37 protein-coding genes and 5 pseudogenes are annotated in these 46950 nt (G+C 59.4%); 18 read left to right on the top strand and 24 right to left on the bottom strand.

From position 1 onward, the window contains the following. The first annotated feature begins 237 nt into the window (after positions 1–237). Complete coding sequence (locus DDE75_RS17380) at positions 238–927, top strand: hypothetical protein (protein ID WP_162799089.1); 690 nt, start codon at positions 238–240, stop codon at positions 925–927. A 621-nt stretch (positions 928–1548) separates the two neighbouring features. Here DDE75_RS17380 and DDE75_RS16435 read toward each other — a convergent pair. Beyond that, positions 1549–2109 (bottom strand): hypothetical protein, encoded by a 561-nt coding sequence (locus DDE75_RS16435; protein WP_108503472.1) that lies wholly within the window; start codon positions 2107–2109, stop codon positions 1549–1551. A 402-nt stretch (positions 2110–2511) separates the two neighbouring features. Here DDE75_RS16435 and DDE75_RS17780 point away from each other — a divergent pair, with 402 nt between their 5' ends. After that, the gene (locus DDE75_RS17780) at positions 2512–2640 is read left to right on the top strand and encodes a hypothetical protein (protein WP_272482575.1); all 129 of its coding nucleotides are present in this window, start codon (positions 2512–2514) and stop codon (positions 2638–2640) included. A gap of 135 nt (positions 2641–2775) precedes the next feature. On the opposite strand, the gene DDE75_RS17460 is transcribed toward DDE75_RS17780, so the two are convergent. After that, entirely contained in the window at positions 2776–2925 is a 150-nt protein-coding gene (locus DDE75_RS17460) for a hypothetical protein (RefSeq protein ID WP_170310968.1), read from the bottom strand. 577 nt (positions 2926–3502) lie between these two features. On the opposite strand from DDE75_RS17460, the pseudogene DDE75_RS17910 reads away from it, so the two are divergent. Together DDE75_RS17910 and DDE75_RS16430 are read left to right on the top strand one after the other, a co-directional pair. Continuing rightward, positions 3503–3631, top strand: a pseudogene (locus DDE75_RS17910) (transposase); the annotation flags it as partial. Between the two features lie 285 nt (positions 3632–3916). Next, a complete protein-coding gene (locus DDE75_RS16430; protein ID WP_162799087.1) occupies positions 3917–4141 on the top strand; it encodes an IS3 family transposase in 225 nt (74 codons plus the stop codon). Between the two features lie 609 nt (positions 4142–4750). Here DDE75_RS16430 and DDE75_RS17725 read toward each other — a convergent pair. Further along, positions 4751–4843 (bottom strand): annotated as a pseudogene (locus DDE75_RS17725) (IS5/IS1182 family transposase); the annotation flags it as partial. A 447-nt stretch (positions 4844–5290) separates the two neighbouring features. Here DDE75_RS17725 and DDE75_RS16415 point away from each other — a divergent pair. Beyond that, complete coding sequence (locus DDE75_RS16415; RefSeq protein ID WP_162799086.1) at positions 5291–6385, top strand: polysaccharide pyruvyl transferase family protein; 1095 nt, start codon at positions 5291–5293, stop codon at positions 6383–6385. Continuing rightward, the gene (locus DDE75_RS16410) at positions 6382–7347 is read left to right on the top strand and encodes a glycosyltransferase family 2 protein (protein ID WP_108503467.1); all 966 of its coding nucleotides are present in this window, start codon (positions 6382–6384) and stop codon (positions 7345–7347) included. Before DDE75_RS16415 ends, DDE75_RS16410 begins: the two co-directional genes overlap by 4 nt. Positions 7348–7357: 10 nt before the next feature. Here DDE75_RS16410 and DDE75_RS16405 read toward each other — a convergent pair whose 3' ends face one another. From DDE75_RS16405 to DDE75_RS16395, 3 genes are all read right to left on the bottom strand, one after another. After that, on the bottom strand, positions 7358–8833 hold the full coding sequence (locus DDE75_RS16405; RefSeq protein ID WP_211659373.1) for a lipopolysaccharide biosynthesis protein: 1476 nt from the start codon (positions 8831–8833) through the stop codon (positions 7358–7360). Between the two features lie 64 nt (positions 8834–8897). Continuing rightward, entirely contained in the window at positions 8898–9893 is a 996-nt protein-coding gene (locus tag DDE75_RS16400) for a glycosyltransferase family 2 protein (protein ID WP_108503465.1), read from the bottom strand. After that, positions 9890–11737, bottom strand: coding sequence for a glycosyltransferase family 2 protein (locus DDE75_RS16395; protein WP_108503464.1), 1848 nt, complete (start codon positions 11735–11737; stop codon positions 9890–9892). The genes DDE75_RS16400 and DDE75_RS16395 overlap by 4 nt, the downstream gene beginning before the upstream one ends. A gap of 540 nt (positions 11738–12277) precedes the next feature. Here DDE75_RS16395 and DDE75_RS17370 point away from each other — a divergent pair. Beyond that, positions 12278–13453, top strand: coding sequence for a glycosyltransferase (locus DDE75_RS17370; RefSeq protein WP_162799085.1), 1176 nt, complete (start codon positions 12278–12280; stop codon positions 13451–13453). A gap of 17 nt (positions 13454–13470) precedes the next feature. Next, positions 13471–14301 (top strand): sulfotransferase family protein, encoded by an 831-nt coding sequence (locus DDE75_RS16375; RefSeq protein ID WP_162799084.1) that lies wholly within the window; start codon positions 13471–13473, stop codon positions 14299–14301. 125 nt (positions 14302–14426) lie between these two features. Here the strand turns inward: DDE75_RS16375 and DDE75_RS16370 are convergent, their stop codons facing one another. The 6 genes and pseudogenes from DDE75_RS16370 to DDE75_RS16345 all read right to left on the bottom strand — a co-directional run bounded on the left by DDE75_RS16370 (position 14427) and on the right by DDE75_RS16345 (position 21601). Further along, the gene (locus tag DDE75_RS16370; protein ID WP_108503459.1) at positions 14427–15554 is read right to left on the bottom strand and encodes a glycosyltransferase family 2 protein; all 1128 of its coding nucleotides are present in this window, start codon (positions 15552–15554) and stop codon (positions 14427–14429) included. A 107-nt stretch (positions 15555–15661) separates the two neighbouring features. Beyond that, positions 15662–17314 (bottom strand): FAD-dependent oxidoreductase, encoded by a 1653-nt coding sequence (locus tag DDE75_RS16365; protein WP_162799083.1) that lies wholly within the window; start codon positions 17312–17314, stop codon positions 15662–15664. 143 nt (positions 17315–17457) lie between these two features. Beyond that, positions 17458–18230: pseudogene (locus DDE75_RS17550) on the bottom strand (transposase); the annotation flags it as partial. Positions 18231–18299: 69 nt separating this feature from the next. Then, complete coding sequence (locus DDE75_RS16355) at positions 18300–19256, bottom strand: glycosyltransferase family 2 protein (RefSeq protein WP_108503457.1); 957 nt, start codon at positions 19254–19256, stop codon at positions 18300–18302. 306 nt (positions 19257–19562) lie between these two features. Continuing rightward, on the bottom strand, positions 19563–20780 hold the full coding sequence (locus DDE75_RS16350; protein WP_162799082.1) for an O-antigen ligase family protein: 1218 nt from the start codon (positions 20778–20780) through the stop codon (positions 19563–19565). A 29-nt stretch (positions 20781–20809) separates the two neighbouring features. Next, complete coding sequence (locus DDE75_RS16345) at positions 20810–21601, bottom strand: family 16 glycosylhydrolase (RefSeq protein ID WP_162799081.1); 792 nt, start codon at positions 21599–21601, stop codon at positions 20810–20812. A 90-nt stretch (positions 21602–21691) separates the two neighbouring features. Between DDE75_RS16345 and DDE75_RS16340 the strand changes: the two genes are divergently transcribed. Further along, positions 21692–22849 carry a glycosyltransferase family 2 protein gene (locus DDE75_RS16340; RefSeq protein ID WP_162799080.1) on the top strand — a complete coding sequence of 386 codons (1158 nt, stop codon included), beginning with the start codon at positions 21692–21694 and terminating at the stop codon, positions 22847–22849. Here the strand turns inward: DDE75_RS16340 and DDE75_RS16335 are convergent. The 3 genes from DDE75_RS16335 to DDE75_RS16325 form a co-directional block, all read right to left on the bottom strand. After that, on the bottom strand, positions 22841–23953 hold the full coding sequence (locus DDE75_RS16335; RefSeq protein WP_108503454.1) for a nucleotidyltransferase family protein: 1113 nt from the start codon (positions 23951–23953) through the stop codon (positions 22841–22843). The two genes, DDE75_RS16340 and DDE75_RS16335, sit on opposite strands and share 9 nt — an antisense overlap. Positions 23954–24004: 51 nt before the next feature. After that, positions 24005–25027: a replication initiator protein A gene (locus DDE75_RS16330; protein WP_108503453.1), complete on the bottom strand. Its 1023-nt coding sequence runs from the start codon at positions 25025–25027 to the stop codon at positions 24005–24007. A gap of 329 nt (positions 25028–25356) precedes the next feature. Continuing rightward, complete coding sequence (locus DDE75_RS16325) at positions 25357–26340, bottom strand: glycosyltransferase family 2 protein (RefSeq protein WP_108503452.1); 984 nt, start codon at positions 26338–26340, stop codon at positions 25357–25359. 173 nt (positions 26341–26513) lie between these two features. On the opposite strand from DDE75_RS16325, the gene DDE75_RS16320 reads away from it, so the two are divergent. After that, the gene (locus DDE75_RS16320) at positions 26514–27179 is read left to right on the top strand and encodes a ParA family protein (RefSeq protein WP_108503451.1); all 666 of its coding nucleotides are present in this window, start codon (positions 26514–26516) and stop codon (positions 27177–27179) included. After that, positions 27176–27466: a chromosome partitioning protein ParB gene (locus DDE75_RS16315; RefSeq protein ID WP_108503450.1), complete on the top strand. Its 291-nt coding sequence runs from the start codon at positions 27176–27178 to the stop codon at positions 27464–27466. The genes DDE75_RS16320 and DDE75_RS16315 overlap by 4 nt, the downstream gene beginning before the upstream one ends. 104 nt (positions 27467–27570) lie before the next feature. On the opposite strand, the gene DDE75_RS16310 is transcribed toward DDE75_RS16315, so the two are convergent. Then, a complete protein-coding gene (locus DDE75_RS16310) occupies positions 27571–29052 on the bottom strand; it encodes a LamG domain-containing protein (RefSeq protein WP_108503449.1) in 1482 nt (493 codons plus the stop codon). Between the two features lie 500 nt (positions 29053–29552). Between DDE75_RS16310 and DDE75_RS16305 the strand changes: the two genes are divergently transcribed. The 5 genes from DDE75_RS16305 (at position 29553) to DDE75_RS16285 (ending at position 35403) form a co-directional block, all read left to right on the top strand. Next, positions 29553–30680, top strand: a complete 1128-nt coding sequence (locus DDE75_RS16305) for a glycosyltransferase (protein WP_162799079.1) — start codon at positions 29553–29555, stop codon at positions 30678–30680. A gap of 8 nt (positions 30681–30688) precedes the next feature. Further along, positions 30689–31672, top strand: coding sequence for a glycosyltransferase family 2 protein (locus DDE75_RS16300; RefSeq protein ID WP_108503473.1), 984 nt, complete (start codon positions 30689–30691; stop codon positions 31670–31672). Further along, complete coding sequence (locus DDE75_RS16295; RefSeq protein ID WP_108503447.1) at positions 31669–32643, top strand: glycosyltransferase family 2 protein; 975 nt, start codon at positions 31669–31671, stop codon at positions 32641–32643. Before DDE75_RS16300 ends, DDE75_RS16295 begins: the two co-directional genes overlap by 4 nt. Beyond that, positions 32643–35084: a GNVR domain-containing protein gene (locus DDE75_RS16290; protein WP_108503446.1), complete on the top strand. Its 2442-nt coding sequence runs from the start codon at positions 32643–32645 to the stop codon at positions 35082–35084. The genes DDE75_RS16295 and DDE75_RS16290 overlap by 1 nt, the downstream gene beginning before the upstream one ends. A 73-nt stretch (positions 35085–35157) precedes the next feature. Continuing rightward, complete coding sequence (locus DDE75_RS16285) at positions 35158–35403, top strand: hypothetical protein (RefSeq protein ID WP_108503445.1); 246 nt, start codon at positions 35158–35160, stop codon at positions 35401–35403. Here the strand turns inward: DDE75_RS16285 and DDE75_RS16280 are convergent. From DDE75_RS16280 to DDE75_RS16255, 6 genes are all read right to left on the bottom strand, one after another. Then, positions 35379–37205, bottom strand: a complete 1827-nt coding sequence (locus DDE75_RS16280) for an ABC transporter ATP-binding protein (RefSeq protein ID WP_162799078.1) — start codon at positions 37203–37205, stop codon at positions 35379–35381. The two genes, DDE75_RS16285 and DDE75_RS16280, sit on opposite strands and share 25 nt — an antisense overlap. Before the next feature lies 1 nt (position 37206). Further along, positions 37207–38112 carry a phosphoenolpyruvate carboxykinase (ATP) gene (locus DDE75_RS17365; protein WP_211659371.1) on the bottom strand — a complete coding sequence of 302 codons (906 nt, stop codon included), beginning with the start codon at positions 38110–38112 and terminating at the stop codon, positions 37207–37209. A 29-nt stretch (positions 38113–38141) separates the two neighbouring features. Continuing rightward, entirely contained in the window at positions 38142–40028 is a 1887-nt protein-coding gene (locus tag DDE75_RS16270; protein WP_108503442.1) for an asparagine synthase-related protein, read from the bottom strand. Continuing rightward, a complete protein-coding gene (locus DDE75_RS16265) occupies positions 40025–40501 on the bottom strand; it encodes a lasso peptide biosynthesis B2 protein (protein ID WP_108503441.1) in 477 nt (158 codons plus the stop codon). The genes DDE75_RS16270 and DDE75_RS16265 overlap by 4 nt, the downstream gene beginning before the upstream one ends. Position 40502: 1 nt before the next feature. Continuing rightward, positions 40503–40763, bottom strand: coding sequence for a PqqD family protein (locus DDE75_RS16260; RefSeq protein WP_108503440.1), 261 nt, complete (start codon positions 40761–40763; stop codon positions 40503–40505). A gap of 146 nt (positions 40764–40909) precedes the next feature. After that, positions 40910–41047 (bottom strand): putative RiPP precursor, encoded by a 138-nt coding sequence (locus tag DDE75_RS16255; protein ID WP_108503439.1) that lies wholly within the window; start codon positions 41045–41047, stop codon positions 40910–40912. A gap of 302 nt (positions 41048–41349) precedes the next feature. Here DDE75_RS16255 and DDE75_RS16250 point away from each other — a divergent pair, with 302 nt between their 5' ends. After that, entirely contained in the window at positions 41350–42078 is a 729-nt protein-coding gene (locus DDE75_RS16250; RefSeq protein WP_108503438.1) for a sugar transferase, read from the top strand. Positions 42079–42127: 49 nt separating this feature from the next. Here the strand turns inward: DDE75_RS16250 and DDE75_RS16245 are convergent. Together DDE75_RS16245 and DDE75_RS16240 are read right to left on the bottom strand one after the other, a co-directional pair. After that, a pseudogene (locus DDE75_RS16245) lies at positions 42128–43269 on the bottom strand (IS3 family transposase). Between the two features lie 434 nt (positions 43270–43703). Beyond that, the gene (locus DDE75_RS16240) at positions 43704–44882 is read right to left on the bottom strand and encodes a hypothetical protein (RefSeq protein ID WP_162799076.1); all 1179 of its coding nucleotides are present in this window, start codon (positions 44880–44882) and stop codon (positions 43704–43706) included. A gap of 221 nt (positions 44883–45103) precedes the next feature. Here DDE75_RS16240 and DDE75_RS16235 point away from each other — a divergent pair. Continuing rightward, positions 45104–46320: pseudogene (locus DDE75_RS16235) on the top strand (IS3 family transposase). Positions 46321–46950 lie beyond the last annotated feature (630 nt).

Raw genomic sequence — 46950 nt, 5'->3', positions numbered from 1 at the left:
AATCCAGATCCGCATCGCCATCATGAACCGCTTCTCGGCCCTTGGCAGGGCCGAGATCGAAGCCGTCCGCTGAAGAATGGCGGGAAAGGGGGCAGTCATGCTCGGGGCTGATTTGCGCAACATCGCCAGCGTAGATGGAAAGATGATGCCATTCGCTTATCTAAAAGTCTATCCTTGGCGGAGCTCAATGAAACAACTGTCTATGAACCTGAAATATTGGCGCCAAGAATAAATCATATGCCCAAGATCGCCTATCTTATCCATGATCAACATGGAGTTGATAAGAGGCAGGTTGCTGAGGTAAAAAAGCATATCCCATGCGTTGAAATCTTCGTTCCTTATTCTGGGCACTTCCCACTGTCATCATTAAGCCGCTCTAGAATTTTAAGTAAAACCTTAAGTAAAGTAATCGAAAGCGCAATCGGATCAAAGGAGTGTAGTTCTTCTGGTGAAATAAACTGGCTTGTTCACAGCGTTCGAAAGGACAACAGTAAATATCTCGCCGCTCTTCTAAGGAGGCTAAGGGGAAGGCCGAAGCTTTTTGAAATTGTTATTCAGTATGCTCTGAGAAGACATCCTGGAGATTACTTGATATCAATTGCGCTTATGAGGGCGCATCTTCAAAGAAAAGATGCAAGAAAAGCACTTGAAGTATTAAGAGAAATTGAGAATTATAGGCCTAATACAGTTAAAAAACCAAAAATAATTATGCCATTTTTAATCGAATATATTTCACAGACCGGCGGTCTGCGAAATATTGAAGATATCGCACAAAGCTTTAAGGGCGTTCTTGATAAGATAATGAAAGAAAACGCGAATCCAAATTCGCAACAGGTCGAACTTTACAATTTGCTCGCCCATCATCTGAACCGACATTCCCCAAGTGATTTGCCGCTCGACAATAGATCACCTGACAGTGCCTGTTGAGTAAGCGCTTTTGACCGAAGGGGGGCTACGGTTGGTATACGTCTGGACCCTGGGCCCGGCCTTGCGACGCGGGACTGACGGGCGGGGCCACAAGGTTTGTCGGCGAGGTCCTAGGCGAGCTTGGTAGAGCGCCCTAAATCAACCTATGGCCGCGCTGTGACAGATATAGGAAGGTTTACGTGTACTCACTAGAAAATTTCGCACAAGGCCAAATTATCCGCTCGCCCCGCAACGCGGGGAAGGGGCACATAAACCTTATACTTGGGATGCTGGTGTCCATTCGCATTGCCTTTGGCAGCGATGCAAGTGCGTAAAATACACTCCCATTTCTTACCACTCTGACAACCGTGTCAGGGCTTGCGCCGGTCGCGCAGTAGACCAAGCAGTTCGCGCAGGATTCCCAAAAGAATGCGGATGATAAGAAGAACGTCGGTCATGGTCATGTCTCCCGTTGAACTGTCGAGAGAATGAGGGGCGGGTCACGCCGAATATAAGACTGGCCAAAACTTTTCGCGTGGCGTTCCGAATGGACAACCTGGGCGCAATCCTTAGCGCCGGGGTTTGCCGCCGCATAAGAGCGCTTACAGCCCGAAACCCCGCCTCCCGGTTGAACCGAGGTGCTCAGAATCTCGCCCGGAGAGCCCTTCCCAGCTCGATCGCGTTCTCTTTCGACCAGCCCCGTGAAAAATGCGGGACGGAGATGACCTCGCCGGGAAGCCCCAAGCGATCTGCGGCCTCCTTTGCGTCCTTGCCATGGGTGATGATCAGGTCCGGTTTGATGGTGTCGACCAGGTAGTGGAACGGGGCCATGTCCCGTTCCCCGAGGGACCGCATGTCCGGCGAGGTTCCTGCATAGATGTTGGTCTCGAGGATCGGCATGCCTGCTGCTGCGACCACTTGGTCGATGACACGCCTGCTGGGGCTGATCCTGGGCCTGTACGACTTTCCGGGCTTGAGCGGTCGATTGGCCCGTTCCTCGATGTAGGCCGCCATCCAGCTTTCCTTGTCGAAGCCATCAGGGCCCCAATCCTCCCAAAAATCCCGATCCGATGCCGTTGCAGGGTTGTGCCCGACAATGAAGACCCGGCACTTCAGGGGAGAGCCGTCACACACGAAGGGCCTCAGCCTGCTCGGTTTTCCAATCAGGTCGGCGAGACCGGCTGAGAAATCCTCAAGGTTCATCGAAAACCGTCTCCTGTGCTTTGTACTTTCGCAGTTTAAGCCGGTATTTTCTCTGCAGGAAGCGTCGCTTGACCGATCACCCTCCCGCTGACCCCCACCCGGCCTGCGCGCGCATACGCACGCAGAGTCGTCCCTTCGGCCCACAAGGGGCCTCACGTCCGACAGCATTCAAAAACTACACAGCCCGTCCATTCGGTGGGGAGGCGGCCAGCTCCTTGGCGGGCGCTCCCCCCGGTGCGCGAAGCGCGCCGGGACCGTCATCAATCGCCAGAGCTTGGCGACCGGTCCGAATTCCTGCGACCACCTCTCGCTGCGTGGCGACAAGGCGATCCAAGAGATTGCCGCGAAGCACCAAATGCATCCGGCCCAGATCAGCACATGGAAGCGTTAGGCTGTGAAAGCATGGCCGATGTTTTTGTTCGCGGTGGCAAACAGGAAAGTCCGGCAGACACAGAGATCAAAGAGCTCCATGCCAAGATTGGGAGGCTGGCTGTTGAGAACAATTTTTTCGTCGAAGGGCTGAAGCGGTGAGTCCCGAGAAGAAACGTGCGATGATTAATTGGGATCATTCCGAGTTGAGCATCGGCCAGCAATGCAAACTGGTGCGGCTGTCGCGGTCGTCGTTCTACGATACGCCGGTCGGGATCGGTGCGAACCGCCCGCGGCCTAGCGCGGTTCGTGCTTTCGCCCCCGCTGAGCGTGTTCCTCATCGTCCCGCTGCACATGCCACCTGATCGCGAAGAACATTCCGATCCTCAGAACGATCAGTTTGAAGGGCAGGAAGATCAGCGGAAAGACATCCAACCAATGGTTCATCTGTTCCGTCCTTCCAGCAAGCCGCGCCTCTCTGGAGCCGGGTACAGGAGGCCGGCCGCCCCGGCAGTGAGGCGGAACGCCGCAAGTAAGGCGCGGACCAGATCGCGTCCTGCCCCGGCAGAACAGATCCTTGATCGACGGGACGCTCCCGGTCTCGGAACGTCCGGAGAGAGCCGCGGCGGGGCTTCACATTTCGACCCGTTCCACAACCCGCAAATGCAGGGATTTAGGGGGGCCGAAAGTGTAAAAAATTACATTTCCATTTCTTGCCAATCTTAAAGTCTGCCGAGGCGCAGGCTTCAATTCGGGGCCTAGGAGAGGGGCGTTCTGCGGTCGCGCCAGGATCGCGCTGGCAGGACCAAGGGCTTGGCGAGAGGGCGCAGGACAGATCCGGGATGCGAAGATGCAGAACGGGGCCCTGGGGCGCGTGGAAGCCGATTTTGTAGGATCTGGGTGCAAGAGATGCGCCTGAAGGGGCTTAGAACGCTGCTGAGAGCCTCTAAGCTACCCCTCGAAATTCGGACACTGACATAAGCTACGATTTGCAGTCTGCTGATCTTCGACGAGGCGATCAGAGATGTCGAAACGCAAGCAGCACGCGCCAGAGTTCAAGGCGAAGGTCGCGCTGGAAGCATTGAAATGCGAGGAGACGGCCGCCGAGCTGGTAGGCCGGTTCAGGGTGCAGCCGACAATGATCCATCAATGGTAGCGAGTTCTGCTCGAAGGTGTGTTCGAGCGCGGGAGCCGCGAGAAGCCCGAGATTGAAGGAGCAGGTGAAGGAACTCCACGCCAAGATCGAGGAGCTGGGGGTGGCAAACTCTTTTTTGTAACGAAAGCTGAAGCACTGGGGCGGAAAGTGAGGCCCGGCATGATCGAGCCTGACCATCCCTAGCTATCCATCGGTCATCAGTGCAAGCTGCTGTCGATCGCGCGCTCGTTCTATTACTACGAGCCGAAGGGCGAGTCTGAGCAGAACCTCGGGCTGATGAGGATGATCGACGAGCAGTTCCTGAAGACCCCGTTCTTCGGCGTCCGGCAAATGACTTGTTACCTGCACAACGACGGCCACCTGGTGAACGAAAAGCGTATTCATCGACTGATGCGCCTGATGGAGCTCACGCCGATCTACCAGAAGCCCAACGCGAACAGGCCGGCGAAGGGCCATCAGATCTATCCCTATCTGCTGAGAGGTCTGCGGGTGGAACGTCCGAACTAGGCCTGGTGTTCGAACATCATCTATTTGCGTATGCGTCGAGGGTTCCTCTATCTGGTGGCTATCATGGACTGGCATACCCGCAAGGTTCTGTCTTGTCGCATCTTGAACACGCTGGAATGAGACCGTATTCGCCACCGGTTCAAGAACAGGGTCGAATGACTTTCGTCTTGAGGTGTTGAACGAGGCCATCCATACGTTAGGCCCGCCCGAGATAATGAATACAAATCAGGGGTCCCAGTTCACATCCTTCGCTTGGACGGACCGGCTGCCCCGATCAGCGGTGCGGATATCGGTGGATGGGAAGGGCGTTCGCAAGCTCACCCTCAACAACATCTTCATCGAGAGGCTGTGGGGCACCCTGAACCGCAGGACCGCGTAACGAAATACAAATGCGTTTACTGCATGCTTGGGAGACCGGATCGGAGACGAAAGCGGCGATCCGGAAACGGATGACCTTCTACAACTACCAGCGCCTGCATTCAGCCTTGGACGGCCAGCCCCAAGCGCTGGTCTACTGGCAGAGAAATGATATCAACCAACCCGATCAGCAGGTGCAACGAGTAGCTTAAATTACGTCAGATCCTGCTCAGGAAATGGGGAGTAGCTCAGCCTGTCATCGACCCGAGGCTTGCCGTGGGGCTTGGAGACGAAAGGGGTCAGACGCCCCCATCGCGCGTTGGTCAGCCAGAAGGGATTGCCCATTACACGGCTCGGTCGTCGAGGTCGTGAGTCATGCTGTTCGTGCGCAATCAATCCATCCTGACCCTGACTGTTCCGTTATTCTTCAGCCTACCCATTCGACATGTCAGATAGTTTCGATGCCATGTTGCGATCCGGCTTGGGCAAAGCGCTTGGCAGCGCAAAGCCACGATCAAGGACTGGCGCCTTGCAGCTTTGTCTCGACGGCCCCCTGATGATCTTCGCGGTCGGTTCCATGCTGGCTGGACACAGGCATGACAACTGAACTGTTCCGGCATCATGGTGAAAAAGTCCGAAGGTGGCTTGTGATTATGGCCGTGACGAGTATCCAGTGCCACGCCTTATCGGCCTATGATGCCGCGTCGCCCTGTGACAAAGCAAAGGGCTGCTGCGCTTGACGGTGCAGGGGCTTTGCTGAACTATCCCGAAAAATACCGAAAGGATCACTGCATGAACTATCCGGCGCTGCCCGAGCCCGGAACGGAGACGGCCGAGGCGCTTGTCGCCCGACTTGGCAACCGTTTCGAGGACACGCTTCGCGAGGTGGTCGGAGAGGACCTTTCCCGGCCCTATGTTCTGCTTGATCATCCCGACCATCCGAATGTGGGGGATTCGGCGATCTACCTTGGCGAGGTTCTGGCACTGGAGCGGATATTCGGTCGCCCGCCGGTCTACGTGTGTAAGTTCAGCACTGATTGGGAAGAAATTCGTGCAAGCGTTCCCGATGATGCGGTGATCTTCCTGCACGGGGGCGGTAATTTCGGAGATATCTGGGAATTTTATCAGATATTTCGCGAAAAGGTTTTCCAGCAGTTTTCCCAACATCGCATTATCCATCTGCCACAATCCATTCATTACGGGAATGTTGAACGCATTGCCCAGACTGCCAAGGCCATTGCCTGTGCACGACGCCTGACGCTGCTGCTTCGGGATGAGCCGAGCATGGCCCTTGCGGCTGAACATTTCGACTGCGATCTGCGCCTTTGCCCGGATGCAGCCTTTGCAATCGGAACCCTGCCGCGCCCGGCGCCGCCCCAGGTCGATCTTTTGCTGATGCTTCGGGATGACAAGGAATCCACTGGTCCCAGGTTCGATGCATCCCGGCTGTCGCCCCGGTTCGCAGCCAGCTACATCGTGGACGATTGGGGCGCAGACGCTTCCAATGTTTACAAGTCGGCCACCTGGATGGCACGGACCTTGGCCCTTCGGACAGGACGCCTGTCCGACCTGGGCCGTCCGGCACGGCAGGTCGCTTATTATCGTGCCTTGGCACAGCTGCGGCTGGATCACGGACTGGCCAAGCTGGCGCGAGGCCGCTTCATCATCACCGACAGGCTGCATGTCCACATCATGTCCAGCCTGATGGGCATTCCCCATGCCTTCACGGACAACAGTTACGGCAAGATCGCGCGTTTGTCGGCTGCTTTCGGAAGCTGCTGGCAGGGGGCGACCCGGGCTACGGATCTGGACGCGGCGCTGGCCGCGGCCGAGGTCGCCTTGGCAAGACAAGATGCGGAAGCCGGCACGCAGGCCAAAAGCGCATGACCATCGGCTCTGCCATCGAAGTCTCGGTGCTGATCTGCACCCGGAACCGTCCCGAGGCGCTGGCCAAGGCACTCAGCACTTGGCGCCCGGTGCTGGAAGCCAGCCGCACCGGGTGGGAGCTTCTGATCGTCGACAATGCCTCTGACGTGGATCTTCGTCGCGTGGTAGAGGCTGCGCCCGTGCCTGCCCGTTACATCCATTGCGCGCGGATCGGACTTGGGGCCGCGCGCGACAATGGCTGGCGACATGCGCGGGGCAGGATCGTGGCCTTCACCGACGACGACTGTTATCCCGCCCCGGATTTTGTCGATCGAGTGGCCGAGGTCTTTGCCGAGCATCCCGATACCGGCTGTCTTGGCGGGCGGATCCTGTTGCACAACCCGGACCACGCCCATGTGACGATCAAGGAAAGCGATACGGTCGAGACTTTCGCTCCCTGTCGCTATCTGAAGCCCGGGGCAATCCACGGCGCCAACATGGCGATCCCTCGCCGCATTCTGGAGGAGGTTGGCGGTCTGGATCCCGAGCTTGGCGCCGGAACGCCCTTTCCTTGTGAAGACATAGACGTGATCACCGCGGTGCTTTGGGCGGGGCATCCGGCCCGCTATGATCCGCGCCCCACGGTTCGCCACGACCACGGTCGCAGCGAAGCGGACCGCCCTGCCCTGATGCGCAGCTATGACATGGGGCGGGGTGCGCATTACGCGAAATATGCCGCCCGACAGGACACCCGCCGCGCCTTCCTTTCTGCTTGGTGGCAACGTCGCCGCGATACCCGGTGGCGGTCAGAGCTGCCGCATGTGCATCAGGAAGCAGCCTCGGCCTTGTCTTATCTGGCGCAAAAGCGGCATATAGCGGCGCTTTGCCTTGTCGGGCCGGCCATCGGGCTGGCGCTTGGGGTGATCCATGCCAAAGTGACGCTTCATCACCTGCGCCATCGGCTTGTTTCGCAGCGCGCCTGAGGTCCTGTTTTCAGGTCTTGCGCCCCAGCTTTCTGAGCAGTTTGCCGCCAAGACCCAGCAACTGCTGTTCGGCGCCCTCTGGGCGGCCCACGGCCCACCAAAGCAGGAAACTGGTCCCGAGGTATAAGGCGAACCCCAAGGCCAGGGACAGTGCAACCTCGGCCAGCAGCATGCCCGGCCCTGCTTGGGTCACGTCGATGTCGAACAACCAGGCCTGCATGGCCAGCGTGCCACCTGCCATGCCCATCGCCCCGGCAAGGCTGCGCCAATTGCCAACCACCTGATCGCGCAGTGACATCCGCAGGATGCGCCGCACCAGCACCATGTTGACCCCTGCGGCAATGAGCCCGGTCAGAACGCGGCTGATGATCAGCCCCGGCAGCCCGTAGAGAACAGTCCCTGCAATGATCACTGGCAGCCGGACAAAAAACATCTGCAGGTCACGCCAGAACAGCAGACGGGTGTGACCGGTTGCCATGCCCAATGGTTGCACCATCGACCCGAAGGTTTGCAGCGCAAAGACCACGGTCAGCACCTGCACGACCGGCACCGCACCTAGCCATTTTTGTCCCATGGCAAGAGTGATCAGCGGTTCGGCTATCAGCGACAGTGACAGTCCTAGTGGCAGGGCGGCGTAGATCAGCACGGACTGCGCTTTGCGAAACCCTTGATAGAGCCGTTCGGGTTCGTCCGCGATCCGCGACAGCGCCGGGAACAGCGTCGCGTTGATCGGAGCCAGAGCCTCGCGGGTGGGTAGCTGCGAAAGATTGCTGCCGACGGAATAAAGGCCCAGCACGGACTGCCCCAGAATGTTGCCCACCAGAAGCTGGTCAAAGCGCCAGTTTATGGTGTTGATCGCCCTGCCGAGGCTGAGCCAGACTGAAAAGGACCACATTTCACCCAAGTGCCGCAGGCTGAAGCGCGGCCGGAATGGGATCAATACATAGGAAAGTACGACGTTGACGATCTGCGAAGCTAGCACACCGGCAATCAGCGCCCAGTAACTGCGCAAGATCACGGCAAGCGCCACCGAAGCCACGATGGAAGCGACCTTACCGGTAACCGACAGCACGAACTGCTGCCAGAAGATCAGGTCACGCTCCAGCATCGCCTGACGCGGATTGCCCATTCCGGAAATGAAGATTCCCAAGGCCAGCGCATAAATCACATTGGCCAAGCGCGCATCCTGGTAGATGCCTGCTATGGGCTGCGCCAGCAATGCAAGGATCAACCCAAGAACCGCCCCTCGTCCCACACCCATCGTCCAAGCGGTATGATAGTGGTTCTCGGTCGGATCGCGGTGCTGGATCAAGGCCTGTGCCATGGACAGTTCGGTGATCGCGAGGGCGATCATCTGGATCGATGTGCCGATGGCCACAAGACCGAAATCCTCGGGTGCCAGTAGCCGCGCCATGAGGAAGGTGCTGACAAAGGCCAGCACATTGGTCAGAAGCCGCGCTCCGCTGAGCCAGGCGCTGGCGGTCAACATGCGATCGGTAATACTGCTCATCGACGCGGTCCCGGCTTGGACGGAGATTCAGATGAATGCATCAGGCGCGTCCCATGTCGTCCGGGTAGCGCAGGCGGCGCAGGGTTCCACGCCAACGGGCATGCTCGACGTAATCCGAGACCCAGGGGCGTCCCGCCATCCGCCGCGCAGCTGCCATAATTCGCTTGTGCACGATCATTGCTGTCGCACGTGGTATCGCCGCCTTTGGCGGCGCCGTGACGTCGAAACGCGGATAAAGGAAACCTTGCGAGCGATAGTAGTCGAGAATATAGGCCATGGACTGCCTCTGCGCCGGGATCAGGTGATAGACCGTCGCCCCCCAGACCCAACGTCCCTTGCCCCCTTCGGCCAGCGCGGCCCGAAGCATGGTGCTTTCCTCGCCGCCGATGCGTCGGCCCGGAGCTACCCCGAGATTGGGATCGTAGCGGTGGCGCAACTGCACGTCGCGGCGCACGGCATAGTTCAGGCCAAAGGGTAGTTGCCCCGGCTTCACCTCGGTCCAACTGGGGGTATCGCGGATTGCCAGAAGACTGCCAAGCTGGGCTTCCTGTTCGATGAACCATTCACTGCGCGGCGTATTATAGCGCGGCACGGCTCGGCCCCCGAAAACTGCCACTTCAGGATGATCGCGGAAGGCTTCGAGATAGGCGGCCAGCCAATCCTCATCCACCAGCACGTCGTCATCCGTCCACAGGATGACCCGCCCGCGTGCCGCGTCCAGACCGGCATTGCGGGCATTGGACAGCCCCGGAACCGGTTGGTTGATACAACGGATCGGAAGCCTGTCGGCGTAGCTGGCGACCACTTTTGCTGTGTCGTCAGTGCTGCCGTTGTCAACGATCACGACCTCGAAGGGCAGGCCCGTGCGCGCCTCTGCACGACGGGCGGCCAGCACAAGCGAATCCAGCGTCATCGCAAGCGAAGCGCTGCGATTGCGGGTGCAGATCGTCACGGTAGCCAAAGGTTCGGCAGCCTCGGCGGGCGGAAGGGAAGTGGCGGATGTCATCTCAGGGTCCTCCGGGCGTGCGGGGGTCATGTTGTCGACACTTGGTTCCGCCGAATGCCGGTCCGGTCCCAAAGCCTGCCAAGCTGTCGTTTCAGGCGGCGCTTTATCGTACGGCGACCGTCGACGCCACCATCACCAAAGCGCTGTCTGTCAAGGATTTTAAGAAAGCTTTCCGATGGCGGTTGCGCGGTGGGCAGGGCTGTTTCTGCCATCTGCCAGACCAGCCCCAGCATGCCCTTCCCAAGGATCGGTCCCACCGCTGCCGGGATCTCTGCCGCCGTGCCGATATCACGCCGCCAATGGTCGAAGATCATGGCGCGTGTCACCTTGGTGGCGATGGCGATCATGTCGACGCCGTCCACACCGGGGGCAAGTCGTGTAGTCAGCACTTGCTGCATTGCGGTCACGGCATCGCGCAGTTCTTGAGGAACCGCAGGGTCGTCCATGTTCTCGGGGTCGGGACGCAGCGTAACCGCACCGTCGCTTTCGGGGGGCGAAATGACAATCGAAACCGCGATCCCTGCTGCCTGAGCTGCGGACAGAACCTGCCCCGGAAATCGGGCGAATGCATCGACCTCGTCCATGACGAACTGGTTGAACGCCCGGCGGTCGCCCTCGGCCGTCCGGATCCGGTACTCGACACATAATGCTGCCATCGGATCGTCAAGCTGCAGCCGAAGGATGCCTTTGGCGCAGCCGTTGATCAGCGTCTGCGCGCCAGCCGTGCCCAGGACCAAGGGAAGGCCCTCATTCCTGCGGAGGGGTCGGCTTTCATGCGCGCCATGGACCACTGGCAGCTGCACGGGCGTCTTCGGGTCGGGGGTGAACCAACTCTCGAGGCTTTGCCAGTCGCGGGCGGCAAGCGCCGCATGTATCGCGTGCAGGACATGCCAGTCCACGATTTTATCGTGGCAGGTGCGCAACCTTCCGTCAGGCGTCATGCCTTGCACGATCCGGTCGTTCTCCATGCCTTTTTGCAAGGGATAGTCCGCACAGACTGCTGCCAATCCCTCGAGAAGCACAAGCGCTTCTGGCTCGTCTCGCCGGGTCAGAAGATCGGAAATGAAATCCCAGCCATAGATGAACCGAAGCAAGCCAAAGACGTAGTCGCGCTGGAAATCGATATCGTTCACCGGCATGTGTCGCCCCATGAACGCCAAGGATTTTTGCAAGGAGGCAAGCTTGATCCGATGCGTTTCCAGCCGCGGATCCTTCTGCGACAGGGATCCGCCCCGTCGCCGCCACAGATGGCACCAGCGATCAAAGGTCGCAATCCGCTTGGCGGGTTGAAGCGCCTCAATCAGGAACAGATGATCCTCAGCTACGCGTTGTTCCGGATCGAAACGCACGTTCTCTCGCAACAGAAGGTCGCGATCATAGAGCAGCGACCAGTTCGCAACGGCATAGCGCAGTTCCGGAAGGTCGCGCAGGGTCGCATGACGCTTGCGGCGACCGAAATACGTTTCGTCACGAAAATGCTTCCACCATGCACCGGAACTTGGCTCGTAGATCAGGGACGGCAAATGAACGATCTCGGCTTCGGTACTGCAGGCAAAGGCCAAGACTTCATTCAGGCCGGCCGGCGAGACCAGGTCGTCGGCATCAAGAAACAGCAGGTAATCGCCCCGGGCCGCCTCAATTCCGCGATTGCGGCTGTTTCCGGCACCCATGTTCCGATCGTTGTGCAGGATCCGCAGCTTTTCAAGCCCCTCGAAGGGCGCCAAAAGCGCAGCAGCTTCGGGGTCGGCGGCATCGCTGACCAAAAGTATCTCGCTTACTGCATCCCCGGCGGCCAGAAGGGATCCCAGGCACCGTTCGAGATAGGCGAACTCATCGTAGAACGGAACAACGACGCTCAGCTTCCGATCCGTCATGAGAAAGCGATGACCCCGTGCAGACCTGTCCCTGCCTGCCTGCTGTCACTGCGGGTTGCCAGGGCGCCGGCCATTGATCGGTCAATCTTGTTTATGGCGTTGCTTGTCAGCATGAAAAAAAACACAAGCTCATCGTGAAAGGACGCAGCGCGGAGGCTGGGAAGCAGGGTGATCTGATCAAGCCCCCTTAGGGATGGGAAATGGCTTGCTTTCCCGGGTGCCTCTCCGGCGGACACCGCTGCCAGCCTGTCCCGTAAGGTCAATCAGAGCTGGTAGCAAGGGTCAATCATAAAGGCTTGCGATGACCATTCGTGCATGGTTTCTTCGCCACAAGACGAAGGGTCGAACAATCAAAAATGCTCGTTGTAGGGCCATTCCTTTTCCTGCATGGATCTTGGAAAACAACAAGGACATACCTTTGCCAAGGTTCCGGGCCGCAAAAACTGGGAGCGTTCCGACCACGCGACAAGGCCATGGTGTCGCGTTGCAAGGCCCCTACCCTGCCGCACTGTCTTTCCGATCGCAGGATCTTCTTTCAACATGACAACACCCAAAGCAGACGTCACGCTGGTCACCGACCCTCGTTTCATGGGCGGCACGGCATCGGCATTCCTTGCCGATATTACCGCCTTGAGCCGGGCGGGCTTGCGTTTGGGGCTGCGGCTGGTCCGATCACGGGGGTTCTTCCAGCCCGAAGACCCCGACAACCCCGCATTGACAGCCTTGGCAGAGCGATCCGACATCATCATCGATCCCGACAGCAGCAACTGCCTGTTTCTTCACAATCCGCAGGTTTTCGGCCACGCGCAAGCGGGGCATCTTCCTGTTAGTGCCTTCGGCCGCTGCGATCGGCTTTTCATGGTTGCGCACCATCCGCCGTTCTTGGGTGACGGGGCGCTGTGCTATGATCCTTTAAGCACCACCCGCAGTGCAGAACGGCTGGTTGTGCGGGGGGTGCGCGCCGAATGGCTACCCGTTTCGGGTCTGGTCCGGGCGCAACTGCGCAGCTTCCAGCCGTTCCTGTTGCTGAGCGAGGAGGATTGGGTAAACACCTTCGACACCGCCGAATGGCAGCCGCAGCGGCCAAAGCTTGCCGCAGGTCCGCTTGTCATCGGACGGCACGGTCGTGCGAATGCTGACAAGTGGCCCGACGATCCTAGGGCCATCGCCGCATCTCTGCCAGTGGGACCACAGGTGCGCGTCCATGTGCTGGGGGCCGAAGCAAAGGCTTTCGAAGCTCTCGGAGTAACCCATGAAGCTTGGCGCATCGATCCCTTTGGAAGCCTGTCACCGCGCGCCTATCTTGATGGTCTTGACGTATTTTCCTATTTTTACTCTGCCCGTTGGGCCGAGGCATTCGGTCGAACCATTGCCGAGGCAATGTTGATGGGCGTGCGCTGCATTCTTGATCCGCGGCTGGAACAGACTTTCGGCCCTCATGCAATCTATTGCCAGCCGGCGGATGTGGCCAAAGTTCTGAATGAAATTCGGCAGTCCCCTGATCTTCATCGTGATGCGGCTGCTGCAGCACAGGAATGGGCGCGTGCAACGCTTGACCTTGCCACCGTCATTCCGCGTTTGGCACGATTGCGTGCTACCCCCCCAAGCCGCCGTGGCATGGCCCCGCGTGCTGTTCCGCCCTTGACCACGCTGCGCAAGCTGGTGGGTTTCCACCGGCGATCAATGACCTCCAATGTGCCTTCAGAAGGCGCCTGACTGTGAAAGCCTCCGCCTTGACCCAGCCTTCTCCCCTCCTTGTCGTTGGCGCACCGCGTTCCGGCAATACTCTCGTGCGCCGTGTGCTTCTGGCTTCCGGCCAGATTTACATCCCGCCCGAAACCTATGTCCTGGGTGAGGTCATCGAGCGCTGGAAACGCTGGCGCCGACTTGATTGGCGCGAGAAAGTCTTTCTCTTTGCGTCGTATTTCGACCGGCATGCGAACTGGCCCGAGATGGACGTGCCTTCCTTGGCCGCATTCGTTGCCGAAGCTGTCGGTTGGCCCGAAGAAAAACACGATTTGCGTGCGCTGTTGGATGGGCTCTATGGTTTCCTGGCCAGGCAACACGGCTTCGCTGCACCTCGTTGGGGCGACAAGACGCCGTGGAACACGATGCATCTGAAATCCATCGTCAAGTTCCTGCCCGATGCACAGTTCCTCTATCTTGTACGTGACGGACGCGATTCCGTTGCCAGCCAAGTGAAGGCCGACATGCGGACCGTCGATGTGGCGGTGGACCGTTGGGTGCAGGCAAACTCGGCGTGCGCCCGCTTTCTGCCCCGGGACCGCACGTTGAAGATGTTCTATGAAGACATCGTGACCAAACCCGAGGGTGCCTTTGACAGGATCTTCGGCTTTGCCCGCATGGATTTTGCCCCTGAATACCTGACCCGCGTGCCCGCCAACCTCGGCGATATCGAGCAGCTCGATCACCACGCGGCAGTCCTGAAACCTATCACGCCCGCTTCGATCGGAAACTGGAAGAAAACTTTGAACGAAACGGATGTCGCCCGCTTTCCTAACGCTTTTCGCCAGCACATGACACGCCATGGATACACGGGCTAGACTTTGGGCCGAAAGCATCCCCTTTGCCATTATCCGGGATAAGAAAAGAAGCGCATCCCCATGATATTGTTCAGCAAATATAGATCACCCTGATCCGATTTCAAAAACCTGCCCTGCAGGAAAATTCATCGCATCAACATCAACCACAGGCCTTGCATGGCACGGCGCCAGTCCCGCCTCTGCAGGGCGGCTCGGATATGCCAACGGGATGCTTTGCGAAGGACTGTCATCATTTCAGGACCAGGCGATGACATGTGCATGAGCGCCTTCAGTTCCGATCGCACAGCCAAATCCGAGAACAGCTCGGTCGCCCCCAAGGGCGAATTGGGACTGCGCTCGATCATCTTGCGCTCAAGAGAAGATAGCGGCGCGGGGTCGACGGCCGCCGCCTCTTGCCAAATTCTGGCAGCCTCATGCCACATACGCTGCCGCGCCATGATGCAACCGCGTTTCACCAGCGCAGCACGCCGAAACAAGGGCGATGATAGATGCGCCACATCGCTTTGGGCGAGGATCTCTTCATCGGCAAGATCGTCCAGCAGATCTGTAAAGATGACGCGGTTGAACTGCGCCCACCGGTCAGAGTTTTCCGCTGCAGCAAAGCTCTCGCTTGCAGAGCCGCGCTGACCACTATGTTCGCGGTGCAGGAAAACGACGTCATCGAGCTGCTTTCCACGGTGATGACGAGCGATCCGCATGATCATTTCGTAGTCTTGCGAACGAACGAGACTGGTATTGAACGGGCCCACTGATTCATAAACCCTCTTTCGCACCATGAGCCCTGGCTGAAAGATGAAGCAACCCTCGAGGAGGTCCGGAAATATCTGTTCCGGAGTCGAGTTGCGCATGAAGCCCGGTGCACGGCTATTCCGTGCGCCCGTGAGCTCATCAACCTCGAAATCGATATGGCGGCCCGCGCAAAAGTCCAGATCAGGATCGACCTCGAGCGCAGTCGCCATGATCATGCAGGCATGAGGAAGCATGATGTCGTCGTCATCGACGATCCAGACCAGATCTCCGGACACCTTTTCAAGTGCAAGGTTCAGCGCCTTGGCCTTTCCCCCGTTTTCAATGCGAACGACTGTCAGGCAGTCAAAGCGGGCGAGAACTTCCGGCGTTGTATCCGTGGAACCGTCATCGATCACCAAAATCTCGTCGGGGAGCCGAGTTTGCTCTAGCAAGCTTTGGATCGTCTCTTCGATCAGGTGAGCGCGATTATAGGTAGGAAGGATGACGCTGACGCGCTGCTTCATGCTGCGTTCCGAAATGGGATATTCCTGAGAACCCTATAGTCAGTGGGCTTCTTGGTGACAACCGATCCCTCGCGCAAGTTCCGGACAGTGGGCGGACTGGCAGCAGGTCAAATGCCGTCTGCTTCGGTCAAGCGCAGATCCACTGCTGCTTTCGTCTTCTTGTTGGATAGATGCGCCGCAAGCCGCTGCGCGAGAGCAACGACCGTCAGGGTCGGATTGGAATGTCCAGATGTCGGAAAAACACTGGCTGAGGCGACATACAGATTGTCCACTCCAAAGACCTTGCAGTTTTCGTCCACCATTCCCTTCTCGGGCGTGGCTGCCATACGTGTCGTCCCAATCTGATGATAGCCGTCGTATGCGTTTTTTCGGATGCGTTCTGCCAATTTATCGGGATCAAAATCTGGCATTGATATTCCGCTTCCCGATTCATTAAAAACCTTCTTTAGACGCAGATGAGCCTGGACCGTAAGGCTTACATCTTCATCACTAAAGCTGAACTTAATCGAAAGCGGAGGCAGAGAATTCAACGCCACCGGTCCTTCCACTTGGACCACATTTTCCGCAGAAGGCAGCTGTTCTGCGTGATACCAAAGAGCATAAGTGCCGTCACGCTCTGGCTGAGGATAATCAGGAAGGCGCTGCAGGCCACCAGAAAGCAGTTTTCTCAGCGTACGCACCACCGTTACAAAAGCATCCATTGGACGCTTCTTTATATTAGCAAGATGCGGCCTCCATTCAGTTCGCTGCAAACCAAGCCTCGAATCAAGAGCTTCATCCGTAGAACTTATTTTTAAGGTCTTTGCTACTTTCCCCAGCAAATACTTCGCTGATTTTCCACCGGAACGGTGTTCCGCGTCCCAAAGTGGGAAATTCCCGATCCAGAAAGCCGTACTGTGGCATTGGCCGAACCCGTTTGGCCCAACAAGAAGGCGCTCACGGATGTATTCACCTTCTTCCGGACTTCTCACTCCCCAGCCAGTGCTTTCCGGCTGCACTCTGATTTTCGAACCGGTACCTGTCAGATGGCCCATGTAGTAGCGCCCAAGATGCCTGCCGCCTTCAAATTCTGCACCACGCATCTGCTCGGCCAGAAGAACTCGCGTCGTGCCAAGCCCCGCTGCCGCCAGTACAACCGTACCTGCCGAAAAATGATGAAGTTCAGCGCTTGGTGCTATGCATGCGCGAACCCCGGACACTTTCTTTCCTTGCCCGTAGTTCAGTCCAACAACCTCAGCCCAAAGGACCACATGCAAATTCGATTGTGCCTCAGCTTGCCGTTGCCAAGTCAAGCTGAGATCCCGTGGGAATGCAGCTTGTCTTGAAATACCGTCAAGAAAGACACCATCGCGCCCCACGGCAGGAGGATGAACTTCATTGATGAAGTTGCTTCCACAGCCAAGGAACTTGGCAGCGGCTGGATACCATTGCGCTAACTCGCCATAAGGAATTGGCCATTCGCCTGAGGCGAATTCGCAATCTAGGAATGGGTTGCAATTTCCTCCCCACCAATGGCTGGTTCCACCAAAAGCCCGGCAGGCGACCTTCTCCAGCGGTGCATGCTGCGCCGGGTCATGAATGATTGCCCGATGGCCGTGCTCCGCAACATCGTTGGGGGCCATGCCGCCACTCTCAAGTACCAACGTCGAGAGGCCGGCTGATGCGCAACCAAACGCGACGGCCAGACCTGCTGGCCCTGCACCGACAACACAGATGTCGTAATGCTCTCCTGCAGCAACTACCGGATCTATGATACGCAAAATTTACCGCGATTTCTGAACGTTACCGTCGATAGCAAGTTATAAAAAAAATGAAATCTGTCCACAACAATCGTGTTTCTAGAAAACAATTTAGAATACTGATGCCCATCCTTCGGCAATAGGTCTTTATCCTTCATGAGCTAATCCCTGAGGCGCCCAAACATGATCTTGATGCGGTTGCGCCGTTTGTAACGCCGCTTATCGTATTTGACAGCCTTCTTTCGGTACTTCCGAACGAAGATGCAGGCATTTATCCTTTTTTTTCAAGGCTTCTCTGAAACAATCGGAGTCATGGCCCCGATCTGCCAAAATCCAGCCCGCCTTCGGCAGGCTGCCCAGCAGAGCCGCGCCAGTATAATCGCTTACCTACCCGGACGACATGAAGAACCCGAGCGGCAGCGCCCTCGCATCCGCCACGGCGTGCGGCTTGGTGTTCCGTTCTCAGGCGAAACTGTCCCCTAGACAGTTTCTTTTTTTCTCGAACCATTTGGTTCAAACGATCAGACGACCGCGGCTTCTTTTGACCCCACGGCTAGATGCCGTGCGGTATGCTTTGAGACACTTGCGCAGGCTCACTCGAACGCAAGGCGTTCGCCTGTTCACATCGATCATGATGGTCCTGTTCTCGGCGCTCTGGGCAGCTAGGCCGACCATGGTTCAGGCGAAGACGCCGTGTTCTTGGCTGAACTCGGACCAGTGGCGTTTGCCAATCACGTCCAACGCTTCAAGTGGTTGTAGAGGGTCTTGGCCGGGCCAAATTTCCTCAGCGCATCACATCAGCAAAACACATTGCGATTGATGAAGTTATGTCGCTGAGGGCGCGACGATCATCAACGCACGGCTTGCGATGGCTATTGAGAAAGAATGGCTTCAACCGCGCCATTTGCGCCTCGGTCAGCCCCAAAAGGTTGCCTATCAATCAGGTTTCATCGCGGAGCCTGAAAGACGCCAAAAGCATGAAATCCATGGGTCTGCAGCGTATTACTTATAGATCATTAAGATCTATGCTATTTACCGATGGATGGACATTACCTAAAGTATTTACTATACCTACTTTAATATTTTTAATAAATCCATGCGGAGCCTTTGGATCATTAATCTTTATTCCAGCCCGTTGAAGCTCATAGTGACGCTTTTCTAAGGGGATACGCAGTATGGCGCCCTCTAAAAAATCTTTTCGCATGTTTCTAGGAGTATCTTTCCATACAATTCGGCGCATTTTTTTTGAACTTGCTTGCATATCTAGTTCGCGACGCAGCTTACCTTTGTTAAATCCCAAATTTCGCGTTGTTGCGACTTCATCTTTTGCCCAAGTGGCTAATTTCTCTAAGCAGACATAAACGCGGTCCCGAAGCAGCATGGCACGAAGATCCTCATCAATTCCTGGCGTAATACCCGTTCGAAAAGCAAGTTCTCGGCTAATATTCTTTGACCAAAAAACAGAACCATTCGATAATGCCGTCCATCCAAACAGAGCTAAACGTATTTCCCGTGGTTCATAAATGCGATCTTCATATATACCATCAAAAATTCCGAAATTGCTGTACGTGCCTTTTTTATCTACATCTAAATATTCAATTGACTGATTAATCTGACAGACATTAACGCCCATCTGTTTTGTTATTTCAATACCCCTTTCCATGTACCGAGGAAGTACTTGATTATCATCTTCCAACATGAAGAAATAGTCGGCGTTATATAGGTTATCCTTTAGGAAGCATGCATCAAGATTTTCAATCATAAACTTTTGAGGCTGATTCCTAATATAGCGGATGCGGGGATCATTTAGTTCCTCGACTGTACTTCTGGCGCTACCTTCGGGGCAGTCATCCCGAACCTCGCATATCCATTCCTGATGTGTTTGCGCTTGAAGGCCGCCTAAAGCGCGCTTCAAAAGAGCAGGTCGGCGATAGGTAGGAGTTCGAACCAGAACGAGGGGCATGCTACAAGCTTCCTATGTTTACATATTCACTGAAGAGAGTGTTTATTTTACTTAAATTACCAAAACAATATATTTTGCATTTATTTATATTTTGTGTTCGCTTTCAGTAAATTTTCCAATGCTGTACTTGCTGTCCTGATGAATAATTTTAAACACTGCTTGCTGAATCTTGTGCGTCTTTACCGCTCAGGTATGCCATGGTCGATGAAATTTTCAATGAGACCTGGCTGGGCGACTGCTGAGCAGAACAAACCTGATTGTCATTGCCCTTAGTTGGATATTCAGAAAGGCGCAGCGTCTCAGAAATTAGTTCATCTTGAGCCTCGCCCGGTTTCCATAGCAGATGGCAGCGACGATAGTGCCTGTCGCAATGCTGAACTGATAGAAATACACAACTTCGATCCACATCAGCATGCACAATCGTACCATGAACAGGGCAAAGAAGACCGATGCTGCCGAAGGGTTTCGAATTGCCCAGCCAAGACATGCCGTCGCTGCTCCGAAGAAAATAAGCGTCTGCATCACGGTCATGGGGATGCCGATTTCGACGGCATTCGAGATGATGGTGTTGTGGAAGTGGAAACCCTGCTTGGATCCAATGCCGAAATTGGCCCAAAGCTGTTCTGCTACAGGTCGACCGGGAACCCAGAATGCTTGGAAACCTACCCCAAAGAACGGCCTTTCGGCAATTTGCCCAAGGCCAACGGCCCAAAGATCCGTGCGCCCGGTTAGTGTGATGTCCTTGCCGGTGAGATCCAGGAACATGCCAGCCAGTTGATCGGATATGGATGACAGCAGCACGGCGATTGCCGCGAACAGGACAACCGACAGGCCGATTGTGACCAGCCGCATATGGGGCGTCATGCGTTGCAGCAGCACAATGCCGCCAAAAACCATGACGACACCGAAAGTGCTGACCAATGCTCCGCTTGATTGGCCCATGATCAGAAGCATTGTGCCCATCAGAAGCGATGCCAAGGCGGGAAGCCGCCAGCGCGCTGATAGGTGCCGGTCTACCAGTACCGCCAAGGCCACGATGATCAGCACGGAGCTGGCATCCGCCAAGGCATTCTTGCTGGCGTGAATGCCCAGATATCCCATCCCGTCGCCTCGGTTTCGTCCAATCAGAAGACTGGCAAGCCCTGACATCGTGCTGGTAAGGAAAACGATCTTGACGAAGGCCAGCGGGGCCAGGCGGTAGGCGATGGCCACGGAAATCAGCACGGTCAAGCACAGCTGAATGCCGTAACGCATGCTCAGTGACGCGTAATCCGACCAGGCGAAAGACATCACGCACCACAGCGCAACCAACGCGATCATCCATTCGCGCCTCAGGGCGGCCAGTGCCTGACCGGCGTTGATTGCCACGAGAGCCATTCCAGCCATCAGGAAGAGCAAGGCCCCCTTGGATCCCAGCAGGGGAATGAAGGTCATGCCGAAGACGGCCATGAAAGCGGCAATGGCGTCGGGGGAATAGCTGAACGTCGGGTACCGCCCGCGGCGGGCCGCACGGCGGGGTGTCATTGATGACCGGGGATATGCGGCCCCTGCCATCAGTCTGCCTCGCAGGTGACGGAGCCTTCGAACAGGCAGGATGCGTCCAATGGCGTATAGGCCACCCAATCGACCTGGTATTCCAGTGGACCGTCCTGGGGGGCCGGGCGGCCCATCCAGTCGGTCAGAGTCGCGGTGCTCCAGAACGACATGTACAGCTTTTGCGGATGGTTGGGCAGGGTGCTGTCCGGATCGGTCCTGTGGACCTCTTGTCCGTCCAGATACCAAGTGATGCCCTCGGGGGCCCATCGGAAGCCGACGATGCGGAAATCATCCTCGAAGGACGGATCGGCCGACACCTTATCGCCGTTATGGGGCTTGCCCGCGACATAGGTGTTCATGGTCATCGTGCCGGGATCGCGGGTCAGAATCTCGATGTCGATCTCATCATGCGGGGAACCGTGGACGGGCCCCGCATAGGTGAAGACCGAGGCATTCATGCCGGATTGGCGGGGCGTGCGAATGCGGGCCTCGAAGGTGCCGTATTGCATGAAGGCCTTGGTCTGCACCTCGCCGCACAGCGCCGGGGCGTCGTGGTCCGCGGGGGCGGGAATGTGGAACAGGCTCAGTATGCCGCCGCGCACCTGAACCGCCCTGCCGGACCATTCGCAGTCCTGCCAGTCGCCGTTCGACCACCCGTCCGAGACATACCAGCGGTCCTTGTCCAATCCTTGCAAGAAATCCTCGTAGAAGCCCTTGGCATCGGGATGGGGTTCCGCGGCCAGGGCGGCTGGAACCTGCGCCGCGCAGGCGACGGCAAGTGCAAGGATCGGAAGGGGTGACTGGCGCATGTACAAAGCCTCATGGCCGCGCCGGTTGCCGCGCGGGCGTGCCCGGCTTATGGAAGCCGCAAGCATATGGGTCAAGGGAAAGGCAGTCACATGTCGGGCAATCCGTCGGATCAGAGCAACCTGCCCCCTGCCCCATCGTCCCCGGTGGTTTCGGTGGTGATGGCCAATTTCCGCGGTGCGGAACATCTGGCCGCCGCAATGACCAGCGTCTTGGCCCAAAGCGAGCGCCGGTTGGAGCTGATCCTGGCCGATGATGCATCGGGCGACGACAGCGTGGCCATTGCCCGCGGGATCGCTGCCACCGATGACCGGGTGCGTGTCATCGCCTCGTCGCGGAACGCGGGCCCGGCTGCGACGCGCAACCTGGCGCTGGATGCGGCACGCGGCGAGTGGATCGCGATCATGGACAGCGACGACCTTATCCACCCCGAACGGCTTGAGCGTCTGATTGCGGCCGCCCAAGCGGCGGATGCCGATCTGGTTGCCGATGATCTGGTCTATTTCGGCGCGGTGGCCGAACCGCAGGGTCGGACCCTGTTGCAATCGCTGGCGCTGGCCGCGCCGATGATGCTGGGTGCGGCATCCTATCTGCGCAGCAATGACGGCAATTCGTCCCTGCCCTCCTATGGCTATCTCAAGCCGGTGATCCGCCGCAGCGTCCTTGCCGATCTGCGGTATGACGTCGGGCTGCGGATTGGGGAGGATCACGATCTGGTCCTGCGCATGCTGATCGGGGGCGCGCGCCTTCTGGTGCTGCCTGACCCGCTTTACGCCTATCGCCGACATGAGGGGTCGATCTCGCACCGCCTGTCCATCGCCACGGTCGAGGCGATGCTGGAGGCGCATCGCGCCCTGCCCGCAATGCCGGACCCCGACATGCAGGCCGCCGCCAAGGCCGTGGATCGTCACCTGCGCCGGGCGCTGCGCTATGAGCATCTGGTGGCCGACATCAAGGCGCGCCGCTGGCAAGGCGCCCTGCCTCGCTTGGTCGATCCGGCCATGATCGCACGGCTGATCGAAAGCCTGCGCGATCGCCGTCGCCGCAGTACCGAAAAACTTGTGACATCTGCGACTCCGGCCGACCCGCTGCCGCACATGCCACAGGCGGACGAAAGCTGGTCGCAACCTCCGGCGACCGGGGCCGCAAGGGTGGCGGCCATGGCGATGCGGGGGGATAAGCTGCCCGAGGATGCCCCGTCGTGGGCCACATGGCTGTTCAAGGCAACGTGCAGCGGCCCTTCAGCCTGAGGCCTTGCCCGCCTGCCGCCGTTCCAGCGTTGCCCTGACCGTCAGCGACAGCGCGGCGCGCAGGGCCTCGACGGCAAGGACATGAGGGCGGCCACGTGCCAGCATCCGCAGCATCTGCCGCCGCCGGGGGGCCTCGGCCTCGCGCTGCCAGGGCTGGAACACCAGATCGCGCAGGATGGCCGGATCTGTCGGCAAGCCGGGCAGCGAATGCGCCGGCCAGTCGGCAAGGGCGTTGCCGGAATTGCAGGCCCGTGCCAGCGCGATGCCAAGCGCCAAGGTCTGCCCCTGCCCGCTTCGTTCGGCCACCTTTGCCAGTTGCGCCCGATCCGCAGGGCCAAGCCGCGCCAGCCAATGCGTCAGGTCGGCGACGGCCCATCCGCAGGGTTCATGCGCCAGCAGGGCTTTTGCCAGCGTCACCGTCATCAGCAGACAGCCGTCCACGGGCGACAGGACGGGGATCGTCGCCCCCTCGTGGGTCATGGTCGCCGCGCGGTCCAGGACATCCTCGGCGCCGCGCCAATCGGGCAGTCCCGCCTGCTGCAGGCGGTGGTGCAGGTCGATCACCGCGCCGTCGGTTTCGCGCCGGAAATGCTGTTCACCCAGGAACGAGACCCACCATAGCATCTGATCCTGTTCCAAGGGGGTGAACCCCAGCTGCTGCAGGACAGCCCCCGCCGCCTTGCGGTCGCGCGGCGCCACATAGAGGTCGATGTCCCCCGACGGCCTGCGGAACGGGTCGTCATGCACGATCATCTGCTGGAACGGACCTTTCAGCACGACATGGCGCAGCCCCTTCTGCGTCAGGGCCGTCGTCACCTCGGTCGTGACGTCGATGGCTTGGCGGTTCATCCGTGCGATGTGCATGCGCACCTGCAGCAGCCGTGGCGCCAGCCCCTTGCAGTCGGGCGGCAACAGGGTCGGAGCGACAGGCAGCCAGCCCAGCATCTTGTTCAGTCGGGCGATGTCGAACAGGCGGTCGGGATCGGGAACGCGCCCTGCCGGCCCGCCTTCTGCGGATCCCAGCAGGCTGGCGTCGATCAGCACGCCTATCTCGGGGCCCGAGTCCCCCCGGACCCCTGCGATCATCTCAGGGCTGAACCCCATATTGCCCCCTTCTGCGTTCCGGCCTGTTATCCCTGCGCGATGCCCGTTCCCTTACGGGGCGCCGCGCTTCTCGTACCAGGTTCTACAGAAGCGGACGAAATGGCGCGAGGGGTGCTTGGGTTCGATCTCTTCGTTGGTGCACCAGCGGCGCCATTCGACCTCAAGGTAGCGAACGTCCCATCCCGGCGCTGCGGCGCGCGCCTCCTCATGAGCCTCGGCATCGAGATAGGCCTCGAAGACCTCGGCAATGGGGGCAGAGCCGCGGTTGCGGAAGACCACCTTGGTGTCGTCCGGCGAGAAACGGACCGAGTAGTCGGGCATGTGGGAATGGGCCTCGTCCTCGCGGATGACATTGGCCACCAGGCGGCGGAACTCGAAGCTGGTCGAGGAGGAGCCGCATTTCTTCTGCAACAGGTCCAGGCCGATCACCCATTCGCGCTGGTTGCCGCAATGCTTGCGCGCCAGCTCGTAGAGGCGGCGTTCCAGCGGTCGGCGCAGTCGAAAGTAGTCGCGGCTGATCGTCAGCACCTCATGGGCGCGGATCGCGTTGAAGACCCAGTCCGAGAGCTTGATCTCGATCTCCTGCATGCGGCCCTCGCGAGTCTGGCGCACGATGCGGGCGCTTTCGATCAGGCCGAAGGTCTCGAAGACCTCCTTGCCGCCGGTGGTGATGTTGGTCGAGATGCGTGTCCCGGCTAGCCGCTCCATCGCGGCCTTGAGCAGGTCGTAGCCCCGTCCCGTCGTCATGCGGTTGGTGGCGCGTAGCAGGTCCGAGGCCTGGAACCGCACGATCTGGCTGACCTCGCGCCCGTCGTTCAGCGCGCGGATCAGCTGGCTGATGCAGAAGATCAGGATGTCGCGGTCGTGGACGGTGGCGATGCCGTCGCTGGAAGGCTTGATGTCGACGGTCAGCCCGTTGTGTTCGTAATGGCGCGGGCGAAGGTCCGGCTTGGTCGAAAGCGAGAAGATCGGATGTTCCATCGACCCGACATCCGCCTTGGGTGCCGCGTTGATGATGTCGCAGACGAAGAAGTCGCGTTGCGGATGGCGATCGGGAAGAAGCGGACTGCTCATCGAATCTCACGGAATTAACGACATTTCACCCATAACGACATTTCACCCATAAAACAAGGTTAACGACACTTCACCCATAAACGGCCCTGAAACGACACTTCACCCATAAGGAATCACCACTTCACCCATGAAGAAACGACACTTCACCCATAAGGGGTCAAAGCAAACCCTTGTTTGTGCATGAGAAAAAGGGTCTCTTTCGGTCCTTAACACCTATTTAACACCTATTTAACACCAGAACCCTGTGGATAACTTCCAGAAACCCTGCATGCGGGCACCTGTGGCAGTCGTCGAAATGCTGTAGAAGGTATTAGGATAGGTACCTGACGTCAGCCCTGGTCGATCAGCAGGCGACCGATGCGCGATATGGGTGCAGGTCTGCGGGCGGCAAGCTTGTCGGCAAGGATCCCGCGCGCGATGGGCAGAAGGGTCGCAGGATGGCGCGAGGCGGAGATCAGCGCCCCTGCCCTGCCCAGCCTAGCCCTGCGATCCAGGAAATCGCGCAACAGGAAACGGCGGTGCAGTTCGTTGGCGTGATGTGCCAAAGCCGCATGGGCTGTGTCATCCAGACCATCGAAATCCAGATGGGCTTGTGCCGCGCCGTACAGCGCCTTCAGATCCGCCGTGCTGTGGCGCGAACTGAGGGAGTCCGAACGCCAGCGTGCCGCATATCCGACCTGTGTCGAAACCCGGAAACGCGCTCCTTTCCGAAGCATTCGCACGTAGAGGTCGTAATCCTCGCCCAAGCGCAGGGCATCGTCATAGTGCAGCCCGTTGTCCTGCAGGAAGCTGCAGCGAATAACGGGCTTGAGAAAGCCCCATTCCTGACGGTTGCTGCCCCGGACGGAATGATTGGCCCGAACGAAGCCTGCCAGATCGATGTCGATGACGGCGGGCGTGATCTTCGGCACGGGGGGAAGGTCGCCGGGGGATGCGCTTTCCGCGATGAACAAGATGTTGTCGGCCATCATGTCGGCATCCGGGATTGCCAGAAGCCGGGTGAAACGTCCGGGCATCAGGAAATCGTCCGCATCCAGGACCGCTACGAAGTCACCCTTGGCAACGGCAAGCGCGCGGTTCCGGGCCGCGGCAGGACCGCCGTTGACGGCGCAGGTGATGACGACCAGCCTCGCGTCTCCCTCGCCTGCCGCCTTAGCGACGGCGACCGTGTCATCCCCGGAAGCATCATCGACCACGATGACCTCTGCAGTCTCGGGTTCGGCCAAGGCCGACTTGATCGCGTCAGTTATGGTTCCCGCGGCATTGTGGGCGGTGATGATGACCGAAACGGAGGGAGAAATCGCTGTGCTCATGAATGCTGACGTGGCAAGGCGGTGCGGGAAAGTCCAGCCCGCTGTTCCGGGATGGAGGCATTTGAGGCGGTTTCTACCGTATCCAAAAGAAGAACCCTGCCGAGCAACCGAAATTATCTTGCAACTAACCGGATTTTCAATAATATCAGGTTAGTTAAATTATCGGGTGAAATATGCCGACAATCGTTGTTGCCTCGCCGAAAGGGGGGGCCGGAAAGTCCACGGCCGCGACCATCCTGGGAACGGAACTGGCCCATGCAGGGGCCGCGGTCACCATGCTGGATTGCGACCCCAACAAATCGCTTTCGCTCTGGGCTGAACGCGCGCCTTTACCACCTCGGATCAGGGTCCTGTCAGATGTGGGCGAGGGAGAGCTGGTGCGCACCATCAAGCGCCATGACCTCGACGGAGAGATCGTCATCGTCGATCTTGAAGGCATCGCATCAAGGCTGGTCAGTCGAGCCATCTCTCAGGCCGATCTGGTCATCACGCCGATGCGGGCCACCACGCTTGATGCAACCGTGGGCGTGCGTGCCTTGCAGCTGATCCAGGAAGAGGAAGAGGCGTTGGACCGCAGGATCCCGCATGCCGTGGTGTTCACGATGACACGGGCCATCCGGTCGCGGCAGCACAGCGGCATCGAGACATCGTTGCGCGATCAGGGGGTCGATCTGATCGAGCCGTCCTTGATGGAAAGGACGGCGTTCTCAGCATTGTTCGAGTTCGGGGGAAATTTGCGAAGCATGTCGGCTCAAGGCAACATGGATGCCGCCATCGCAAACGCCGAAGGGTTCGCCCGCGCGGTCTATGCGCGGCTTGCAACCGAGGATGCGTCATGAGCGACAAACCCTTCAGCATCGATCTTGGGCGCCTGCGGTCACGAGAAAAGGATCGTAGCTCTGCCGCGGTTGAACGCGCAGATCGCGTTGGTGAGGAGCTGGGCTTCATCGACCGAGAGCCTGCGAAAAAACGCGGACGCAAGCCAAGCCCGCGTACTGGGCAGGTCCATGCGAAGGTACTGCCACCTGTCGCCGATGAAATCGCAAATGAGGCAAGGCGTCGAGGTGTGCAACAAGGCGTGATCATCGAAGAGGCATGGGATCTTTACAAAAACCAGATTAAATAAAAAATCCGGTAATTATATAAACCCGGTGCTTGTATGCACCGGGTTTTTTGAACAACCTAGAAGCATTTCATGACGCGACTGGCGGTTTGTGCCTGTCTGTTGTGTCAGACGGTCTTGGGCGACATGATGAAGCCGCTTGGATAGTAGGCGATATCGCGGATCAGCATGTCCCCGGAATGACCGCGCCCGTCATCGCTGTTGTACTGCTCGGGCGTATAACTGCCGGGTGCCCTTACCGCGACGTTTGCGATGGGGTAGAGTTCAAGCTTGGTCTTCATGTCCTGATGGCGGGCGTGCAGAACGTGGCAGCCGACTTCGATATCGTCGAAGAAGAAGGTGACTTCGGATTTCAGCGGATCCTTGTCATCATAGACAATGGCGCAGGCCCAGCTGTGATAGCCCTCGTTGAGTGGCCCGGTTTCGGGCAGCCATTGGTTCGCCTCAACTTCGTTTCCGAATGCACCGACGCGTCTGTTCGAACCGGCATCGCCGTAATGCTGTGCGAAGGTCGTCGTATAGTGCGTGTCGGCAGCCCCCCACGAGTGGTTGAACTTCTCCAGAATATCGATTTCCGGCGGCCATTGGGTGTAGCCGCCTGAACCGCCCTTGGGTCCGCGGCCCAGAAGCCAGAAAGCGGGCCAGGAATAGCGGCGGATCGGGATCTTGGCCTCCATCCGCCAGACACCTTGGGCGCCACAGACATCGTCCATGGTCTGGCCTTGGATGACCGCGGCCTGATGACGGAACAGGCGGCTTTCGAACTCGACCCGGGCGTCTGCAGGAAAAGCTAGGCTACGCAGGCGCAATGCCTTTTCTGTGCTGTCATAAGCAATTGGAGACTGTGCGATGCCCGGGAACTTCTCTTCGCTCATGTAGAGGCCGGTTTCCTGGTTTCCGTCCTGCGTGTAACCATGTGAAAGGCGCGATCGCCATGTCGGTCGGCCTTGGGCGTCAAACCCGGAATCCGAAAATTTGACGGTTGCGGCATCGAACTGGTTCTTGCGCTGTGCACCATCGAGTTTCAGTTCGCGAAGCGGACGATGAAACTGTGGAGGCATGTCGGGGTGCTGGGCATCGTCGGCGAAGATGATATCGACATTTCCAAATCTTTGAGAGTCACCCAGTCCCTTCACGTGAATATCGGCACGAAAACTCTGTCCGGCCTTATAGGTCGATCTGGTGACGATCTTGATATAATGCACCAGATCATCGCCTGGGGACCAGCGATACATGGCATCCAGACCTTCGAAGTTCCAAGCCTGACTGGCCGCATTGCCAACGTTGATGCCACCACCCGGTATGTTCACCAAACGGTTGACGTAGCAGTAAAAAGATTCTCTATCAGTGTGATCGACGCTGATCGGAACATAGATTTCGCGTTGACCCGCAGGGACCTGAATCTGTTTGGGAATGGTGATCTTGCTACGGGTCAGGGTCTTCCAAACCGGATCGATCACGGCCGGGGGCTGTGGCTGTTCGGGTGCTGAACCCGTTCCGCCGTCCAGCTTGTCCAGCCGTGCGATGATGCCGGCAAGCTGTGTGTTGAAGCTTTTGAAGATCGGATCCAGATCGGGATCGTAGGCCATATGTCATGTCTCCTGTTGCGAACCTCGGCATGGGTCCGGGTCGAAGATCGACCGTTCTGCATGACCGAAGGAAAATGGGACGTCAGCGGCAAGGTGGATGCTGCCAGAGAAAACTGATCTGCCGGTTGGGACGGCGAGACGACTTAGGGGATGAGCCAGCCTTCATGGTATTGCGTTGCGCGTCGGCAGCGATCGTCCGACAGGCAAAAAATATGAAGCATTGGTTAACGCCAAGTAACGCGGCGTGCGTTGCCCCGCAGGGTGTCGATGCAACAGGAATTGCAACCCGAAGCTGATGTGGCTCGATGCCAGGTGCCTTATGGTTCAGCGGTTCACACTTCCTTGTCGTCACTTTGGAAAACTGAAGCCATTCCGCGGTTTGCGCCTGCAATGAATTTGTCTATTCAAGGGCCAGAGTTTCTTGGGTCGTCGTTTGTTTTCGCAGGATCCGTGTCGAAGCATGCTGTTGTGTTTTTTTGTAGGAGATGTGTTTTTTGCGTGTGACCTATCTTGCCCATGATCTTGACGATCCCTCGATCTGGCGGCGGGTCAGGATGCTGCGCCAAGGCGGCGCAGAGGTTCGCGTCGCAGGTTTCCGGCGGGGGCAGGGGCCTTTGCCGGAGGACGCCACAGTCCTTGGCCATACCGCCAATGGCCGCATGATCCAACGGGTCCGCGCCATTGCGGCTGCATGGCCCCGGATCACAGGCATGATCCCCGCGCAGGATGGTCCCGAGGTGATCCTGGCCCGCAATCTTGAAATGCTGGCACTGGGTGCCCGACTGGCCCGCATCAGGGGCGCCCGCCTGGTTTACGAACTGTTGGATATTCATGCCATGATGCTGGGGCAGGGGACCGCCGCGCGCGTTCTGCGCCGTGTCGAGGCAAGGCTGATGCAGCGCAGCAGCTTGGTGATCCTGTCCTCGCCCGCGTTTCGCACCAGCTATCTGCGCCATTACGATCAGCCCGACGTCCCGACCTTGATGGTCGAGAACAAGCCTTTTGCACGGGCTGAAACCGCACGGCAGGCAGGTGCTGCGACCGATGGTGCAGAAAACGGCGGACCGCTGATCGTCGGCTGGTTCGGAATGTTGCGGTGCCGCTGGTCGCTTGGCGTTCTGGATCAGGTGACCCGCGCGCAACCGGGAAAGTACCGCGTGATCCTGCGTGGACGTCCGGCGCTGGATGTCATGGAGGATTTCCATGACGTGGTGGATGGCAATCCCGACCTTTCGTTCATGGGTCCTTATGATTGGCCGGACGATCTGCCTGCCATCTATGGTCAGATCGATGTCGCCTGGCTGATCGACCGTTATCAGGCCGGGCAGAATTCGGACTGGCTACTGCCGAACCGCCTGTATGAAGGCTGCCTGAATGGCGCAGTGCCCGTGGTGCTGGACGGGACCGAGGTCGGGCGCCGGGTCTCGGCTTGGGATTGCGGGGTTCTTGTTCCTGCCCCTGATGCCGATGCGGTCGCTGTGACCTTGGCCTCGCTCAGCCCCGAAACTCTTGCCGCGCGCCGTGCGGCGGTGGCCGATCTTCCCCGTGACGCGCTCGAAATGGACGAGGCCGAATGCCGCCATCTGACAGCGGCGATCTGCGGGGCAGGGCCCGTCGCCGCGACATGAGGTTCGATATGCCCACCCCCCGCGTTCTGATCGTCATCCCGGCCCTGAACGAGGCGCGTCACATTGATGGCGTCCTGTCGTTTGCCTCGGCCTTCGCCGCCCGTGCCGACGGGTTGGTCGTCGTGGTAGATGGCGGATCGCATGATGAGACCTGCGACATCGTCCGCCGCCGTGCGACCGACGATCCGCGCATCCGGCTGATCGACAACCCCGGCCGTCTGCAATCGGCTGGCGTGAATCTGGCTGTGACGCAGTTCGGTGACGGGGCCGAATGGCTGCTGCGGCTGGATGCGCACAGCGATTATCCCGAAGACTACGGCGACGTGCTGCTGGCCGAGGCGGAACGGCATGATGCCGACAGCGTCGTCGTTGCCATGCATGCCGAAGGGCAGGGGATGCTGCAGCAGGTCATCGCCGAGGCGCAGAATTCGCGCTTGGGCAATGGCGGCTCGGCCCACCGCCTGGCAGGTGGCGGAGCGTGGGTAGATCATGGCCACCATGCGCTGATGCGGCTGCAGGCCTTTCGCGCCGTCGGGGGCTATGACGATCAGTTCAGTCACAACGAGGACGCCGAGCTTGATCACAGGCTGAAGGGCGCAGGCTATCGCATCTGGCTGACGGGCCTGACCGGCCTGACCTATTTTCCCCGGTCGCATCTCGGGCCGCTGATTCGGCAGTATTACAATTTCGGCCGTGGCCGGGCCCGCAACCTGCGCAAGAACAAGACCCGCCCCGCGGCGCGTCAGGCCGTGGTCGCCATGCTGGCCCCTGCAGCGGCACTGGTCGTCCTGACCCCGATCAGCACGATCTTCGCCCTGCCGTTGATTCTGTGGCTTATGGCCTGCTTGGCGGGCGGCGTCATGATCGCGGTCCAGACTGGCCGACCCCGCGGGCTGTTTGCGGGTCTGGCTGCGGGCACCATGCATATGGCCTGGTCGGCAGGGTTCTGGCGGCAATGGCTGGCACCAAAGCCCACACGAGGTGCCGCATGACCGCCCACGTCTTTTATGACAGCGTGCTGATCGGCATATGCACCTTCCGCCGTCCCGAGCTGGCTGCGACTTTGGCCTCGCTCGAGGATCTGACGCCGTGCGGCCTTCCGGTGGCCGTGGCCATTGCCGACAATGACGATCAGCCTTCGGCGCGTGACAGGGTACAGGCGATCGCAGCCGGTCATTCCCTGCCTGTAACCTATATTCATGCCCCCAAGGCCAACATCTCGATCGCGCGCAATGCGCTGCTGGATCATGCGCGCACCACGGGTGCGCGGTTGCTGGTCTATCTGGATGATGACGAAACCGTCGAACCCGACTGGTTGAAACGCCTTGTGCAAGCTCACCGAGATTCAGGAGCGGGCGCAATTCTGGGGCCGGTGCGCGCGCATTATCTGCCTGATGCGCCGGTCTGGATGGATCGCGCAAGGGCGCATGACACGCTTCCGGTTACGGGCAAGGACGGCACGATCACCAGCGGCTATACCTGCAATACTCTTGTCGATCTGTCGGATCCGGCAGCGGCAGACCTGCGGTTCGATCCTGTCCGGGGCCGATCGGGTGGGGAAGACAGCGCCTTTTTTGCCGATTTTCTGGCAGCCGGAGGGCAGATCGCTTTTGCGCCCGACGCCATGGTGCATGAAACGGTGCCTTCGGATCGGGCGCGTCTTGCGTGGCTGTTGCGCCGTCGCTATCGGATGGGGCAGACCCACGCCAGCCTGATTGCCCGGGGACGCTCGCGTGCCGGGCGCATCAAGGCAGCCGGGATCGCGACGACCAAGGCCATGGTCTGCGGCGGGCTGGCAGTGATCGGGGTGGCAAATCCTGCATGGCGCAACCGTCAACTGATGCGCGGAGCCCTCCATCTGGGAGCGGTGTCCCATCTTGGCGGTGCCCGCCAGATCGAAATTTATGGAACCGCGCCGGATGGGTCAGATACTGATCCCCGCTCGGGACGCAAGGAAAACTGATGGTACGCGAACTCAAGCCCTATGAAGGTGGCAAGGCCTATTCCGAGGCCCCGGTCGCGCCCGCCCAGACCATCGATCTGCGCCGGTTGCTGGTCGCGCTGCGCCGCCAGCGGATGACCATGATCTTGCCTGCCGTCTTGCTGGGGATGCTGGGCCTGACCTATGCCATGGCCAAGCCCGAAACCTTCGGCACCTATTCCAGCCTGCTGCTGGACAGCAACGTCAACCGTTCGGTCCAGCAGGTGGGTGGTATCGGCACCGTGGCCCTGCCGGCCGAACGGATCGAGAATGCGCGTGTGGTCCTGCAATCCGACAAGCTGGCCGGTGACGTGCTGGACCGCACCGGGTTGCAGGACAACGCCTCGTTCATGAACCCGCCGCGCTCGGCCTTCACAACTGCGATCGGCCAGGTCGTTTCCTTCGTGTTCCAACCCTTGGTCTGGGTGCGCAACCAGATCGAGGTGCTGACCACCCCGGCCGATGTCGTCGATCCGTCCCAAGTATCGGGCGCTGCGGCACCGACCGACACTTCGATCGAACAGCTTGATCCGAAACGACAACTGGCGATGTATCGGCTGCGTGCCGGCATGCGGGTCGACCGGATCGGGCAAAGTTCGGGTGTGGCCATCAGCTATTCCTCGCATGATCCGGCCATCGCGGCTCAGGTCGCGAATGCCTATGCTGATCTTTACGTCGAGGACATCCTGACGGCCAATCGGGATTCCATCGGCCAGACCAATGGCTGGATGCGCGGTCGCCTGGAAGAACTGCAGGCCCAGGCCCAGGCTGCGGGTGATGCCGCCGAACGGTTCGCTGCGGAAAACAACCTGGTCGAATTTTCCTCGGGGGGGCTGCTGACCGAACAGGCCCTGAACGAGCTGAACTCGAGCCTGACGAATGTCATGACCGAGGCCGCACGCGCGCGCGCCGTTCTGGATACCTATGATCGTGCCGTCGCGGGCGGGGTCGAGGGGCTGATCGACACCAACAGCTCGCTGGCGATCGGTGGCGACATTTCGGACGAACTGCGGTCGCGGCTGGATTCCTACAACAACACCCAAGCCCGGCTGCAGCGGTTGCTGGCGAATTCGGGGCCGAACCATCCGCAGGTCGCAGGCCTTCAGCAGACGCTGAACACCACCGCCGAACGTCTGTTCGTGGAGCTGCAAGCCAAGCGCGCCGAGGCGCAAAGCACGCTGGACGTCGCCAATGCCCGGGTCGAGGCGCTGCAGAAAAGCGTGCAGCAGGCATCCGAACGCAACAGCGACCAGGCCGCGAACTTCGTGCGCCTGCAGGCCCTGCAGGAAGAGGCCGCGACCCTGTCGCAGATCTATCAGCAGACCCTGACCCGCTCGCAGGAGATCGAGCAGCAGCAGTCCTTCCCCGTGTCGAACGTGCGGATCCTGTCCTATGCACAGGTCCCGACCAGGCCGACGGGTCCTGCCGTGCTGCGCACCGCGCTGGCTGCGACCCTGCTGGGGCTTTTCATGGGGATGGCCGTCGCAGCCCTGCGCGAATGGCGCGAACGTTCGCTGCGCACGGCGGCGGATGTGACGGAATATTCGGGACTGCGTTTCCTGGGTCACCTGCCGGTGCTGCCGACGGTGCGTCGTGCACGGACCTCGAACGTCGCCCCGCCGGCACCGGTGCCGGTCACGACCGGCAATCCCGGGGGGCAGACGTTGCCCGTCCCATCCAAGGCGCGGCCCCCCGTGGTCAATGTTCCCGTGCCGGTGCTGCATTATCCGGATTCGGTCTATGCCGAGACGCTGCGCCACGTTCGCCTTGCCATCGACGCGGCCGGGCGGAACCTGCCGGTGACGGGGGTGACCTCGTTCCACCCGCTTGAGGGACGCTCGTCGGTGGCCTTCAACCTGGCGGGCCAGCTGGGTATCGGAATGCAGTCGGTCCTGCTGATCGATGCCGACAGCCGTGGCCGGACGCTCAGCCGGATGTTGGGTCTGGACCGCAAGCCCGGTTTGACGGATGCCGTCGCGGGGCGGGGTGAGTGGCAGGACATGCTGGTCGCCATCGCCGACACCAACCTTGTGGTCCTGCCCTGTGGTCAGGATCGTGGCGGCCCTTCCGATGACCTGCTGACGGGACAGCTGCTGTCGCAGATCACGGCCGAGGCGCGTGACAGCGACTTCAACCGCATCATCGTGGATGTTCCGCCGCTTTACCCTGTCGCGCAGGGCCGTGCGATCCTGCACGAACTGGGGCAATTCATCATCGTCGGCGAATGGGGCAAGACATCGCGGGCGATGGCGGAAACGGCGCTGATCGACGATCACCTGCTGGAAGCGCGCTGCCTGGGTGTGGTCTATGACGGCGTCAACATGCGCAAGCTGAAGTCGTTCCTGCTGCCCGGAGAGATGGAAAACTATCTGGATGGACCGAAATCCTACATGTCACTGAAACGTCGCATGTCCAGAAAGTAACGTTTTTTTAACCATTGTCGCTCATTTTTCTATCGGCCATGCTATAACGGGTCGATCTGAAGAAAGATGCGGTATGTTTGTCATCCGTTACCTGATGGCTGCCTTGGCGACGATCGTGGGTGCCCTTGTCTGGGGACTCACGGCAGGGTTTTCGCTGTGGCAAAGCCTGGGCATGGCATTTCTGGCCGTCTTTTTCCTGCAGATGCTGATTCTGGCCTATGTCGTCATGTCCGTCGGCCGGGCCACCCGCCCGACGCGGAATGTCCCGGCAAAGCGGATGCGCAGGCTGCGCAATCAGCTTTTCATCCTGCCCAAGTAATCCTCGACCTGCAGGCCCTTGCCGTCGGTCCCGTCCGATGGAACCACGCGGCCCGCATCCATGACATAGATCTTGTCGGCGGCCCGGCTGATGGCAGGGCGGTGGGTGATGGCCAGAACCGTCACACGACCGCGCAGACCCTCGATGGCGCGGATCAGGCTTTCCTCGTTTTCCCAGTCCAGGGCGCTTGTCGCCTCGTCCAGCACAAGGATGTCGGGGTCGCGCAGCAGCGCGCGGGCCACCGCGATCCGCTGGCGTTCACCGCCTGACAGAAGGCCGCCCCGGTCGCCGATCATGGTGTCCAGTCCTGCGGGCAGGTTGCGCACGAAGCCCGCCGCAGCCAGATCCAGCACCTGCAGGATGCTTTCGTCATCGACATCCTTGCCCGCCGCCAGCGCCAGGTTGTCGCGGATCGAGCCGTTGATCATGAAGGGCTCCTGCGCGACATAGCCGGTCTGATCGCGCCAGCTGCGCAATTGGTCGTGGCGCAGCGGCACCCCGTCCACCAGCACTGCGCCCTGCTGGGGTTCCAGCAAGCCCATCACGATATCGGCGATGGTGCTTTTCCCCGCGCCCGAAGGCCCGACTAGCACCGTCAGCCGACCGGCCGGCAAGCTGAGGGTGCAATCGCTGACTGCCTCGCGGGTTTCGCCGGGAAAGCGCCAGCTGACGTTCTGCAGCAGGATTTCACGTTTCGGGGCAGGGGTTGGAACAGTGCCCTCCATGGCAGGGTCCTGCTGGTCGCGCAATTCGTCCTGCAGCCGGGTGATGGCGCCCCATGCGGGCAGGTCCACCATCAGCTGCTGCAGAGAGCTTTGCATGCCCATGAAGCGCGGCGCGGTGCGCATGAACAGCAGCAACAGGATCACGATCCGCGCGACATCCAGCTGCGCCCAGTTCAACGCCACCCAGATGAACATCGCGGCACCGCTGACCACGGCGAACTGGAACAGCCCCGACCCGATGGTCGATTGCCGGATGAATTCACGCGCATCCGACTTGGTCTGCCCCAGGATCGAGGAGAACAGCTGCAGATAGCGGCCCTCCAGGTTCATGCTGCGGGCCATCTTCAGGCTGCCCACGAATTCCGACACTGCCGACATCTGCCTTTCGCGCCGGGATTGCAGCCGATCGCCGTAATGGCGCGCCAGCCGCCGGAAAGGGCGCATCAGGGCAAGGGCCACGACGCCGAAACCATAGGACAGCAGCGTCATCGGAACCGAGATCGCAAGACTAAGGACGAAATAGAGCCCAAGCCCGACAAGGTTCTGAACGATGGACAGGATCAGGAAGGCGGCCAGATACAGCCGCTCGATCTCGCCGGTCAGCGCGTGCTCGATGCGGGTGCGCGGGATGCGGGCAACATGCGCCCAACGGGCCTGTGCCACGCTGCGAAACAGGCTGATCCGAAAATGATTGGCGAAATCATGGATCAGGTCGGACAGGTAGACGGCTTTGCTGCGGTTGAAGATTGTCTGCAGCGCCGTCAGACCGATGATCAGCAAGAGCAGCGCCGACAGGGGGATCATCGCGGGCAGCAGCCCCGCGCCGGGGAAGTCCAAACCCGACAGGTCGATGGTCGTGCCCTGCGATCCGACCAATTGCAGGACGGGCAGGAAGGTGATGATGGCCGCCCCTTCGCTGAGGGTGCCCAGCACCAGCAGGCCCAGCCCGATCCACAGGCGCCGTCCCTCCAGATGGCGCAGCGCCCGCCACAGGGACGACAGCTGCCCTTTCGATCCAAGCAGCTTACCGGTCGTCGCCGGCTGTGCCTGAAGGGATGCGGTCGTATCCTGGGGCATGTCAGTCATCGGCAAGATCGCGTTCGATGGCGGCGCGGATGTCGTCGGCCTGATCCAGCCCATCGGCCAGCAGCAACCGCCGGGGCGGGCATTTCCGTGTCACCTGGGCGGCACCGCGGAAATGTTCCGCCGCCGCCGCGCCATTCAGCAGTCCTTCGCCAAAGCGGATGCCATAGGAAAAGCGCAGCACCGAAGACAGGGCCTCGGACGGGGGGATTGCGACGATACTGGTCGGCTGTCCCGCAGGTGCACGTTCCAGAAGATACAGCCGCGATGCCGGGACCGGGGCAGGTGCCAGGCAGTCGTGATCCAGCATGGCGCGGGATTTGTCGATGCCTTCGTGAACATGGCCACGCAGGGTCGAGCCCTGGGGCAGCAGGCCCGCCGCCTCGGCCGAGAGTTTGACCTGCGCAAATCCCGGCAGCATCATCCCGTCGTCGTCCAAGGCGACCAGATCGTCGGCCAGAAGCCGCGCGCCGTTGCGCAGCAGGTTGGTCGCGGTCGTGGACTTGCCGACGCCCTTGTCGGCCAGAAAGGCGATCCCATGTCCCTTGTGAACAACGGCGCTGGCGTGCAGTACGAACAGACCGTTGCGGCGCAAAGCCTCGAACAGTACCGGTCCCAGCAGCGGAAAGGCCAGAAGATCGTCCGAGACATCCGCATTGCGTTCGATGCCGATCTGCCCCCCGTCGGCCGAGACGGAAAACGCACCGACCGCCGGCCACCAGAAGCGGCTTCCCTGGGCGGTGAAGTGACATTCGGGATGCAGGCCGCGCTGGATGTCGGGCTGGGGGGCCTCGACGATGCGTAGATCGACCGTGCCGCCCGGGGTGCGGGGGCTCAGCTCGGGCAGGATGACGTCCGAGGCCACCGCAAGACCATAAGCGGAATAGCAATGGGCGGTCATGGGGTGCAGGGCCGGGTCAGCAACAGTCATCAAACACTCACAACAAACAGGGGGGAAGGACGTGAAACGGTCGGATCCCGGACGACCCGGCGGTCAAGCCAGGCAGCCAGGCACAACGCCCGCCACAGTCGGAAGGCCGTCTGAGGTTCAGGCTCTACTGACATTTTCAGGCATTCGAGGTCGGCGTGCAAGGTCGCAGGATCGACCCAACCCCGCAACGTCCCCTCAAGGGCTTTCAGGCGTCCATGAGGATCGCGGCGCAGCGCCGACCAGAAGCCCGGCATGAAGTCGGCCTTGTCGCCCCGCAGCCGGATCGCTTCAGGCAGCAGGCCGCGCGTCGCATCGCGCAGCAGCGCGCGGGGGCGGCCCTGGTTCACCTTGGCGGCAGCAGGCTGCCAGATGCACAATTCAGCCACGCGGTGGTCATAGAATGGATAGCGCGTCTCGATGCCCTCGGCGCGTGCGACGCCGTGCAGAACCTCGAAGGCGGTGGCGGACATCGGTCCCGCCATAAGCGCCACATGCAGCTGCAAGCTCCGCGGCAGATGGCGGTCGCGCGGGGCGGGGGTGTTCAGATCGCGCTGGCGCTGGATCATGTCGGTGTCGCGGATCAGATCGGGGTGGACAAGGCTGGTCCAGTTGCTGGCCACCAAGGCGTCGCGGTCCAGCAGGCCCAGGATGCCGCGCCCCAAGCGTCCGAAGCCGCGCCGCCCCTTGGCCGCCAGCAGCATGGCAACCGTGTTGGCCACCGGAACCCCGGTAAAGCGCGCGTGCTGCGCGGCAAGACGCAGCGCTTGCGGCCATTGCCGCCCCTGCGCCAGCAGCGCGATGTCGTGGAAGGTACCGCCGATGACCTCATCGCCGCCATGACCGTCCAGAACCGCGTTACAACCCAGATCACGCGCCGCCCGATGCAGCCGATGGTTGCGGTCCAGACCCGGTGCGAACACCGGCTGGTCGTGCCGTTCGAACATTCCGTCAAAGTCGAACAGGTCGTCGTCGGCCGTTTCCCCGGGCAGGAAAACCGGCGACAGCCGATCGCCTGCGGCCTGCAGCACGTCATCGATATAGCGGCCTTCATCCATGGCCGGGTCATGATAGCGGAGCGACAGCGACGGACGCGCATCAGTCGCGCCCAGATGTTCGACCGACATCAGCGACAACGTGCTGGAATCCAGCCCGCCGCTGAGCATGGTCGCCGTCGGACCATCGGCGCAGGCCTGACGGGTGGCATGTGACAGCGCGGCACGCAGTGCGGGCCCTGCATCCTTGACGTCAGGTGGTGTGGATGACTGCAGCCGGTACCATGCGCGCAGGGTAGGGTGGCTGTCCTGCCCGATGACCATCAAATGGCCGGGCGGCAGGCGCAGGATGCCGGCCCAAGCCGTCGCCTGCATGTCCGTGGACTGACCCGACAGGAAATCCGCCACCCAGACAGGATTGATGTCAGGCATGTCTTCCAAGCCTGCGCGAACGGACGACAGCTCGCTTGCCAGAACGGCGCCGGTTGGGGTCAGAGCATAGGCCAGCGGATGAATGCCGAAACGGTCCCGCACTGCGGTCAGGCATCTGGAGCGGCGATCCCAGAGAATGAAGGCAAAGGCTCCGTTCAGATGATCCGGTGCATCTTCGCCCCATCGCAGCCAGGCTGCCAGCACCAAGTCGGCGCTGTCGGTATCTGGGCCCGCGCCTAGGGAACTGCGCAGATCGGCAAGATCGGTCAGCGCGAAATCACCGACCAGGATCAGGTGACCAGAGGATCGAACAGTCGAATTGCCAGTTTGCCACATGCGGATGCCGTGGTCGTCCTGACCGGCAGGTCGGCTGCGGCTGCGATGGGCCAGATTGGCTTCGATACGTCCGGCAACGGGCGTCGCATCCTGACGCTGATCCAGCAGAACGGCAAAGCGCTTCATGTCGTGGGGGTGTCTGCGGATAGGGCGCCGGGCAGGGTAAAATCGTGCAATGGGCGATGCCGGGCATAATCGGCCACCGTCCCGCCCAGCACGATCGTCTGCCCAGAGATCAGCCAGGCATGAGGCGCCAAGGTGCCGGGTTTTTCGGAATTGCCCGGGACCGAGACCCGGATCGTCGAGACATGACCACGCCGCGCCAACAGCAGCTGACCTGCACTGGCCTGCGTCAGGCACGTCGCGCCTGGAACCAGCCGGGCGGCATTGCGCACGGACCAGGCAATTTCGGCCAGATCGGCACGGGGGGCTTCTGCAGGGGTATCAGAGGGCAGGCGATGGGCCTCAATCATGCGACGAAGGGCGTGATGCCTCCCACGCACCAGATGCAGTCGCACCCGAAGGATCGCGCCAAGCGCCTGAACCAACAGGGCGGCCTCGCGTCTGCTGGGCCGCCTGATGCCAAGCGGTCGCTTCATGTCATACCACCTGGATCAGGCCGTTTTTCAGCATGTCGTCCAGCAGATCCTTGATGTCGCCCCGGCATACTTCGGGGGCGACATCATATTCGGACGCTACGGCCTTGGTCAGATCGTCAAGGGAAGCGGGGTTGGCCATGCGGTCCCAAATGGACGTGCCAACCTCATCGAGACTGAAATAAGTATTTGATTTGAGATCAAGAATGGCAACTCCATCCTCAATCGCACAGGAAACGCAATCAGGCGAAACAAGATACGTCATACACAAACTCACTGGACCAAAGGCATGCCATCGGTCTTGAAACAGCCAACACGGCGTCTGCAGCAACACAATCCGCAGCAGTCGGGCATCGCGATGGGAAACAGGATGGGCCTGCGGCGGTTCCCCGCCGCAAAACCCTGTCGTTCTTAGGAGAAGGTCAGGTCGCCGAACGGCGTTCCGGACGGAAACGCGTTGTCCAGGCGGCTGCCCTTGCTGGAACCCTGAGTCATGGCTTCCAGCTTGCCTTGAACTTGAAGAGTGGGGCGAACGTAAGCTTTGTTCATGTTGATCACCTTGTAAAAATTTACGCAGAACTTCCTGCCGTACGCATTCTCTTATGTGCGTGCTTTTTTGCAACCTGACCAAAAAGACAGTTGCGACGGGGGCTTGCAGGAAAATCCTGCGATGACAGCGTCTTAAGTGCGCACAATACACTCAACTTTTTTTGTGCAGCGTATTAACCATATTTTAACGATTGCTAAAATTTTAACTGAATGTTGTACAACCCTCTTCAGTACGAGTGCGACGACCGCCGTGTTTTTGTGTCGTCAACAAATCTTTTTATTGTTATCAAGGGGTTAGCGGTATGATCAGAACGCTTCGTGCGCAGAGGTACTTCGTCTCGGATTGTCAGCCTTCGCTGGCGTCAGGAACCTCCCTTGCCGGTCTTGGCACCGATTCGTCCCGTCGGCCGGACGCCCCTGTCGGGGGCATGGTCAAGCGCGGTCTGGACATCTTGCTGGCAGGAATCGGAATCCTGTTGCTGCTGCCGCTGATCCTGGGGCTGGTCATCATCCTCAAGATGAAGGACTCCGGCCCCCTGCTTTACGGTCATCGCCGCATCGGTTTTGGCGGGCGAGAGTTCCGCTGCTGGAAGTTCCGCACCATGGTGGTGAACGGAGATGAGGTCCTCGAGCGTCATCTGCGCGAAAACCCCGATCAGGCCGAAATGTGGAACGAACAGCGCAAGCTGGTCAACGATCCCCGTGTCACCCCCATCGGCGCGATCATGCGCAAGCTGAGCCTAGATGAGCTGCCGCAGCTGCTGAACGTCCTGTCGGGCGAAATGAGCTTGGTCGGACCGCGCCCGGTCGTTCAGGAAGAACTGGACCACTACGCCAGTTCCGCCCGCCACTATCTGTCCGCACGTCCCGGCCTGTCTGGTCTGTGGCAGATCAGCGGCCGCAGCAACACGACGTATCTGGAGCGTGTCCAGATGGATCGCTTCTATGTCATGAACTGGAACCCGTGGATGGATCTTCGCATCGTCTTCATGACGATCCCCGCAGTTGCGATGTCCCGTGGGGCGCATTGATTGCGTTCTACTTTTGGTAGCTTTCAAAAACTGAATAGCCCCGAGTTTCTTAGACGCCTTCGTGTCTCAGTTTCTGCTGCCGTTCGAAGTCGACGGGCAACAGCATTCCGTTCCGGGCATGCTTACGCTTTGGGTTGTAGAACATTTCGATGTAGTCGAAGACATCCTGTCTGGCTTCTTCGCATGTTCGGTAGATCCGTCGCCTGATTCGCGCTCGCTTCAGTAGATTGAAAAAGCTCTCCGCACCGCGTTGTCATGGCAGTTTCCGCGGCGGCTCATAGAATGCTCCAGATTGTGTATCCGAAGGAATGAAGCCCAGTCCATGCTGGTGAATTGGCTGCCTTGGTCCGAGTGGATCAGCACCTTCGCCTTAGGCTTTTTCCGCCATGTCGCCATGAGCAGCGCTTGCAAGACCACGTCTGTCGTCTGGCGGCTCTGTATCGTCCAGCCTACCACGCGACGCGAGAACAGGTCGATGACCACGGCAAGATAGGCGAAGCCTTCCTGCGTGCGGATGTAAGTGATGTCGGTGACCCATACCTTGTCTGGCACCGCTACATCAAACTGCCGGCCGAGCGTGTTGTCGACGACTACTGAAGGCTTCTCGCCATACTTCCCCGGCCAACGTTTGTAGCCGATCTGCGCCTTGATCCCGGCCAGTCTGGTCAGGCGGGCGACCCGATTCAGGCAGATGCTTTCGCCCTGTTCGAGAAGGTCGTCGTGAAGTTTGCGGTGGCCGTAAAGCCCTGGCGCTGTCAATCCACGCCTCCTTCAGCATCTCGGTCTGCCGATTGTCTTCTTGGGCTCGCCTGCTCGGCGGTGCCTTCAGCCAAGCATAGAACTCGCTCGGCTGTATGCGCAGGCAGCGGCACATGGCCCTGATAGAAAACTGCCCGCGATGCTCGGCTACGAACGCGTATCTCACCTTGCATCCTTGGCGAAATACGCGGTCGCCTTTTTTAAGATATCCCGCTCCTCCGTCACCCTCAGGAGCTCGCGCTTCAGCCGACGGATCTCGGCCTCCTTCTCATCGTCACCGGATGACGCTTTCACGAACTTCTTCTTCCAAGCGTAAAGGGATTACGCGCTGACCCCCAGACGCTCGGAAACTTCCCTGACCGGGTAGCCCCTCTCCGTGATCTGCGCGACGGCATCTCGCTTGAAATCGTCGCTGAACTTGGTGCTGCTCATCATGGCCCCTTGCCTCAAAATAAGCGAAGAAGGCGTCCACGACATATGGGGCTATTCAATACCTGTTCCGGGCTCCAAGATGATTTTTGATCCTTGAGAGCACATACAAGGCAGCTGGAGTGCATTCATAATTTTCGGCAACGGATCAGAAAAACTGCAATTGGCTTCCTGATAATCCCCTACGGCCCCTAGCGATGCCGCTTATCGAAAGTTTAGAGCAATCAGGGTTTCTGCCTTGCTCCGTCTCATTCGCAAAGGCCGGGTTGAAAACAGACCGCATTCCCAATTTTAGAATCAGACATTACTGCAGGCGCACTGAGCAGCTTGACAGTTTTACGCCCGGCGCGCTTGCGCCAGATGAGGAAGCCGAACATCAAAAACTACATTGTAGACCCTTATCATTCAGTGAGGGACCGGCAGGAAACATGGGCTATTCACCTCCACGATGTCGCGGGGCTACCCATGATTTGTACCAGCCATCGTGCAATACCATCGGTAATCCGTTTGATTTTCTTCATGGCAGCTCCGACGAACTCAGATCTGCGCACCGCTTGGTCGAAAAAGAAGCTCATGGCACAGATGGCGCCCAGCAGCAGCGCAGCCCAAAGCAAGGTCGAGTTCAAGTCTTGGGGCTCGGGCTGAACCAGATAAAGCAGGACGTTGCCCCAGGCGAAGGTGAACATGCTTGTGCGCCCGAAGAAGGTCATCCGGGCCCAGCCCGCCTTGCTGCCTACATTCAGGATATCACCCAGCCAGATACAGAACGCTGTCAGCCAAACTGCCATCACTGCACCTATGGCAAAATAGAATGGGTGGCTGATCATCCTGAGGCTCATGTTGCTCATGCCGGCAAAGGTGCCCTGCGGCATGACCATGAAACCCAGCACGGCCACAAGCGTCGATGCGGCAAGCAGACCGGATACGCGTCGGCCCAAGTTCTCGCGCGCAGCGCTGTCAGCCAGGAAAGCACCTAGGCACAGCCCCACCACGACTAGGGTCAATCCATGCATGACCGAGGGCCCTGCCAACGGAAGATCCCCAAATCCGGTCATGAATTTGACGATGCGGGCGGCGTGCAGAGGCAGGCCCAGATCATTCTGTGCATCCGGAAGCTTGCTCAACCAAAGCCATGCCACCTGCCACAGCAGCGATGCCACGATCAGGGGTATCAGTCCCCATTTCTCACGAACCCACAGCAGCAATGGCGCCAAGGCCAGAACGACTGCATAGAACTTCAGGATTTCGGTATAGGGTGAATTGCCCATGAAGAGCACGGTGCCGATGGAAAATGGCAGCGAGTAGCCGTCATCGACCAGAAACAACGCAAAGATGCTGATGGCATAGAGAATCCAACACTGCAGCGCACGCGACATCAACCTGACGGCAACACCTGGTCGTGACGTCGGATCGGCCCACCGCGGGCGATAGACGAACTCGAGCATCGTGCCGAAAAGCAGGATGAACGTAGGCGGGGCGATCTGGAACATGAAGCGCAAGACCAGCGACAGATCGTATGGGGGATAGCCGCCCAGATCGGTTTCAGCCCAGACATGCGAAGCCATCGCCATGGTGATCGCAACACTGCGCGCGACATCCACGCCTACAATTCTCATTAATACGCCACCTTGTAATGATTTTTGCCTCGCTATCTTAAGAGTATACAAATGTAAACGTTTGGGGGCGTTGGGTAGGTACCCTTGATTGAACAGCCTCGTATTTAAAACGTTTCATGGCATTTCGGCGAGGCGCACTCTGCTCTGCCCCCTGAGAACTGGACCGTTTCAAACTGGAGTTTTCGGCTAACCTTCCCTGGCTGGGAGAGGAGCTGAAGACGATGAAAACATCGAGGTTCACGGAGGCGCAGAAGGCGTTCATCCTGAGGCAAGGGGAGGAAGGCACGCCGGTGGCCGAGATCTGCCGCAAGGCGGGGATCAGCCAAGCGACCTATTTCAATTGGAAGAAGCGGTATGGCGGGCTGCTTCCGGACGAAATGCGCCGGCTGAAGGCGCTTGAGGACGAGAACAGTCGGCTCAAGAAGATCGTGGCGGAGCTGACGTTGGATCGGGAAATGGTGAGCGTGTGAACGCCACCGGTCCGAGTGAGCACGCGAACGGACGTCATCCGGCGAAAGCTCTGAAGCCTGGCCGGATGCGCGAACTAGTTCGCGGGATGTGCATCGATTGGGGCGCGTCGATACGCAGGGGTCGTCATGGGTGCGCCATCGGTCCAAGCAGCCGTGACGACGGGGCCCTGCGGTTCGACACCTCCACGTTCCACTACAAGTCCCGGCGCACCGATCAGGCGGCCGTCGCACGACGGATCAAGGAAATCTGCGAAACGCGGGTGCGCTACGGCTATAGGCGTGTCCACGTCTTGCTGCGACGCGAGGGTTGGCAAGTGGATATCAAGAAAACCCGAAAGATTTACAATGAGTTGGGTCTGCAGCTCAGGAACAAGAACCCGAAACGGCGGGTGAAGGCCAAGCTGCGGGACGATCGCCAGGAGGCTGTCGGGCCGAAAGATGTCTGGGCCATGGATTTTGTTCATGACCAACTCGCCCTAGGCAACAAGCTGCGGATCCTGACGATCGTCGACACGCATTCCCGTTTCTGTCCAGCGGCCGACCCGCGCTTCACCTACCGCGGCGAGGATGTGGTCCGGAGGCTGGAACGGGTTTGTTCCCAGGTCGGCTATCCCAAGACGATCCGGGTCGACAATGGCAGCGAGTTCATCTCGCGCGACCTCGATCTTTGGGCCTACGCCAACCATATCACCCTGGACTTCTCACGCCCCGGCAAGCCCACCGATAATGGCTTCATCTTGCGTCGGGAAAACAGTCCCCCAGACTGTTTTCTGATCCTCCTCACATTCAACAGCAAGCTCAGGTCGGAATGCCTGAACGCGCACTGGTTCATGAGCCTTGCGGACGCACAGGAAAAGCTGGAGACTTGGCGTAGGCAATACAACGAGGACCGACCCCACAGCGCGATCGGATATAACGTCCCGATCGCCTTGTATTATCCCGGCGGCGCAGCCAGCCCGTCGCCATGACCAAGCCGGAAAACTCCAGCATCCGGCGGTCCAAGGTTGGGGAGCAGCGCACAAACCAAAGGACTTCGGTTCCGGTTGGATGAAAGTTCAGTGGCAGGTCAGACCAAGGCCAGAAAACCTCTGCTTCGAATGAACCCAAACGCTCTACAAAGCACCAATCTGCAAACCTTGGTTGTGAATAAAGGACTGACTGGGGCAGGTTGAGCATCACAGCTAATACGCGCTTTAGTTACATAATGTAGTTTATGCACGTGTCTTGGCCCACCCAGCCTTTGTCAGGCAGGCGGCCTCAATCGGGCGGTTACCGTGTATCGTTCATTAGTATTGGAAATATCGCGTCTGCGGGAGATGTACCGGAGCCTGGCGGGATTGCAGGAAAAAGGGTGACCCAATGGTATTCCTAGATACAGGAAGTGCTTGTCTGGAAGGTCGCATTTGGCTTTCTTCGCCTCGAAAGGCAGACTACTTACAGAATGCCAAATGGAGACTTGTATGATGAAAATGACCTTGTTGCACATCTCAGTGATGGGGATTCACTGAGCGCGTCCTGAGGGTTAGGTCGAGGGCATGCCGAAGCCTTCCCCGATCCGCTACCGCACGACGAACTGGTCAGACTACAATGCGGCGCTG

It is taken from the genome of Paracoccus indicus (assembly GCF_003056335.1).
GTDB lineage: Bacteria > Pseudomonadota > Alphaproteobacteria > Rhodobacterales > Rhodobacteraceae > Paracoccus > Paracoccus indicus.
Note: the sequence above shows the minus strand (reverse complement) of the source record. Positions and strands in the feature narration are given on the sequence as shown.

Coding starts and splice junctions, on each gene's coding strand:
- DDE75_RS16285 (WP_108503445.1), top strand. CDS start 35,158: ATGTTTGTCATCCGTTACCTGATGGCTGCCTTGGCGACGATCGTGGGT.
- DDE75_RS16315 (WP_108503450.1), top strand. CDS start 27,176: ATGAGCGACAAACCCTTCAGCATCGATCTTGGGCGCCTGCGGTCACGA.
- DDE75_RS16320 (WP_108503451.1), top strand. CDS start 26,514: ATGCCGACAATCGTTGTTGCCTCGCCGAAAGGGGGGGCCGGAAAGTCC.
- DDE75_RS16265 (WP_108503441.1), bottom strand. CDS start 40,501: ATGAAGCGACCGCTTGGCATCAGGCGGCCCAGCAGACGCGAGGCCGCC.
- DDE75_RS16260 (WP_108503440.1), bottom strand. CDS start 40,763: ATGACGTATCTTGTTTCGCCTGATTGCGTTTCCTGTGCGATTGAGGAT.
- DDE75_RS16280 (WP_162799078.1), bottom strand. CDS start 37,205: ATGCCCCAGGATACGACCGCATCCCTTCAGGCACAGCCGGCGACGACC.
- DDE75_RS16330 (WP_108503453.1), bottom strand. CDS start 25,027: ATGAGCAGTCCGCTTCTTCCCGATCGCCATCCGCAACGCGACTTCTTC.
- DDE75_RS17365 (WP_211659371.1), bottom strand. CDS start 38,112: ATGACCGCCCATTGCTATTCCGCTTATGGTCTTGCGGTGGCCTCGGAC.
- DDE75_RS17380 (WP_162799089.1), top strand. CDS start 238: ATGCCCAAGATCGCCTATCTTATCCATGATCAACATGGAGTTGATAAG.
- DDE75_RS16300 (WP_108503473.1), top strand. CDS start 30,689: ATGCCCACCCCCCGCGTTCTGATCGTCATCCCGGCCCTGAACGAGGCG.
- DDE75_RS16410 (WP_108503467.1), top strand. CDS start 6,382: ATGACCATCGGCTCTGCCATCGAAGTCTCGGTGCTGATCTGCACCCGG.
- DDE75_RS17370 (WP_162799085.1), top strand. CDS start 12,278: ATGACAACACCCAAAGCAGACGTCACGCTGGTCACCGACCCTCGTTTC.
- DDE75_RS16395 (WP_108503464.1), bottom strand. CDS start 11,737: ATGACGGATCGGAAGCTGAGCGTCGTTGTTCCGTTCTACGATGAGTTC.
- DDE75_RS17460 (WP_170310968.1), bottom strand. CDS start 2,925: ATGAACCATTGGTTGGATGTCTTTCCGCTGATCTTCCTGCCCTTCAAA.
- DDE75_RS16435 (WP_108503472.1), bottom strand. CDS start 2,109: ATGAACCTTGAGGATTTCTCAGCCGGTCTCGCCGACCTGATTGGAAAA.
- DDE75_RS16415 (WP_162799086.1), top strand. CDS start 5,291: ATGAACTATCCGGCGCTGCCCGAGCCCGGAACGGAGACGGCCGAGGCG.
- DDE75_RS16240 (WP_162799076.1), bottom strand. CDS start 44,882: ATGAGAATTGTAGGCGTGGATGTCGCGCGCAGTGTTGCGATCACCATG.
- DDE75_RS16255 (WP_108503439.1), bottom strand. CDS start 41,047: ATGAACAAAGCTTACGTTCGCCCCACTCTTCAAGTTCAAGGCAAGCTG.
- DDE75_RS16290 (WP_108503446.1), top strand. CDS start 32,643: ATGGTACGCGAACTCAAGCCCTATGAAGGTGGCAAGGCCTATTCCGAG.
- DDE75_RS16430 (WP_162799087.1), top strand. CDS start 3,917: ATGATCGACGAGCAGTTCCTGAAGACCCCGTTCTTCGGCGTCCGGCAA.
- DDE75_RS16355 (WP_108503457.1), bottom strand. CDS start 19,256: ATGCCCCTCGTTCTGGTTCGAACTCCTACCTATCGCCGACCTGCTCTT.
- DDE75_RS16350 (WP_162799082.1), bottom strand. CDS start 20,780: ATGACACCCCGCCGTGCGGCCCGCCGCGGGCGGTACCCGACGTTCAGC.
- DDE75_RS16310 (WP_108503449.1), bottom strand. CDS start 29,052: ATGGCCTACGATCCCGATCTGGATCCGATCTTCAAAAGCTTCAACACA.
- DDE75_RS16335 (WP_108503454.1), bottom strand. CDS start 23,953: ATGGGGTTCAGCCCTGAGATGATCGCAGGGGTCCGGGGGGACTCGGGC.
- DDE75_RS16400 (WP_108503465.1), bottom strand. CDS start 9,893: ATGACCCCCGCACGCCCGGAGGACCCTGAGATGACATCCGCCACTTCC.
- DDE75_RS16295 (WP_108503447.1), top strand. CDS start 31,669: ATGACCGCCCACGTCTTTTATGACAGCGTGCTGATCGGCATATGCACC.
- DDE75_RS16270 (WP_108503442.1), bottom strand. CDS start 40,028: ATGAAGCGCTTTGCCGTTCTGCTGGATCAGCGTCAGGATGCGACGCCC.
- DDE75_RS16345 (WP_162799081.1), bottom strand. CDS start 21,601: ATGCGCCAGTCACCCCTTCCGATCCTTGCACTTGCCGTCGCCTGCGCG.
- DDE75_RS16325 (WP_108503452.1), bottom strand. CDS start 26,340: ATGAGCACAGCGATTTCTCCCTCCGTTTCGGTCATCATCACCGCCCAC.
- DDE75_RS16250 (WP_108503438.1), top strand. CDS start 41,350: ATGATCAGAACGCTTCGTGCGCAGAGGTACTTCGTCTCGGATTGTCAG.
- DDE75_RS16340 (WP_162799080.1), top strand. CDS start 21,692: ATGTCGGGCAATCCGTCGGATCAGAGCAACCTGCCCCCTGCCCCATCG.
- DDE75_RS17780 (WP_272482575.1), top strand. CDS start 2,512: ATGGCCGATGTTTTTGTTCGCGGTGGCAAACAGGAAAGTCCGGCAGAC.
- DDE75_RS16370 (WP_108503459.1), bottom strand. CDS start 15,554: ATGAAGCAGCGCGTCAGCGTCATCCTTCCTACCTATAATCGCGCTCAC.